General features: G+C 42.8%; 54 protein-coding genes (2 of these 54 only partly in view). 20 read left to right on the top strand and 34 right to left on the bottom strand.

What is annotated here, in order from left to right:
* The 13 genes from ACFS5N_RS19090 to ACFS5N_RS19150 all read right to left on the bottom strand — a co-directional run.
* Nucleotides 1-485, bottom strand: partial view of an NADH-quinone oxidoreductase subunit NuoE family protein gene (locus tag ACFS5N_RS19090; RefSeq protein WP_377189586.1) — the 5' portion only. Its footprint begins 37 nt before the window's first position; only the first 485 of its 522 coding nucleotides appear in the window; it begins with the start codon at nucleotides 483-485; its stop codon lies beyond the left edge, outside the window.
* Nucleotides 478-1,689 (bottom strand): NADH-quinone oxidoreductase subunit D, encoded by a 1,212-nt coding sequence (locus ACFS5N_RS19095; RefSeq protein WP_377189589.1) that lies wholly within the window; start codon nucleotides 1,687-1,689, stop codon nucleotides 478-480. Before ACFS5N_RS19095 ends, ACFS5N_RS19090 begins: the two co-directional genes overlap by 8 nt.
* Before the next feature lie 3 nt (nucleotides 1,690-1,692).
* Nucleotides 1,693-2,196: an NADH-quinone oxidoreductase subunit C gene (locus tag ACFS5N_RS19100; RefSeq protein ID WP_377189592.1), complete on the bottom strand. Its 504-nt coding sequence runs from the start codon at nucleotides 2,194-2,196 to the stop codon at nucleotides 1,693-1,695.
* On the bottom strand, nucleotides 2,196-2,738 hold the full coding sequence (locus ACFS5N_RS19105) for an NADH-quinone oxidoreductase subunit B (protein WP_377189595.1): 543 nt from the start codon (nucleotides 2,736-2,738) through the stop codon (nucleotides 2,196-2,198). Before ACFS5N_RS19105 ends, ACFS5N_RS19100 begins: the two co-directional genes overlap by 1 nt.
* Before the next feature lie 306 nt (nucleotides 2,739-3,044).
* A complete protein-coding gene (locus ACFS5N_RS19110) occupies nucleotides 3,045-3,416 on the bottom strand; it encodes an NADH-quinone oxidoreductase subunit A (RefSeq protein ID WP_377189598.1) in 372 nt (123 codons plus the stop codon).
* A 67-nt stretch (nucleotides 3,417-3,483) separates the two neighbouring features.
* The gene (locus ACFS5N_RS19115) at nucleotides 3,484-5,196 is read right to left on the bottom strand and encodes a tetratricopeptide repeat protein (protein WP_377189601.1); all 1,713 of its coding nucleotides are present in this window, start codon (nucleotides 5,194-5,196) and stop codon (nucleotides 3,484-3,486) included.
* A 29-nt stretch (nucleotides 5,197-5,225) separates the two neighbouring features.
* A complete protein-coding gene (locus tag ACFS5N_RS19120; protein WP_377189604.1) occupies nucleotides 5,226-6,146 on the bottom strand; it encodes a PstS family phosphate ABC transporter substrate-binding protein in 921 nt (306 codons plus the stop codon).
* Nucleotides 6,147-6,369: 223 nt separating this feature from the next.
* Entirely contained in the window at nucleotides 6,370-7,194 is an 825-nt protein-coding gene (locus ACFS5N_RS19125; protein ID WP_377189607.1) for an energy transducer TonB, read from the bottom strand.
* Nucleotides 7,195-7,217: 23 nt separating this feature from the next.
* The gene (locus ACFS5N_RS19130) at nucleotides 7,218-7,757 is read right to left on the bottom strand and encodes an ExbD/TolR family protein (protein ID WP_377189610.1); all 540 of its coding nucleotides are present in this window, start codon (nucleotides 7,755-7,757) and stop codon (nucleotides 7,218-7,220) included.
* 6 nt (nucleotides 7,758-7,763) lie between these two features.
* Entirely contained in the window at nucleotides 7,764-8,378 is a 615-nt protein-coding gene (locus ACFS5N_RS19135; RefSeq protein ID WP_377189613.1) for a biopolymer transporter ExbD, read from the bottom strand.
* A gap of 83 nt (nucleotides 8,379-8,461) precedes the next feature.
* Entirely contained in the window at nucleotides 8,462-9,295 is an 834-nt protein-coding gene (locus ACFS5N_RS19140) for a MotA/TolQ/ExbB proton channel family protein (RefSeq protein WP_377189616.1), read from the bottom strand.
* Nucleotides 9,296-9,956: 661 nt separating this feature from the next.
* Nucleotides 9,957-10,298: a translation initiation factor gene (locus ACFS5N_RS19145; RefSeq protein WP_377189619.1), complete on the bottom strand. Its 342-nt coding sequence runs from the start codon at nucleotides 10,296-10,298 to the stop codon at nucleotides 9,957-9,959.
* A gap of 43 nt (nucleotides 10,299-10,341) precedes the next feature.
* A complete protein-coding gene (locus tag ACFS5N_RS19150; protein ID WP_377189622.1) occupies nucleotides 10,342-11,226 on the bottom strand; it encodes a diacylglycerol/lipid kinase family protein in 885 nt (294 codons plus the stop codon).
* Nucleotides 11,227-11,428: 202 nt separating this feature from the next.
* On the opposite strand from ACFS5N_RS19150, the gene metK reads away from it, so the two are divergent.
* The 5 genes from metK (at nucleotide 11,429) to ACFS5N_RS19175 (ending at nucleotide 15,550) form a co-directional block, all read left to right on the top strand.
* Nucleotides 11,429-12,679 carry a methionine adenosyltransferase gene (metK, locus tag ACFS5N_RS19155; RefSeq protein WP_377189625.1) on the top strand — a complete coding sequence of 417 codons (1,251 nt, stop codon included), beginning with the start codon at nucleotides 11,429-11,431 and terminating at the stop codon, nucleotides 12,677-12,679.
* 93 nt (nucleotides 12,680-12,772) lie between these two features.
* A complete protein-coding gene (locus ACFS5N_RS19160) occupies nucleotides 12,773-13,300 on the top strand; it encodes a DUF3347 domain-containing protein (RefSeq protein WP_377189628.1) in 528 nt (175 codons plus the stop codon).
* A 9-nt stretch (nucleotides 13,301-13,309) separates the two neighbouring features.
* The gene (locus ACFS5N_RS19165; RefSeq protein ID WP_377189631.1) at nucleotides 13,310-13,876 is read left to right on the top strand and encodes an NUDIX domain-containing protein; all 567 of its coding nucleotides are present in this window, start codon (nucleotides 13,310-13,312) and stop codon (nucleotides 13,874-13,876) included.
* A 45-nt stretch (nucleotides 13,877-13,921) separates the two neighbouring features.
* Nucleotides 13,922-14,659, top strand: a complete 738-nt coding sequence (locus ACFS5N_RS19170) for a lysophospholipid acyltransferase family protein (RefSeq protein WP_377189634.1) — start codon at nucleotides 13,922-13,924, stop codon at nucleotides 14,657-14,659.
* 21 nt (nucleotides 14,660-14,680) lie between these two features.
* Nucleotides 14,681-15,550 (top strand): TraB/GumN family protein, encoded by an 870-nt coding sequence (locus tag ACFS5N_RS19175; RefSeq protein ID WP_377189637.1) that lies wholly within the window; start codon nucleotides 14,681-14,683, stop codon nucleotides 15,548-15,550.
* A 160-nt stretch (nucleotides 15,551-15,710) separates the two neighbouring features.
* On the opposite strand, the gene ACFS5N_RS19180 is transcribed toward ACFS5N_RS19175, so the two are convergent.
* Together ACFS5N_RS19180 and ACFS5N_RS19185 are read right to left on the bottom strand one after the other, a co-directional pair.
* Nucleotides 15,711-16,451 carry a LytR/AlgR family response regulator transcription factor gene (locus ACFS5N_RS19180; protein WP_377189640.1) on the bottom strand — a complete coding sequence of 247 codons (741 nt, stop codon included), beginning with the start codon at nucleotides 16,449-16,451 and terminating at the stop codon, nucleotides 15,711-15,713.
* A gap of 2 nt (nucleotides 16,452-16,453) precedes the next feature.
* Nucleotides 16,454-17,482: a sensor histidine kinase gene (locus ACFS5N_RS19185; RefSeq protein ID WP_377189643.1), complete on the bottom strand. Its 1,029-nt coding sequence runs from the start codon at nucleotides 17,480-17,482 to the stop codon at nucleotides 16,454-16,456.
* 205 nt (nucleotides 17,483-17,687) lie between these two features.
* Here ACFS5N_RS19185 and ACFS5N_RS19190 point away from each other — a divergent pair, with 205 nt between their 5' ends.
* From ACFS5N_RS19190 to ACFS5N_RS19200, 3 genes are read left to right on the top strand one after another with little or no spacing between them, the layout of a single operon-like run.
* Complete coding sequence (locus ACFS5N_RS19190; RefSeq protein WP_377189646.1) at nucleotides 17,688-17,900, top strand: hypothetical protein; 213 nt, start codon at nucleotides 17,688-17,690, stop codon at nucleotides 17,898-17,900.
* A complete protein-coding gene (locus ACFS5N_RS19195; RefSeq protein ID WP_377189649.1) occupies nucleotides 17,894-18,799 on the top strand; it encodes an ABC transporter ATP-binding protein in 906 nt (301 codons plus the stop codon). Before ACFS5N_RS19190 ends, ACFS5N_RS19195 begins: the two co-directional genes overlap by 7 nt.
* Nucleotides 18,796-19,596, top strand: a complete 801-nt coding sequence (locus tag ACFS5N_RS19200; protein ID WP_377189652.1) for an ABC transporter permease — start codon at nucleotides 18,796-18,798, stop codon at nucleotides 19,594-19,596. Before ACFS5N_RS19195 ends, ACFS5N_RS19200 begins: the two co-directional genes overlap by 4 nt.
* Before the next feature lie 262 nt (nucleotides 19,597-19,858).
* On the opposite strand, the gene ACFS5N_RS19205 is transcribed toward ACFS5N_RS19200, so the two are convergent.
* The 3 genes from ACFS5N_RS19205 to ACFS5N_RS19215 form a co-directional block, all read right to left on the bottom strand.
* The gene (locus ACFS5N_RS19205; RefSeq protein ID WP_377189655.1) at nucleotides 19,859-21,235 is read right to left on the bottom strand and encodes a M28 family peptidase; all 1,377 of its coding nucleotides are present in this window, start codon (nucleotides 21,233-21,235) and stop codon (nucleotides 19,859-19,861) included.
* A gap of 119 nt (nucleotides 21,236-21,354) precedes the next feature.
* Nucleotides 21,355-24,531, bottom strand: a complete 3,177-nt coding sequence (locus ACFS5N_RS19210; protein ID WP_377189658.1) for an ATP-dependent DNA helicase — start codon at nucleotides 24,529-24,531, stop codon at nucleotides 21,355-21,357.
* A gap of 144 nt (nucleotides 24,532-24,675) precedes the next feature.
* Nucleotides 24,676-26,388 carry a glycoside hydrolase family 3 protein gene (locus tag ACFS5N_RS19215; protein ID WP_377189661.1) on the bottom strand — a complete coding sequence of 571 codons (1,713 nt, stop codon included), beginning with the start codon at nucleotides 26,386-26,388 and terminating at the stop codon, nucleotides 24,676-24,678.
* A gap of 162 nt (nucleotides 26,389-26,550) precedes the next feature.
* Between ACFS5N_RS19215 and ACFS5N_RS19220 the strand changes: the two genes are divergently transcribed.
* Nucleotides 26,551-27,186, top strand: a complete 636-nt coding sequence (locus ACFS5N_RS19220; RefSeq protein WP_377189664.1) for a porin family protein — start codon at nucleotides 26,551-26,553, stop codon at nucleotides 27,184-27,186.
* A 161-nt stretch (nucleotides 27,187-27,347) separates the two neighbouring features.
* Nucleotides 27,348-28,418: an acyltransferase family protein gene (locus ACFS5N_RS19225; protein ID WP_377189667.1), complete on the top strand. Its 1,071-nt coding sequence runs from the start codon at nucleotides 27,348-27,350 to the stop codon at nucleotides 28,416-28,418.
* Between the two features lie 5 nt (nucleotides 28,419-28,423).
* On the opposite strand, the gene ACFS5N_RS19230 is transcribed toward ACFS5N_RS19225, so the two are convergent.
* Genes ACFS5N_RS19230 through ACFS5N_RS19250 form a run of 5 tightly spaced genes read right to left on the bottom strand, consistent with a single transcriptional unit; the run spans nucleotide 28,424 to nucleotide 34,472 of the window.
* Entirely contained in the window at nucleotides 28,424-29,383 is a 960-nt protein-coding gene (locus tag ACFS5N_RS19230; RefSeq protein WP_377189670.1) for a nucleotide-diphospho-sugar transferase, read from the bottom strand.
* Between the two features lies 1 nt (nucleotide 29,384).
* Nucleotides 29,385-31,232, bottom strand: coding sequence for an ABC transporter ATP-binding protein (locus tag ACFS5N_RS19235; RefSeq protein WP_377189673.1), 1,848 nt, complete (start codon nucleotides 31,230-31,232; stop codon nucleotides 29,385-29,387).
* A gap of 38 nt (nucleotides 31,233-31,270) precedes the next feature.
* The gene (locus ACFS5N_RS19240; protein ID WP_377189676.1) at nucleotides 31,271-32,422 is read right to left on the bottom strand and encodes a glycosyltransferase family 9 protein; all 1,152 of its coding nucleotides are present in this window, start codon (nucleotides 32,420-32,422) and stop codon (nucleotides 31,271-31,273) included.
* On the bottom strand, nucleotides 32,422-33,597 hold the full coding sequence (locus ACFS5N_RS19245) for a glycosyltransferase (RefSeq protein ID WP_377189679.1): 1,176 nt from the start codon (nucleotides 33,595-33,597) through the stop codon (nucleotides 32,422-32,424). The genes ACFS5N_RS19240 and ACFS5N_RS19245 overlap by 1 nt, the downstream gene beginning before the upstream one ends.
* Nucleotides 33,594-34,472: a glycosyltransferase family 2 protein gene (locus tag ACFS5N_RS19250; RefSeq protein ID WP_377189682.1), complete on the bottom strand. Its 879-nt coding sequence runs from the start codon at nucleotides 34,470-34,472 to the stop codon at nucleotides 33,594-33,596. The genes ACFS5N_RS19245 and ACFS5N_RS19250 overlap by 4 nt, the downstream gene beginning before the upstream one ends.
* 93 nt (nucleotides 34,473-34,565) lie before the next feature.
* Here ACFS5N_RS19250 and ACFS5N_RS19255 point away from each other — a divergent pair, with 93 nt between their 5' ends.
* Nucleotides 34,566-35,282, top strand: coding sequence for a glycosyltransferase family 2 protein (locus ACFS5N_RS19255; RefSeq protein ID WP_377189685.1), 717 nt, complete (start codon nucleotides 34,566-34,568; stop codon nucleotides 35,280-35,282).
* 278 nt (nucleotides 35,283-35,560) lie between these two features.
* Here ACFS5N_RS19255 and ACFS5N_RS19260 read toward each other — a convergent pair whose 3' ends face one another.
* Nucleotides 35,561-36,616 carry a glycosyltransferase family 4 protein gene (locus tag ACFS5N_RS19260; protein ID WP_377189688.1) on the bottom strand — a complete coding sequence of 352 codons (1,056 nt, stop codon included), beginning with the start codon at nucleotides 36,614-36,616 and terminating at the stop codon, nucleotides 35,561-35,563.
* A 71-nt stretch (nucleotides 36,617-36,687) separates the two neighbouring features.
* Here ACFS5N_RS19260 and meaB point away from each other — a divergent pair, with 71 nt between their 5' ends.
* Nucleotides 36,688-37,581: a methylmalonyl Co-A mutase-associated GTPase MeaB gene (meaB, locus tag ACFS5N_RS19265; RefSeq protein ID WP_377189691.1), complete on the top strand. Its 894-nt coding sequence runs from the start codon at nucleotides 36,688-36,690 to the stop codon at nucleotides 37,579-37,581.
* Between the two features lie 73 nt (nucleotides 37,582-37,654).
* Here the strand turns inward: meaB and ACFS5N_RS19270 are convergent, their stop codons facing one another.
* Nucleotides 37,655-38,944, bottom strand: a complete 1,290-nt coding sequence (locus ACFS5N_RS19270) for an aminopeptidase P N-terminal domain-containing protein (RefSeq protein WP_377189694.1) — start codon at nucleotides 38,942-38,944, stop codon at nucleotides 37,655-37,657.
* A 153-nt stretch (nucleotides 38,945-39,097) separates the two neighbouring features.
* Between ACFS5N_RS19270 and ACFS5N_RS19275 the strand changes: the two genes are divergently transcribed.
* The 5 genes from ACFS5N_RS19275 to ACFS5N_RS19295 all read left to right on the top strand — a co-directional run bounded on the left by ACFS5N_RS19275 (nucleotide 39,098) and on the right by ACFS5N_RS19295 (nucleotide 44,668).
* The gene (locus ACFS5N_RS19275; protein WP_377189697.1) at nucleotides 39,098-40,465 is read left to right on the top strand and encodes an OmpA family protein; all 1,368 of its coding nucleotides are present in this window, start codon (nucleotides 39,098-39,100) and stop codon (nucleotides 40,463-40,465) included.
* A 110-nt stretch (nucleotides 40,466-40,575) separates the two neighbouring features.
* On the top strand, nucleotides 40,576-40,722 hold the full coding sequence (locus ACFS5N_RS19280; RefSeq protein ID WP_377189903.1) for a DUF6728 family protein: 147 nt from the start codon (nucleotides 40,576-40,578) through the stop codon (nucleotides 40,720-40,722).
* A gap of 22 nt (nucleotides 40,723-40,744) precedes the next feature.
* On the top strand, nucleotides 40,745-41,125 hold the full coding sequence (locus ACFS5N_RS19285) for a RidA family protein (protein ID WP_377189700.1): 381 nt from the start codon (nucleotides 40,745-40,747) through the stop codon (nucleotides 41,123-41,125).
* A 7-nt stretch (nucleotides 41,126-41,132) separates the two neighbouring features.
* Nucleotides 41,133-43,241, top strand: coding sequence for an ATP-dependent DNA helicase RecG (gene recG, locus ACFS5N_RS19290; protein WP_377189703.1), 2,109 nt, complete (start codon nucleotides 41,133-41,135; stop codon nucleotides 43,239-43,241).
* A 107-nt stretch (nucleotides 43,242-43,348) separates the two neighbouring features.
* Nucleotides 43,349-44,668: an MFS transporter gene (locus ACFS5N_RS19295; RefSeq protein WP_377189706.1), complete on the top strand. Its 1,320-nt coding sequence runs from the start codon at nucleotides 43,349-43,351 to the stop codon at nucleotides 44,666-44,668.
* 231 nt (nucleotides 44,669-44,899) lie between these two features.
* Here ACFS5N_RS19295 and ACFS5N_RS19300 read toward each other — a convergent pair whose 3' ends face one another.
* Nucleotides 44,900-46,657 (bottom strand): ABC transporter ATP-binding protein, encoded by a 1,758-nt coding sequence (locus tag ACFS5N_RS19300; protein WP_377189709.1) that lies wholly within the window; start codon nucleotides 46,655-46,657, stop codon nucleotides 44,900-44,902.
* Between the two features lie 103 nt (nucleotides 46,658-46,760).
* Here ACFS5N_RS19300 and ACFS5N_RS19305 point away from each other — a divergent pair, with 103 nt between their 5' ends.
* Nucleotides 46,761-47,576: a hypothetical protein gene (locus tag ACFS5N_RS19305; protein WP_377189712.1), complete on the top strand. Its 816-nt coding sequence runs from the start codon at nucleotides 46,761-46,763 to the stop codon at nucleotides 47,574-47,576.
* A 62-nt stretch (nucleotides 47,577-47,638) separates the two neighbouring features.
* Here the strand turns inward: ACFS5N_RS19305 and frr are convergent, their stop codons facing one another.
* The 7 genes from frr to rplM form a co-directional block, all read right to left on the bottom strand.
* The gene (gene frr, locus ACFS5N_RS19310; protein ID WP_377189715.1) at nucleotides 47,639-48,202 is read right to left on the bottom strand and encodes a ribosome recycling factor; all 564 of its coding nucleotides are present in this window, start codon (nucleotides 48,200-48,202) and stop codon (nucleotides 47,639-47,641) included.
* A gap of 89 nt (nucleotides 48,203-48,291) precedes the next feature.
* Nucleotides 48,292-48,996 carry a UMP kinase gene (pyrH, locus tag ACFS5N_RS19315; RefSeq protein WP_377189718.1) on the bottom strand — a complete coding sequence of 235 codons (705 nt, stop codon included), beginning with the start codon at nucleotides 48,994-48,996 and terminating at the stop codon, nucleotides 48,292-48,294.
* Nucleotides 48,997-49,045: 49 nt separating this feature from the next.
* On the bottom strand, nucleotides 49,046-50,164 hold the full coding sequence (nagA, locus tag ACFS5N_RS19320) for an N-acetylglucosamine-6-phosphate deacetylase (RefSeq protein ID WP_377189721.1): 1,119 nt from the start codon (nucleotides 50,162-50,164) through the stop codon (nucleotides 49,046-49,048).
* 139 nt (nucleotides 50,165-50,303) lie between these two features.
* The gene (gene tsf, locus ACFS5N_RS19325) at nucleotides 50,304-51,155 is read right to left on the bottom strand and encodes a translation elongation factor Ts (RefSeq protein WP_377189724.1); all 852 of its coding nucleotides are present in this window, start codon (nucleotides 51,153-51,155) and stop codon (nucleotides 50,304-50,306) included.
* Between the two features lie 92 nt (nucleotides 51,156-51,247).
* Nucleotides 51,248-52,117, bottom strand: a complete 870-nt coding sequence (gene rpsB, locus ACFS5N_RS19330; protein ID WP_377189727.1) for a 30S ribosomal protein S2 — start codon at nucleotides 52,115-52,117, stop codon at nucleotides 51,248-51,250.
* A 21-nt stretch (nucleotides 52,118-52,138) separates the two neighbouring features.
* Nucleotides 52,139-52,525: a 30S ribosomal protein S9 gene (rpsI, locus tag ACFS5N_RS19335; RefSeq protein ID WP_377189730.1), complete on the bottom strand. Its 387-nt coding sequence runs from the start codon at nucleotides 52,523-52,525 to the stop codon at nucleotides 52,139-52,141.
* 23 nt (nucleotides 52,526-52,548) lie between these two features.
* Entirely contained in the window at nucleotides 52,549-52,986 is a 438-nt protein-coding gene (gene rplM, locus ACFS5N_RS19340) for a 50S ribosomal protein L13 (RefSeq protein ID WP_377189733.1), read from the bottom strand.
* Nucleotides 52,987-53,145: 159 nt separating this feature from the next.
* Here rplM and ACFS5N_RS19345 point away from each other — a divergent pair, with 159 nt between their 5' ends.
* Nucleotides 53,146-53,274, top strand: a complete 129-nt coding sequence (locus tag ACFS5N_RS19345) for a hypothetical protein (protein WP_377189736.1) — start codon at nucleotides 53,146-53,148, stop codon at nucleotides 53,272-53,274.
* 639 nt (nucleotides 53,275-53,913) lie between these two features.
* Here ACFS5N_RS19345 and ACFS5N_RS19350 read toward each other — a convergent pair.
* Nucleotides 53,914-57,345, bottom strand: coding sequence for an ABC transporter permease (locus ACFS5N_RS19350; protein ID WP_377189739.1), 3,432 nt, complete (start codon nucleotides 57,343-57,345; stop codon nucleotides 53,914-53,916).
* 316 nt (nucleotides 57,346-57,661) lie between these two features.
* Here ACFS5N_RS19350 and ACFS5N_RS19355 point away from each other — a divergent pair, with 316 nt between their 5' ends.
* Nucleotides 57,662-57,671: the 5' portion of a M1 family metallopeptidase gene (locus tag ACFS5N_RS19355; RefSeq protein ID WP_377189743.1), read on the top strand. The gene runs 1,868 nt beyond the window's last position; 10 of the gene's 1,878 nt are visible here — the first part of the coding sequence; its start codon is at nucleotides 57,662-57,664; the stop codon falls past the right edge of the window.

The raw sequence follows: 57,671 nt of genomic DNA on the forward strand, positions 1-57,671 counted from the left end.
ACCGACTCATTGGTTAACTTCTCGTAGAAGGTATATTCCGGGCCAATCTGTAAAACCGGGCCAAAACCGCAGGCGGCCAGGCATTCAACCCCTCTCCAGCTAAATAAGCCGTCTTCAGTAACTTCGCCCTCTTTAACGCCTAGTTTTTCTTCCAGATGATCCATAATCTTTTCGGCACCAACCAGGCAGCAAGGCCCGGTGCGGCAAACCTCTAATACATATTTACCCTGCGGGCGTAAAAAATACATGGTGTAGAACGATGCCACCTCATAAACCTCGATAGGTTCAAGTTTAAGGTATTCGGCTACTTTATCCATTGCCAGTACACTCGTCCAGCCAAACTCGGCCTGCACTAAATGCAAAATTGGCAACAGGGCCGATTTTTGTTTCCCGGCCGGGTAACGGCTTACAATCTCGTCGAACTTAGCGATCAACGCGGCTGAAAATTCAACCGGAACTAATTCGGTATCTTCAACTCTAAGCATCTAATTCTCCGGCTATAACGTTTAAACTACTCATGTTAATAATCGCGTCAGACAGTAACATCCCCGCACTCATCGGAGCATACATCTGGTAATTAATAAAGCTTGGCCTGCGGAAGTGCAAACGATATGGAGCCCTGCCACCATCGTTAACCAAATAAAAACCCAACTCGCCGTTGGCACCTTCAACCGAATGATAAACTTCGGTAGTCGGTGTTGGTATTTCGCCCATCACAATTTTAAAGTGATAGATCAGCGCTTCCATGTTATTATATACCTCTTCTTTTGGAGGCAGGTAGAACTCAGGCACATCCGCATGGAAAATATCTGAAGGCTCTTTCTCCAGCTTAGCCAAAGCCTGTTCAATCAGGCGCAGGCTTTGCCACATTTCTTCGTTACGCACCAGGAAACGGTTATATACGTCGCCATTCTCTCCTACCGGTACTTCAAAGTCAAAGTCTTCGTAAGATGAGTACGGGTTCATCGCACGGACATCATAATCTACACCGGCAGCACGCAATAGCGGGCCGCTCCAGCTATAGCTTAATGCATCTTCGGCAGTAACAGCAGCCACGTCGCGGGTACGGTCAACAAATATCCTGTTACGGTTAAACAGTGCTTCAAATTCTTTCAGTGTTTTTGGGAATTCAACCAAGAATTTGCGCAGTTTGTCAAATGCTTTGGTGTTAAAGTTACGCTCAAAACCGCCTATACGACCAATATTGGTTGTTAAGCGCGAGCCGCAAACTTCTTCATAAATTTCGTAGATCGACTCGCGGAACTCCATCATGTACAAGAAACCGGTAAAAGCGCCGGTATCTACACCCAATACGCCGTTACACACAATGTGGTCGGCTATACGTGCCAGTTCCATTACGATGATACGAAGGTAATCTACACGTTTTGGCGTAGTGATACCCAACAGCTTCTCAACCGTCATGTGCCAACCCATGTTATTGATTGGCGATGAGCAATAGTTTAAGCGGTCGGTTAATGGCGTGATCTGATAAAACGGCCTGTGTTCGGCAATTTTCTCAAAAGCGCGGTGAATGTACCCGATGGTTGATACGCCGCTAACAATTCTTTCGCCATCTAACTGCAGTACGTTCTGGAAAACCCCGTGGGTAGCCGGGTGGGTTGGACCCAGGTTAAGGGTGGAGTTTTCGCTCTGCGGATCGTTATCTGTATATACCGGATGGTTTTGCATCTCTTATCGTCCGAAAAAGTAATCTTTTTTATCAACACGGTTAGGGTCCTCAAGCGGGAATTCTTTCCGCATCGGGAAGGCCGTCATGTCGTCAACATTTAAAATTCTGCGCAAGTCAGGGTGACCGTCGAAAATCACACCGAACAGGTCGTATGTTTCGCGCTCCATCCAGTTGGCTCCGTTCCAAAGCACGGTAGCAGTGGGTATGTGGCAATCAACAGCATCAATAAACACTTTGATGCGGATACGCACATTATTTGCCAGGCTGTGTAAATGATATAATACGCCGATAGCTTTTTCCTGTTCAGGATAGTGAATGGCGGTAATGTCTGTCAAATAAATGAATTGAAGTACAGAATCATTTTTCAGGTAACTTAACAAATCGATGATCTGATCCGTAGTCGTCTCAATAGTAAGCAAACCAAAAGGCTCGCCTATAACCGTTATCCTTCCTTCAAACTTACTATTAATGCTGTTTAACAGCTCTTCGTTAGTGATCTTACCCATTACTGAATTCCGTATGAAGCTAATAGTTTTTGGTACTCAGGCGTATCTCTTCTGCGCAATGATTCGGTTTTAACCAACTCCTGTATGTGCATAAAGCCATCAATAATAGCTTCAGGGCGCGGAGGGCAGCCAGGCACGTAAACGTCAACCGGGATAATCTCGTCAATACCCTGCAATACAGAATAGGTATCAAATATACCACCGCTCGATGCGCAAGCGCCCACGGCCATAACCCAACGCGGTTCGGCCATTTGCAGGTAAACCTGACGCAGCACAGGACCCATTTTTTTAGCGATGGTACCCATAACCATTAATAAATCGGCCTGGCGCGGCGAGAAGCTCAAACGTTCTGCACCAAATCTCGACAAGTCATAGTGTGAAGCCATAGTGGCCATAAACTCGATACCGCAACATGAAGTTGCAAAGGGTAATGGCCATAATGAATTTGCGCGAGCCAGACCTACGGCCTGATCAAGCGATGTGGCAAAGAATCCTGCTCCTTCCACACCGGCGGGAGCATTAACTATTTGAATATCACTCATGAAATGTATTACTACAAATTTCTATCCAAAACGTAGATAGAATGCGCAAATTTATGATAAAAAACATTGTATTTTGTACACTTATAATTCCTGCAGATATATTTAGAATTATTCTAAACAAATATCGCATAAGCAATTTTTTAAGTCAACAATCTTCGCCCTTGTCATTTCGAACAATAGTGAGAAATCTATACACATGCTTAGTTTGGCCTAAATATCTATGCATAGATTTCTCACTATCGTTCGAAATGACATAGACTAATTTTCTTTCAAGAGCCTTCCTCGATAAGTAAAGGTTGGGAGGAGTTAATCCCAGTTTAAAGCGCCTTTTTTAATAACATAGATAAAGCCGGCCAGCAATGTTGCCATGAAGATAAACATCTCAATCATACCGGTTGACCCTAAAGCTTTGAAGTTTACTGCCCAGGGATACATAAATATCACTTCGACATCAAACAACACAAACAGGATAGCTACCAGGAAGTATTTAATCGATATAGGCGTGCGTGCGTTACCAATAACCTCAATACCCGACTCAAACGGGGTGAGTTTATCTTTCGTTTTACGCTTTGGCCCAAGTTTGTGGGTGGCAAACATGGTACCTACGGCAAAAGCCACAGCTACGATGATCTGAAATATGATAGGTAAATAATTTACGGGTAAACTTTGTGCTTCCATGGCTGCAAATATATACAAATGAAGGGTAAATAAAAAAGGCCCCGAACGGAGCCTTTTTTATTAGATATTACTTGCTAGCTTTTTTTGGTGGAGATGCAGCCCCGCCGTTTTTCTGTTCAAAATAGTAATTAGCTTGTTTGCTATCAGGGTTAAGCTCCTTCGCCTTAGTAAAATTTTCATTTGCCTTTGCATCATCTTTATCATGATACTGGGCATAGGTCCCTAAATAGGCGTAGGCTTCAGCAAAATCTTTCTTATCTCTGTCGCTGGTTGGCGGATTAGCTGTATAATACTCTATTATTTTGTTATAATAAGGCAGCGGTAAGCCTTTCATGTTATTTACATCGCCATCTTTTAGTAATGCAACGCGCGCTCGATATTGATAAATAGAAGGCGGTACCTTATCGCCCATTGCTTTTTGAGCGAAACTTAAAGCTGAATCAGCCTTTACTAATAAAGTCGAATCTGGGTTTTTAGAACTGAAAGAGAAGTAATAATAAATACCTTGATAAACGTGATCAGTAACTAAAGGTTTGTGCACCTTGCTTGTCTCTTCATCATACGCTTTAGCGGTATTTAAATAGTCTTTTTTTGCCTTATAAATGGCTATGATATCGGCATAGGCATCCTGTACCTTGTTAGTATCCAGGTCGGCGTACTTTTTAAGGCTTTCAATACCCTTAGTAGTATCGCCGGCAGCTACTTGTAAACGGCCCAGGTAATAGTAGTCAAGCGGTAAAATACGGTTAGGTGTAGCTTTGGTAAACCAGCTGTTCAAAGCATCTAAACCTGCTTTGTAGTCTTTGTTCTCATAAGCAGCATAACCTAAATAACGATATACGCGAGCGTTAGCGTTAGCATTTTTTGAAAGTTTAGTAGCAACTTCCTGCAAGGTTGTGTAATCGCCGGCATTAACCAGGAAGTCGGCATAACGCAACAACGACTCTAAAGACTCATCGGTTAACGTGATATATTTTTTATAGTTCTCAACTGCTTCCTTGATTTTTGCTGAAGCTACTTTAATATTTTCCTGAGCTTCGTCTTTCTGAGTTTCCGCCAGTTCACGGTAAGCCGGGCCATAGTTTGGATCTATAGCGATAGCTGCTTGGAATTGCTTTTCAGAATCCTCATAGTTATGCGCATAGCGCCATAGTACGCCAGTAGCAACGTTGGCGCTAACTGATTTTGGATCAAGCGTCAAAGCACCTTGATACGCGTCGTAAGCAGCGTTGCTATTCAATTGCGAACGGTAGGCGTTACCCAAAGTAACTTGTACGTCTACGTCTTTAGGGTTAATAGTTTTTGCTTTAGTTAAAGCGTCGATAGCTGCATTTGCTTTGGCAGGCGGAAATTTACCGTCTTTTGCATCCATCAAATAAGCCTTACCTATATACAAATATGGCTGGTCGTCTTTTTTACCGGTAACTGAAATAGCCTGGTTAAATTGCGAAGTAGCGCCGGCATTATCATTAGCAGCTAAAGCAACTGCGCCCAAACCCACGTAGTTTAAGGCTGATTTTGGTTCAAGCGCTATACCTTTAGTAAAAGTGGCTTTTGCTGAATCAGCATAATCCTGAATTAAATATACCCATCCTAAGTAGAAAAGGTTTTCGTCGCTTTTAGGTTGCGTAACTGTCAAATTTTTCAGCATCCCTTTTGCTTTCTGATACTGCTCGGCATCAATAGCTTTTTTAGCGTCGTCTAAACTCTGCGCAAAAACTGCCGACCCGATAAATACCAGTCCCAATGCTACACTAGCTATTTTACTGATCATTTTCATTGCTTAATTAATTTTTAGTTAGTATGTGTTTATAAGTTTCGTTTAATAACTATATCCCTTGGCGGTATTGAGTCAGGCAATATACCCGATCTTAAAATTATCCTCTGCCCTCTGTCGCTCATTACAAATTGAGCAAATCCCGATCCAAGACCCATTTTACCTGTGGAATTTACAAGGTACAAATTTCTGGCAAAAGGATATTGGTTTAACGCCAAAGTTGTTTGTGACGGTTTAAAGTACTGGCTGGGGGCCTGTTTGCTATTTTCATCCCGTATGCCTACAATCTTTACTTTTCCTACCGCATCAGCATAATCTTTGTCCGGATCATTTAACCAGCTGAAACCGGTTATCCCAATGGCCTGCGGATGCTGGCTGATATATTTTATAACTTCTTTATTGTTTTTGACTGCAAAAACGTTTTTTAGTTTAAACTCTTTATTGCCTGAAAAGTCTTTCAAATACCTCACCAAACTTGAGTTTGGATTATCAAAAACGATATCCACATTAGTTTTAGTCTGTCCGTTAAGCATTTTTTTGACGTCGCTTACGGTCATTTGGGTATCCGCCGATGCCTGGTTAACAATTAATGTAACTGCGTCAACGGCGAATCGTTGGGTTACCGGCGGCAAGGTACGCTCGGTTAATATCTTTTTTTCGTCAGCGCTCAGGTCGCGCGTTAAAATGGCGAACCTTACGCTGTCGTTCAATAAACGTCTTAAAACGGTATTTTCTGTTTGATAAGAGATCTGCAGATTTGCCTTCTCATTAAAATGCTTAAATATATAAGCAACTTCTTCAACAATAGCCTCTGCCGATTCATCGGCAGCTATTGCTATTGTACCTGAATTAACGGTGTCTTCCTGCACCGCCGGGGTTGATTTTTGTTTGCAGCTTTGCAAACAAAACAATGCAGACAAGCTTAGTAATAAAAACCCGGCTCTTTTATTCATCGGTGTCTTCCTTTTTAAATAGCCTTATAAATCTGTAAATTCCGTAAATGATAAGCAGTATACCGAATACGATTTTTTTGACACCGTAATCTGGTAAAATCTCATCCCAGAATATTACAGTAAGACCAGCAGCTAAATAACAGATAAATGCAAATACTCCAAAAATAAACAGAAATCGCCTTTGGAGCGATTTCTGTTTATCACGAGAATTGTAAGGCATGCGCTAGTCTTGAGTTTCCAACGTAAAGTTAATTGGCACCGTGTAGTTTACACGTACAGGGCGGCCGTTTTGTTTACCTGGTTTCCATTTTGGTGATTTTTTCAATACGCGAACAGCCTCATCTTTCATGGTTTGGCTTGGGCCACGTACTGCTACGATATCAGTTAAGCTTCCGTCTTTTTCAACAACGAAAGTACAGAACACTTTACCGCTGACACCATTTTCTCTATCAACAGCAGGGAATTTGATATTGTCTGTTAAATATTTACCAAATGCCTCTAAGCCTCCAGGGAATTCAGGCATAGCTTCTACCTGGGTAAATATTTTATTACCATCATCCTCAGTAACAGCTTTTGTATCGCTGTTACCTACAGGCTCGTCGATGCGGATGTCGGCATTCGGGTCGCCTTTTTGGTCTTTCTGACCAGGGTCAGAAGTCTGCAGGTCTTTCTGAGTTGGCGGTTCTTCATGCACCTCGTTATCCGGCTTCACAATCGGAGGCGGAAATTTTACCTGATCCGTTTTTGGTTTTGGCGGTTCAGGAGGTGGCGGAGGTGGCAATTTTTTTGTATCAGGCGGAGGTGGTGTTAAAACCACGTCCGTGATCTTTACCTTAGGTGGAGCTTTTGGAATAAAACCCTGGATCTTATTAATGATTGTTGGTAACGAAATTACAAAGACGAAGAATGCAGCACCAAAGAAAAGTGCACGGTTAGTTCTGCCCGGGCTGTTCTTTCTTAGCTCATATGCTCCGTAAGCTTTGTTTCTATTGTTAAAAACAACATCGATCCAATCCTGATTTATGATGTCTAATTTAGATCTAAGCATTATTTAAGCTTTAATTTTTAATATTAATAAACGTTGTCTCTCTTCAGCAAACCAATTTCAGCCGGGCTGATGTCAACAATAGCACGTTGCTCATTACCAACAATATTTAACTCATCCATCATGCTTACCATGTCTGCATAAGTTGATTTATCGCTTGGTTTAATGATAACGATCATTGGCTTACCTGATTTAGCCATAACTTCTTTGCTTTTCTCTAACAAAGACTCACGTATACCTGTTTTACCAAAACCAGTAACAGTTGGAGCTGTCAGCGGGTTGGTTGGCATACCCATAAACCATTCTACCTTGTTATTTGACCCCAGCAACACAGTCATTGTGCGGGTTTCCGGAACAGGCAATTGGTTGTTATTTTTTTCGTCTTTATCCGGCATGGTCAAGTCCATTGCTTTGGGCTTTTGCAGTGTTGTGGTAAGGATAAAGAAAGTGATTAGTAAGAACGCCAAGTCCACCATCGCGGTTAAGTCAACCCGGGCGTTCTTTTTCTTGGTTCTTACCTTGCCACCGTCTTTTTTACCCCCACCGGAGGTATCTAATTCTGCCATGTTTTCTTATTTTGCTACCGTTTTTAACGATGTAATTAAACCAAATTTGTTAACTTCTTGCTTCTGCAGTGTTTTGATGATTTTAGCAATGGTAGGATACTCCTCTTTGCTGTCACCTTTAATTGCAATTTTAAGCTCTTTGCTGTGAACCAGCTTATCTGCTTTACGGGCATTTTTAACCCACCAGAAAAGCTCGTTATTGTCAGTGGTATCAACAGGTACGCCGGTTACCGGGTATTTTGCACGTTCAGCAGAAGGCATAGCCAAATATTGCTTTAAAAAGCTAACCGGATAGCCATAGCTGTCCAGGCTGGCAAATTGCTTAATTTCTTCTGGTGTGAAGCTGATCTTGTATTGGTCTGCCATACCTTTCAATGTCTCCATACGCACGTCGGCGCCTTCAACACTGAAAACCACCTTTCCCTGTGAAACCAACAGACTGGAAAAATCAGTCTCTGGCAGGGCTTGTATAGTTGTTGATGCAGGAATATCTGCATGCAACGGGTCCTGCACTTTTGGTTTTGCAGATAATATGAAGAAGGTAAGCAGCAGGAACGCAACGTCGCACATTGCAGTCATGTCAATTGCTGTACTCTTCCGTGGGACTTTTACTTTAGCCATAATTTTTTAAAATATAGTGTTAATGAAATAATTGAAACAATCTGGCCGGGCCTGCCCGGCCAGATTTATACTAACACTAAAATTTATTTGTTTTTGTGGGTTGCAGCGAAAGTAGAAACAATGCTGAAACCAGTTTCGTCGATAGCATAAGTCAAGCCGTCAATTTTTGATGTAAATACGTTATACATAACAATTGACAATGCTGAAGTACCGATACCTAACGCTGTATTTACAAGCGCTTCAGAGATAGCTGCTGATAATGCTGATGTATTAGCACCAGTACCTGCCAACTCGTGGAACGCCTTGATCATACCGATTACCGTACCTAACAGACCAGATAATGTACCGATAGATACCAAAGTAGCGATGATAGTTAAGTTTTGCTCTAACATTGGCATTTCCAATGATGTTGCTTCTTCGATGTCTTTTTGGATAGCTAATGTTTTTTGGTCAACGTCTAATGTAGTTTCCAATTCCATTTCGCGGTATTTTTTCAAACCTGATTTGATTACGTTAGCTACTGAACCTTTTTGTTTGTCGCACTCTGCAGAAGCAGCGTCAATATTACCGGCGGTTAAGAAACCCTGGATTTTTCTAACAAAAGCGTCAATGCTTGAAGTACCTGAAGCTTTACCGATAACGATAAAACGCTCAATAGAGAATACAATTACCATCAATACGTAACCCATTACCAATGGTACCAGGTAACCACCTCTGTGAATGATACCGAATACGTCTGTAGGCTCACCACCGGTAACGTCGCCACCTTTATAGTGACTAGGATCTGCTAATACCAAAGTGAAAATTGCGATAGTCACTACAAGGCAAAGAGGGATAGCTAAGGTCGCAAACAAGCCAGATGCACTTGAGCTTTTTTCTGTCTTAACGGTAGTTGGTTTTGTTGGTGCGTTTGCCATTACTTTAAATTTTAGTTTTTAGTTTTTGTTTATTTTAGTTAGTTAATTATAATGCTTTTTTACTAGCGGATAACAAAAATAGAATTTTACATAAATAAAAAAAGACTTTTGTTATTCTTTAACATTAATTTAATGTTCCGCTTTGATAATGCTTTAACACAGTGTTAATCCATACAAGACAAATACTTGTTACAACAATTTTTTACAATAAAACTTATTATTTTTTTAAATAGCAAGCTGCGCGGTGCAAAAATTATGTAATTATACTGTTATAAACTTGTAATTATCTTGTTATAATTATTATTCAACAAACTGATCTGAGGCCTGTTTGCCGCCTGTATTTTATTGCGATAAATTGTACTTAAAAAACTCTTCCCCACCACAGCGGTAACTAAACTATAACGCCTGCTTTTACAAAACATTATACGCGGCAGATGTAATTTATAAAGTATTATCTTACTTATAATCGGTAGGCAATATTAGCACTTTATGCATTAAAACAAACATTTGGCTAACTATTTTTTGTACCTATACAATATTAACTAAAAAATTAGTCAAAAATCAAATTAAAAATTATTTGGCTAGCTATTTATTAATAAGGCACTTATGCAGCCGTAAATCAACCCCAATAATTTAGTTAGCCGTAAATAGTTTTTTAATATTATCCCCCGGCTTTTTTCACTTTATAACCTTCAGTCTGTAGCAGCGCTAGTATTTTATCTCTAAAATCGCCTTGTATAAGTATCTCGCCATCTTTAACAGTACCCCCTACGCCACATTTGGTTTTAAGTTTTTTTCCCAGCGCTTCCAGATCACCGGTGCTGCCCACAAAACCGCCCACCGCCGATACCATTTTACCACCACCTTTGCGGTCAAGGTAAATTTTGAGGTTTTGCTGTTGCGGAGGCAATGTTGTATGAGCGGCGTCGTTCTCACTGTTATACTGAAAATCAGGATCAGTTGAGTACATAATACCTGAATTGGTTTTATTCTTTTTTGACATAAATTTTGTTATTCAGTAACCCTTTTTGCTTTCGTGATGATCGTCAAGCTACATCATTAAAGCTCTTACCAACCAAAATATTTAACGACGCTGGCAAAATGTCTATCTTAACTTCAGCCTCTGCAATTTCAGGCTCACCGTCCAGGTGCATAGGGCCTTTAGCTTTACGTTTTACTACAATGTGCTCTCCGTTAATAATTTCGACAAAGCGCGATTTGTTTGCCGTTTTATTAAACATGCGGATAACCAGCGAAGCAAATCTGTACAACGGAAACGGCTTAATGATGCAAACATCCAGCAAACCGTCCTGAACAGAAGCCTGCGGCGACACATGCGCATTATTTCCATATTGAGAAGAATTGGCAAAACTTACCATAAATGCCTCACGTTCATATATTTTACCATCAATCTCCAAATGGTAATATTGTGATTTATAGTTAATAACCTCTTGCAAAGACGACTTGATATACGAGATAAAGCCCCGCTTTTTATTGTGCGAAAACACCTCGCTGATGTGCGCATCGAAGCCCATACCGGCCATATTGAAAAACGGTTTGCCATTGGCTGTTGCCGAATCAATCATTGCAACATTATCGCCATTTAAATTCTCAATAGCCTTTTCAATATCCATAGGTATCTGCAAAAAGCGAGACAAGCCATTGCCCGACCCGCACGGCACCACCCCGAGAACCGTCGTGCTACCTACCAGTGCCGACGCTACTTCATTGATAGTGCCATCGCCTCCGACGGCAACCACCATATCATATTCACCTATAGCTTTGGCTGCAACTTCATTGGCATGCGACACACCCGTGGTAAATACAATAGCCGCCTCACCCTTGAAATGACTTTTAACCAATTCAGGTACCCTATCCTTCTTCTTCCCCCCTGATATTGGGTTAATGATAAATAACGTTTTCCGTTTCAATAATTTATTTTTTTGGCCGTCAAAAGTAAATGTAATTTCGGCTTTGTAAAAATTGTTTTAATTTTGGCGCACGATAGTGGACTGATTTTTTGTCTTGCCGCGGCAGGACCGGATTGCAACCACGTAAAAAAGTGCTAAAACCATCTTCTTTACAGAGCCTCCGTTAAATCTTTCTTCGTATTTTTTATAACAACATTTAAAGATGCCATATTTATTTACATCAGAGTCCGTATCAGAGGGACACCCGGATAAAGTTGCCGATCAGATATCGGACGCATTAATTGATAATTTTTTGGCCTTAGATCCTGAATCGAAAGTTGCCTGCGAAACTTTGGTAACTACCGGCCAGGTTGTACTTGCCGGCGAAGTTAAATCAAAAGCTTATTTAGACGTTCAAAAAATAGCCCGTGACGTGATCAACAAAATCGGTTACACCAAAGGCGAATATATGTTTGACGGCAATTCATGCGGTGTGCTTTCAGCCATTCATGAGCAATCGCCTGATATTAATCAGGGTGTCGACCGTACCTCAAAAGAAGAGCAGGGAGCGGGCGACCAGGGTATGATGTTTGGTTATGCAACCAGCGAGACTGACAACTACATGCCGCTGGCTTTAGATCTGGCCCACGCTTTATTGATAGAACTGGCTGCTATTCGTCGCGAAAACAACGAAATTAAATATCTGCGTCCTGATGCTAAATCGCAGGTTACGCTGGAATATGACGATAACAATGTGCCTACCCGTATCGATGCTATTGTTATCTCAACCCAACACGATGATTTTGACGAAGAAACAGCAATGTTGGCTAAGATCAAACAAGACATGATCGATATCCTGATCCCTCGTGTAAAAGCTAAATATCCAAAATACGCTCACCTGTTTAATGATTTTATTAAACACCATATTAACCCAACCGGTAAATTCGTTATCGGTGGCCCGCATGGCGATACAGGCTTAACCGGCCGTAAAATAATTGTTGATACCTATGGTGGTAAAGGCGCACACGGTGGCGGCGCTTTCTCTGGTAAAGATCCGTCAAAAGTTGACCGTTCTGCCGCTTACGCTACCCGCCACATAGCTAAAAACCTGGTTGCTGCCGGTGTTTGTAATGAGGTATTGGTTCAAGTATCATACGCCATTGGTGTTGCACAGCCAATGGGTATTTATGTAAACACTTACGGCACTTCAAAAGTTAGTTTGAACGATGGCGAGATTGCTAAAAAAGTTGAAGGCATTTTCGACATGACCCCGTACGCTATTGAAACCCGCTTTAAACTGCGCAACCCAATTTATAGCGAAACCGCTGCCTATGGTCACTTTGGTAAACCAAGCCAAACAGTAACCAAAACTTTCACTCATCATGATGGTTCAAAAATCACCAAAGAGGTTGAACTGTTTACCTGGGAGAAATTAGACTACGTAGATAAAGTTAAAGCCGCGTTTGGTTTATAACAAACTTGTAAATTGATTAAAAACCAGGAGCGATAGCAAAACTATCGCTCTTTTTTATTTTAGCGATATTGAATTACCGCTATATTTAGCGTCATGAAGTTATTAAAACCAGCACTGGCATTAGCCTTAATTACTTTAATATTTAACCTGGTTAAAGCACAACAGCAGCACCCTGCGTTAAAATTCTCGGTTAACCTGGTAGTTAATGATTATCTGGATTTGAAAAACGCGCTGCTGAATGACAAGATTGCGTTAGCACAAAATAAAGCAGGTAAAATGGTGTTTGATTTAAACTCAGTGCCCGACAGGGATATGACCCCGCAGCAGCACAGCGCCTGGTTCAATTACCTGGGCCGCCTGCAAAGTACAAGCCGCGCTATTGGCGAGACTACTAATATTGAAGAACAGCGCAAACAATTTTCGGCTATCTCAAATGCTATGTATGGCTTATTGAAAGATACCCGGCTCACACCTATTACTCTTTACCGTCAATACAGCCGGGCAAGAGACGCTTATTGGTTAAGTAATACCCAGGCTATCAAAAATCCATACTACGGCGCTAATTCAAAGCAAATGTTAAAAGAAGGCAGCACGCGCGACATTTTATCACCTGGTAAATAACACAACCATATGCACCATCCTCAAGAAAATCCCTGGAAAATAAAATCTAAGCAACAAGTTTATGATAACCCCTGGATAAACCTTACCGAATACCAGGTAATTAACCCATCGGGTAATCCGGGAATTTATGGCAAGGTACATTTTAAAAACAGGGCGATAGGTATTGTTCCGTTAGATGCCGACATGAACACTTACCTGGTAGGGCAGTACCGGTTTACATTAAATGAATATAGTTGGGAAATACCTGAAGGCGGCGGACCGTTACCCGAAGACCCCCTGGATGCGGCCAAACGCGAATTGCTGGAAGAAACCGGCCTGGTAGCTGCCAACTGGACTGAAATACAGCGCCTGCATTTAAGTAATTCTGTAACCGACGAATTGAGCATACTGTACGTAGCCACTGGCCTTACCCAACATGAGGCTGACCCCGAGGACACCGAGCAACTCATTGTAAAAAAAGTACACTTCGACGAAGTTTATCGTATGGTTTGCGATGGCGAAATAACCGATGCCATGACCGTAGCTGCCATTTTAAAAGTGAAGCTTATGTTGGCAGAGGGTAATATAGCCCTGTAATTACCAAAATATTTTTAATTTCGTGGTCAATTTTTTTTTCAAAGAATGAGAAAACTGCTGGGATATATTTTGTCGCCTATTGTTATTATTGTGTTTGTATTGGTGCTTGTAATTTTCCAGCCCATACAATGGATAGCTTATAAGCTATTTGGCTATAGCGCACATAAAAAGGTAGTCGATATTTTGAACCTGTGCCTGTTTGGCACAGTTTATCTGGCGGGCAACACGGTAACTTTCATTAACAGGCAAAACCTGCCTGCGGGCCGGCCTATCATCTTTATATCTAACCACCAGAGCCTGCTTGACATACCCCCGCTTATTTACTATTTGCGTAAATATCATGCTAAGTTTATATCTAAAATTGAATTAACACGTGGCATACCTTCAATATCCTACAACCTTAAAGTAGGCGGGGGTGCTAATATTGACCGTAATGACCCAAAACAATCATTAATGGAACTGGCTAAGCTGGGTACCCGCATGAAAGAAAACCGTTGGTCAACCGTAATATTTCCTGAGGGTACTCGCTCAAAAACAGGCAGGGTTAAAACTTTTCAGGCTGGTGGCATTGCTATCATCCTTAAAAAATGCCCGGAGGCGCTCATAGTACCAATAGCTATTGACGGTTCTTGGAAAGTGGTTCAATACGGTCTTTATCCTTTAAATACTTTCATCAGAATGACCTGGGAAGTATTAGAACCTATTGAAACCAACTTTGGCAGTGTTGAGGAACGTGTAAATGAGGCCGAAAGCCGAATTAAAAAAGCATTGGGTCAGGAATAGGAAAAATCCTATATTGATCTGATGAAAAAAATAATCCTAACCTTATTTTGCCTGCTGGTACTGGCAAAAACTCACGCACAAACCAACAATAACAGTTTACTTTGGGAAATAAGCGGTAACGGCCTGAAATCGTCATCATATCTTTTTGGCACTTATCATTTGGTGGGCAAAAATCTGGTAGATAGTTTGCCTGAAATCCGGACCCGCTTTAACACCTGTGATGCGGTAGTCGGCGAAATAGTTATGGACTCGACCATGGTAATGAAACTGATGCCCTACATGATGGCTCCGGACAGCGCTACATTAGATAAAGTGTTCACCCCGGCAGAGTATCTGCAAATTGACAGCTGTATCAAACAGATCATACATGTAGATGCTAAGGCATTTAATCGCTTCAAACCATCGGCAGTAGCCACTATGATAGCTACGCTTTCGGCCCCTAATGTTATAAGCCCGACTAACCCTGCCGTAGATATGTATTTACAGCAGGAAGGTAAGCGCCGCAACGAAAAAATAATTGGCCTGGAAACTATGCAGCAACAAGCCGAAATGCTATTGAACGCGCCGATGCCTGAACAGAAAAAGCAACTGCTGGCTACGGTAAAAAAGAAGGACAGGCTAAGAACTGAAGCTGTAAAAATGTTTGAAATATACCGCCATCAGGATTTAGCCGGGCTGGCTAAAATGCTCGATAAAAACGACGAATTAACGCCTGATCAGACCGAAAAACTTCTCAAAAACCGTAACCTTAACTGGATGACACAACTACCCGAAATCATGGGGCAACAGCCAACGTTTATAGCAGTTGGCGCCGGGCACCTGGTTGGTCAATATGGGTTAATTAATCAGTTGAAATTAAAGGGCTATAAGGTTACGCCGGTTAAGATATAGATGCCTATCCCATCATGTCATTTCGAGCGATAGCGAGAAATCTATACATATTCATTAACTTTTGCTTACTTGGTGTATAGATTTTTTCGCTCCGCTCAAGAGAATAGTTCTCCCGTTGGTCGAAATGACATCAATTTGGAATAATTAGCAGTCCGCTAACCTACACATTCTTCCCGTCAATAATCTTAAAGAAATCGTCGCGATAGGTATCTCCTACCGGGATGATCTTGTCGCCGATGCGAATGCGGCTTCGCTCGATGCTGTCGATTTTGTTAAGCGCTACGATATACGATTTATGCACCCGCACAAAATGCTGCGATGGAAGGGTATCTTCCATCTTCTTCATATTTTGCAAGGTGATAATACGCTCGGTAGTAGTGAATATAGAGATGTAATCTTTCAAGCCTTCTATAAACAAAATCTGGTGCAGATATAGTTTTTGAATTTTATGCTCGCTTTTTACAAAGATAAAATCGCTCATAAAATCATTTTGCGGCTGGGCTGATTGTTGCACAGGCTGTTCGGCCGGCGCTGTAGTTTTAGCCGGATGTATGATCCCCTGAGCCTTTTGCGCCGCCTTAAAAAAACGATCAAAAGCAATAGGCTTTAACAGATAATCAACCACATCCAGTTCATAACCCTCCAAAGCATATTGAGGATAAGCCGTAGTAAGGATAACTTTTGTTTTGCCATTGGCGATACGCAGAAACTGAATACCGGTTAACTCAGGCATTTGCACGTCAAGAAATACCAGATCGATATTGCCGTCCTGCACCATTGTCAACGCCTCAATAGGGTTAGTGGTTGATTTCACCAACTCCATAAAAGGCACCTTGGATATATAATCCTCCAGTATATGCAGGGCCAAAGGCTCGTCGTCAACTATCAGGCATCGTATCATGGCTATAAAACTAATGATAATTCGCAAGTGTAGGTATCAATTTCATCGCGAATATCCAAATTATATTTGCCGGGGTACAACAAATCAAGGCGGCGCTTAACATTGGCCAATCCTATGCCGCCTATAGCGTCACGATTGTTGGCGTGCTTTTTATTTTGGATATAAAACTGCAGGTGCTGCTGGTTTACATTTATAAACATGGTGATAGGGGTCATCATATCATTGGCAATACCATGCTTAAACGCATTTTCTATAAAAGCTATTAATAGCAACGGAACGATCTTTTGATCAGTCACTTGTCCGTCAACTTTAAAATCAATATAAGCCTTATTACCAAAGCGTATCTTTTGCAAATCAATATAGTTTTGCAAATACTGCAGCTCTTTGGTCAGATCAACTTTATTATCGTTACACTCATACAGCATATACCGCATAATTTCTGAAAGCTTCAGTATGGCGTCAGGGGTATTTTCAGACTGCTGATAAGCAAGTGAGTAAATGCTGTTTAACGAGTTAAATAAAAAATGCGGATTAATCTGCGATTTCAAAAAGGCCAGTTCGGCAGTAAGGCGTTGGTTTTCCAAATCGCGCTGAATGCGCTCATTTAAAAACCAGTCAACACTAAATTTAAGTAGTACACTTAATAACACAAATATGGTACTGGTAAACAGCGTACTTATAAAAAATTGCAAAAAGCTTAATTGGGCGCCTTTTTCGTGCATACTTTTTGAATGGGTTAACACGTCTTCTTTAAAAAACATCGCTATACCATATTTACCCAATCCGTAAGCTACTATGGTAATTATAATACCCAGGGCGTAAACGCTGTATCGTTTTTTATTGAGAAACAGCGGTATAAATAGCAGGTAGTTTAAATAAAACAGGCTGATATTGACAACACCAAACAGCACAATGTTTATCATCATGCTTCTTACTGATATTACATTGCTGGCGTTGATAATAACCAGAAAGAAAGACATGATACATACCCAAACAAATACATGCCAAAAAATTTGCCAGCTTTTTTTCATCAGGTCAAATTTAAGATTTTGAATTGCCGCGCTATATTATTTAGATACAGCAACCCTGTTTATCGATAAACAGGCTTTTTTTTTCGACGAACGGGCAATTGATATAAACCGGCGTTCATCTATAATTAAAGCGGGTTGGTATAAATGTTTTTAGCAGGTGGTAAAAAAGATATTCCTTTGTTTCATCAAAAAAATCGAAACCACAATGAAAAAGCTGTTTACTAACACAAATCCATTTGTACTGTTACTTATCCCGGTAATGTTTGCATTTATTATGGGCATCAGTTATCAGTTTGAACAAAAAAAGCATGAAGCCGAAAACATGGCTGCTTCTACTATTCATGCAACTTCATTGTTTGTTAAAGGCGTTAACATGGTAAAAGCGGTTTGCTCAATTAACAAACCACAGGTATGGTAATCCAAACCGAAGGCCTAACCTTTAATTTTGGCAGCCAAACGGTTGTCGACCAACTTTCACTACAAGTTCCTGAAGGAAGTATATATGGTTTTCTTGGCCCTAACGGCGCCGGGAAAACCACTACCATAAAACTACTGCTTAATCTCCTGCAAACGCAACAAGGCAGTATCCAACTATTTGGCCTTGATTTTAAGGCACATCGTCAAGAAATTTTGTCACAAATAGGTTCGCTTATAGAGCAGCCGGCTATTTATACGCACCTGACAGGGCGCGAAAACCTGACAAACCGGGCTATTTTATTGCAGGTTGATAAAAAGCGTGTCGACGAAATGCTTGACCTGGTACAGCTCACCACAGCCGCAGACAAAAAAGCCGGGAAGTACTCGCTGGGAATGAAGCAGCGTCTGGGTATTGCTTTGGCTTTGCTGTCAGACCCTAAGTTGCTCATTCTTGACGAACCTACCAACGGCCTTGATCCTAACGGAATTATCGAAATACGCCAACTGCTGAAAAAACTAACTGCAGAGCATGGCAAAACCGTTTTTATATCAAGCCACCTGCTAGGCGAGATTGAACGTATGGCAACCCATGTAGGTATCATTAACAATGGTAAGCTATTGTTTCAAGGCAGCATAAAAGATCTGGAGACTATAAGCCAACCCATGGTTTATATTGAAACCGATAACACGGTAGACGCAGCCAATCTGCTTACCAAACACAGTTACACCGTTATTGACGTAAATACTGACTACCTGACCCTCATCTACCAATCAAAAGAAAAAACCGGGCAAATTAACGCACTGCTTAATGAAGCCGGTTATTCTGTGTACAGCATCCACAAAATGCAAAAAGACCTTGAAAAACTTTTCTTAGACATCACCCAAAAACCGGCAAAATGAAAGGCTTTCTTTTATCCTTACAATCAGAGTTTTATAAAAGCCGCAAAACATTAGGTTTTTGGGCGGCCATACTGCTGCCGCTTATCTTAACTTTTTTTGTGTCAATAGGTTTCTACACTCATGCTAATAAGTTAAGTGCTTATCCGGGCATGATATTATGGTTTCAGTTTGCCGGATTGACGCTAAACATTATGGGAGCCTTGCTGTTACCTATGTTTGTAATATTCATTGCCTACTCAGTAAATAGTATTGAGCATAAAGCCGATACCTGGAAAACGCTCTTCAGCCTGCCAATTGCCAAATGGTCGGTTTACTCGGCGAAGTTTGTTTATGCATTGCTGTTATTGCTGATAACCCTGCTGTTGTTTGCTGTATTTACTGTTGGCTTTGGTGATTTACTGGGCCTATTAAAACCGTCGCTCAAATTTGCAGACTACCATGCCGAGTGGATCTTGCTGCAAATCTATTTTAAACTATTTTTGGCCGCTTTAGGTATCCTGTCCATACAATTTTTACTGAGCCTGCTTTGGTCAGACTTTTTAAAGCCCATGGGTATTGGCTTTGTGCTGTTTATTTTAGGAGTAATTGCTGTAGGAACAAGCTGGACTTATGCCTACCTGATACCATATGCGCACCCTATGCTGGCGCTAAAAAGCATGATGCCGCACAAGCCGGGAACACCTGCCGATAAGATTATCATAGACGTTTTCACGCAAGATGTTTTTGTAAGTCTGATCATCTTTGCTGTGGTTTTTGTCGCCGGATTTTTTATTGTTCAGCGTAAAAGCGTGAAATAGTATAAAGCGAAATAACAAATACTCCTGGTGACTGGCTATTTTGTCAGATAAAGGTGTTTCACGGCCGACTGTTTCACTCCAAATTTCAAATTGGGCCAAAAAACAATCAACAATTTGTTACATAGCACTTTGTGAGTTTTATTTAAAGTAATGGTACTGTTTCAAAGTGTTTCACTGCTTTATTGTAAAAATTTAACCATCAATTAGTTAGCCAAAACTACTGTTTCATTTGTTTCATATTTGTGTGAAACAAAACAGCTGGTTAACGTACCGGTTTCGGGTAGATTGGTAAGCTTTCATGCCCCTCGGCATCTACCGATTGCACCGCAAAAAAGTAGTTGTCTTTCGAGTAATCGAGCGTCACCTGGTTGCCGGTTACATAAGTTTTTCTTTCCCAAAAAGGGCTGGTGGTTTCACGCATCAGGATATAATAGCCTGCGGGTTTCTTACCTATTTTCGGGTCTTCCCATTTTAAAGTAGTATTGTTAGTAAGCTCAGTAGTAGTAACCCCAACATTAACCGGCGATGCAGGCGCCGAGGCCAGGTTAGCCAGGGTCGACAAATTCATGCGAGCTACTTTTTGGACGTAATTATAGTCGGCAAATTCAGGCAAATCGCCATATACTATACCTTTTTCAGTGCGCAGGTCCTGGTGCTGATGTGTAAAATCTTCGTTCATTTCTGTAACCCGGACAGCGGTAAACCCCTGTAATTGGAACGAGGTCTGGTCGCCACCCCTCAGAAAGCGGTCGCGGCGATAAACCAGTTTCACGTCCAGTTGGTCGACATACCGCTCGGCAACCTCTTTGGTATAGCGCGCCAATTGCCGCGACGGGCTGTCGTTTTCGCCGCCATTGCCAATCAACGCGCTGATAGCGGCAGCCACACGCCGGGTGGTATCGCCACGCAGCACTGCGTCAATAGACGGAATCCCTTCGCTAAATACACGGACATGCGTATTATCTTTCAAATCGTTATCCTGACCATGCGTATTGCCTACAATATCGTTGTTGAGCATGGCATCTACATTCCAGTGCTCATCCTTTGCGCGCTTGGCCACATGGGCCGAGCCGTTCAGCCCCTGTTCCTCGCCCGGAACAGTCATAAAGATAATCGTAGCCGGGAACGAGCGCTGAGACATCACCCTGCAAATCTCCATCGATACGGCAGTACCTGAGGCGTCATCAACCGCTCCTGGTTCAACGGCGTTAGCATTCATCACATTGGTTACCCGCGAATCGTAATGCCCTGAAACCACATAAACGCGACTGTCAGTTGGGTCGGTGCCTTTTAAAATAGCCAGCACGTTCTTCAAAACAGTGGGCTTGTCAAACCGCCCGCCGGCGGGTTGTGTAAAGGTATCAAACTCTACTTTTAACCTACCGTCAGATGCCTTGGCATAACCTTCCATTTCACTTTTAATCCAGTTACGCGCCGCGCCAATGCCCTCAGTTTTACTTGTGGTATCGCTCAGTGTGTTCCGGCTTTTAAAACTTACCAGTTTACGAACAATGGCCTCAATATTTTTAGAAGACACCTCGCCGACCATTTGTTTGATAGCGGGGTCTTGCTTAACAGTGGTTTGCGCCGTGGCCGGCATGGCCATACATAACAGGATGAAGAGTTTGATGTGTTTCATGTAATATCTGTTTTTTATGTCATGCCGAACTTGTTTCGGCATCCCATCATGATAGGTTGGACTATGCAAGTGGGATGCTGAAACAAGTTCAGCATGACGTATGATTTATTATTTAATTTCTACTCCTCATCCCCCTCATCAGCAACTGTTGCCAAGATATCATCGGCCTGCTTAAAATTGCTGCGTACAAAATGGCACCAGTCGCATTCTTTTTTGCCGCAGCCGGTATTAAAATCGTGGGCCATAATTTTTTGATAAACGGTTTCAATCTGCCTGGTCACAATCTCTACATCTTCATCACCAATTACCACTTTCTCTTTGTGATACTCACCTTCATTTATGGGTTCAACAAAATCAAAGATGGTAGTGGTTACATCCCAATCGTGAGTACGGTCATTATCAATCAGTATTTTATAAAATACCGCCTGACGCCAGTAGTCGCCGCCGTTGGGCTGCTCGTCATCCGGACGCTTTAGTTTTTTCAGGGCATTTTTAAGTTTACCTGTTTTATAATCGACAATGGTAGCATGTTTCCCCACAAACTCAATCTTATCCAGGTTACCTTTTATAGGCACACCACGCACTTCAATATTCTTGATACTACGCTCGGTAACAGCTACTTTGTTCCAATGCCCCACGTTTTGTTCATAATATACAGAGAGTATCTTCTCGCCGTAATCCATTTTCAACTTAAAATCTTCTTTAGTGAATGAGTCGCGGTTACGATACATATACCAGCGGAACTCTTTCATAAACTGCTCGGTCGACGGAAAATTATCGTCATCATCCTTTAACCACCTGAAAGCTTTATTCAGCGCCCAGTGTACTGCCTGGCCAAACGTAGCCGACGGGCTTTTACCCGATGGCACCCTGATTAAACACTGGAAGTAAAACCGTAAGGGGCAATCCAGGTAATTGCTCAAGTGGGTAACAGACAAGGTATAATTTTGCAGCAACTGATTTATATAGTTCTTGTCAAGCAGATCGACCTTAGGCTTTTCGGCTTCGCTGAATTGTGTGGCGTAAAATTCCAGCATAGCCGTTTCATGTACTTTTGGATGCTGGACAATCATATCAGTTTGAGCCAGAATCTCGCCGATAAATTGCGATGCTTCCTGATCTTTTCCGTTTTTGTCTTTTGAGGCAAAGGAAATATTCAGATGTTGCTTAGCCCGGGTAAGTGCTACATAAAACAAGCGGCGCGACTCTTCCCTTTGTGCAATTTCGTCGTTAGCCGCCTGGGTCAGCGTATCCGGATAGCTAAAGCCGCTGTTACGGCCCTTGCTGTCCCATGTCTTTTTATCGCAGCCAATAAAAAACACATGCTCAAACTCTTGCCCTTTTGAGCCATGAGCGGTGAAAAAGTTCACACCGTTTTCAGAATAGATTACCTGGTTCAACTCCATACGGATGCCGTGATCTTTCATGGTGTCAATGATCTGAATAAGCCCGGCAACCGTGAGCTCGGGGTTCTTGCGGCTCTCGTCCTTTAAAAAGTCGAAAAAGTTAGTGAGCACCTGCATGTGCATCCCTTTGTCGGGTTGCATCATAATATAACGCAAAATGCCCATCTTACTAATCACTTTTTGAAACAGTTGCTGCAACGTTTCGCTTACGGCGTCTTTCAACAACTCATCAATATTAATAAGCAGGTACTTCATGGCCGTGTTTGGCGCGGCATCAAACAGGCCCTGCTGGGCGGGTATTTTTACCTCGTAAATATATCTGCGCAGCGATGTTTTTGGTATATTCCTGGTGGTAGTGGTAAAGTTTTCTTTAGCCACCGCCACGCTGGCTTTGGCAATCTCAATTGGCGGAATATCAAAAAAATCGTAATGCAGAATCTGGAACAGCAGATCATCGCCGCTGTACGGCGAATCAAGCTCCATAGCCAGGTAGCGCAATATGGTGATGATCTTTTCGCCAAAAGGCATGGCCAGTATGTCGATTTTACGACGGGTATTAACCGCAATTTTCTGCGCGTTCAGGAAATTGATCAGGTCTTCAACCTGATTATGGTTACGGTAAATGACCGCTATCTCACCCGGCTCAGTGCCGCTCTCAATAAGGTATTTAATGCTATGTGCCACATCAACTATTTCCTGATCCGGATTTTCATATTCACGGATAACCGGCTCAACCATCAGTTCGGCAAACCGTGAATGCGAGGATTTGAGTGTTTTGTCAAGGCTAAGCTGTTTGGTAAGCCGTTCCTTATTATGGTCGATGAGTGCACGCGAAATATCAAGTATATGCTGATTAGACCGATAATTGTTTTTAAGTACCACGGTTGATAGCGTGCTCACATAATCATTAGCAAAGTCCAGGATGTTTTTCATGTTGGCGCCCTGGAATTTAAAGATCGATTGGTCATCATCACCCACCACAAACACGTTAGGGGTTTCCCAATAGTTGAGCAAAAACTTCAGCAGCTCATTTTGCGAGCCGCTTGTATCCTGAAACTCATCCACCAAAATATAATGATAGCGCTCCTGGTAACGGCGCAGTATTTCTTCGTTTTCGCGGAAAGCTTTTAGCACCCAAATAATCATGTCGTCATAATCATAACGACCGCGAGCTTTCATCTTGGCGTCATATCTATTATACTCGGCAACAGCTGCCAGCAGCTTTTTCATCACCTCGTGCTGTGCGTCAATGTCTTTTTGCTTCGGGTCGCCCGCGGCGATGCCTTTGGCTGCGTTTGCTCGTTTGTAAATAAACTGATCCCGATTGGGCAAGTCCTCCAAATATTCATTGATCGCTTTTTCAATGAAAGCTTCGTTCCAGTTCTCGCGCTTCATGGTCGAGAACAGGCTTTTCAATCGGGGTACATCATAGTAAATATCGCCCGTAAAACGTTTCAGCAGGTGATCGTTCGGGAAATCATTTACCAGTTCCCGGAACAGCATGGCTGATTCCAGATCAGACAAAGGCTCCAGATTGAGTTTGCCAAAATATTCCAGGTTCTCCTGGATTACCTCGTTACAAAACGCGTGGAAGGTATAAATATGGATTCGATAAGCATCCGGACCAATAAACTCAAACAAACGCTTGCGCATGGCTACGGCGCCGGCGTCGGTATAAGTTAAACACAAAATTTCGCCTGGTGTAGCGTCAGTATCGGTCAGGATTTTTCCAATACGCGCCGCCAGTATCTGTGTCTTTCCGGTACCCGGCCCCGCAATAACCAGTACCGGGCCATCCATTTTATTGACGGCCGCTAACTGCTCCGGATTTAATCCGTTTAGCGCTTCCTGAAACTTTTGATTGTATTTATTTGGATTGGATGGTATCATGTTGAGTAAAGATAAGAAAGGATTAGGTAAGCGAAAAGAATGCTTGTCATTTCGAGCATAGCGAGAAATCCATACATAGAAAGTCTCGTTATGCTTAGTAAGTGTATAGATTTCTCGCTATGCTCGAAATGACATACTATATAACTACAAACTATTCCCCGCGCCTGTTGCAAAAAAAGCATTAACGCTCACCGGTAATTTACCCGTAGGTTTAATTTGCCCGGTAAGTACCTTAACTGCTGATCGTTGTAAATCGTCGCTCATTTGGTAGCACACCAACAGCCCGGCACTTTTTTCTATGCCCGGCAAACCCGCTATGGTATAAGCGTTGGCAAAAACGCTGGTTATGGTTTTGTTTTGGCTGCAAAGGGCCGCTATAAATTCTTTAACACCACTGCTGTAATCGAGCTTACTGGCCGGACGAAGGCGGGTGTCATTTATACTCAGATAAACCTGGTCATACTCTTTCAGCATTTGTAACATGCGGTTAAGCGTGGCTACGTGCGTGCTTTTATTAACGGTAAACAGGTGGCAACCTGTCGACCATTGTCCCAGCTCCTGCTGAAATACGGTATACTTATCAACTCCCACACTCACGATAGCCGTTTTTTGTAACGGATTAAGCCTGATACCATCACTGCTGCCTATTACCATAGTGACGGCAGCGTCGCTTAGTTGCTGTATCAGTTGGCGGGTTGCATCACGGTTCAGGTCGGCAACAATACCTGCCGGGTTTGCATCCTGAAGTCTATTTAAACCTGCCCAATATTTAGCGGCCAGTACCTTCTTCACTTTAGCCTCAAACTCAGCCTGGCTGATCAAACCCTTACGTACAGCTTTTTTTATTTTCAGGATAGCTTTATCCAGATTGAGCGAAAGCTCAATAATATCATTACCGGCAATAAAAGCCTGCAGTTCGGCGTCGCCGTCAGGAAAATATTTGGTAACGGCTTTCATTTCCATGGCATCAGAAACTACTAAGCCTTTAAAACCTAACGAGTCCTTTAAAACACCGGTTACTATTTTACGCGATAATGTAGATGGGCGATTTTTAGCTGTATCTAACGCAGGTATGCTCATATGGGCTATCATAATACCGCTAATATTATTGGCTATAGCTTCACGGAACGGGTATTCCTCTAACGAGTCCAGCCGCTGACGGGTAAAGGGCAGTAAAGGCAAGTCCAGGTGCGAGTCGACATTGGTGTCGCCGTGACCCGGAAAATGTTTAGCAGTAGTAAGTAAACCGGCATCCTGCATACCTTTAAAGTAGGCAATACCTTTACGGGCAACGTTATATTTATTATCCCCAAAGCTGCGGTAGTTGATCACCGGGTTATCAGGATTATTATTTACATCCATATCGGGCGCAAAATTCATTTGCAGGCCTACCCGCTTAAAATCATAAGCTACCTGCTGGCCCATTTTATAGATAAGGTTATCATCCTGTATAGCGCCCAGGGTCATCTGGTAAGGGTATGATAGTGTCGAATCTAACCGCATACCTAAGCCCCACTCTCCGTCTTGTGCTATTAATAGCGGTACTTTTGATAAATGCTGATATCTGTTAACCAGGTTAGCCTGCCTGCCGGGACCTCCCTGAAAGAAAACCACGCCCCCAACCTGCTCAGTTTCGATAACCTTAGCTACAGAATCTTCATAAGCCTTTCCCAGGTTGGTATGAGCCCTAACCATGAATAATTGGGCTACTTTTTGCCTCCGGCTCAGCTTATGGTAAACCGAGTCTACCCATTTATTCTGTTGGCCCAGCGTCTGAATATAGCCGGCCTGCTGAGCAAAAATTTTGGTAAAACTGCAGGATATAAGGATTAAACAAGTGTAAAAACGGGTTTTCATAGAGGTCATAACATCAAAAGTAAATTAAAATGAGAAAGTTTGAAACCCTTTATCAACACCCGGCGTATAAAATATCATAACAGGTTCTGAAACTTAACTTTTAGAGTTTGTTGCGATGTCAATAGTTAAAGGAGTTTATACCGATTTAATAAATAAAGCACCATGAAAAAATTTATACTTTTAGCTACAATACTGTTGGCTGCAGGAAGTGTAAGCGCTCAGACATATTTTAACGGCGACCGTGCAGATTATAATCCATATTACCAGTCAAAATGGGGATTTGAAGCTGCGGCAACTTTTTCAACTGTCACCCCGGGTGAAAATTTCAATACCAGCAGCCTAACAGGTTTTAGTGCAGGTTTTAATGTGGATTTGCCGGTATCTTATCCGCTTTCGGTTATGCCGGCTTTATTATATTCGCAAAAGGGTTATACCGCTACTACCCCGTCGGGCGACTATTCACAACGCATGCAAACAGTAGAGTTGCCTGTGCTGGCCAGGTTTCGCTCAGGAAGCGTATTTAGCTTTTATTTAGGCCCGCAGGTATCTTATATCATATCGGCCACCAACACGTTTAACGGTAACTTCTCTGAAACGGCGCGTTCGCATTATCAGTATGGGGGCGCTAACCTGCGCTACCAGGGTGTTGCCGGTGCAGGGGTTGATGTAACCAAATCTATCAACATCCATGCCCGCTACTCGTTTGACTTAACCGGGACCGGCGCTAACGGCAATGCCGCCTTCGTACCAACTTACCGCGGGCATATGTTCCAACTAGGCTTCGGCGTTAATATTTAAACTGATCTCATAAATATAATACTGAAAGCCGCCCGGTACACGGGTGGCTTTTTTTGTTTTGACCGGCAATTACTCACTGCTCACCAATGACCAAGCACCACTATGTGCTATATAATTGTGACGTGCGTTAAATACAGCAATGCGTATATTTGCCCCTGCCTATGCAAAACTTAGTTAACGATGCTACCGGTAAAAAAAACTACGTATTTATAGATGCCATTCGGGGGGTAGCTATGATGAGTATAGTTGCCGAACACAGCGTTGCATTTAATGTTACTGACATTCCCTTCGGTTCTACAAAATACTGGGTGTACATCAGCCTGATACAGATAACAAAATTTGGCACCGTAGCATTTTTTTTATTAGCAGGATTTTTGATCGGCGAAAAGTTTGCCGATTATTCTCCTTCCCAATACCTGAAGCGACGTATCTCGACCACATTTGGCCCGTGGCTGTTCTGGAGTTTGGTGTATGTGTTGGGCGCGGTGATCAATCTGCGCATTAAAGCCCGCATTTATCACGACAATGAGTTTAATGCGCATAACATTATAGAGCAGTTCAGGATTACCTACCTATATACCAGCTACTGGTTCATTATTAATTTTTTAATCAGTATTACTATACTGCTCATCTTCAGAAAACACCTGTACTCACTTATATTGGGCGGTACTTTGTTGTTGTGCACCCTTTTTTATGCGGTAGATATTCATTTTGAGTGGATAGATCCCCGCCATACCACCGCTATACTGGGTTTTGTATTTTTTTTATGGCTGGGCGCCCAACTGCGCAAACATTGGGACCACATTGAGAAGCAAGCTGCAAAAGTACCTTACGTAGTGTTGATCAGCTTGGCTATATTAACCTTTGGTGCATCGCTTTATGAAATGACAGAATTACGCGGCCATAGCATCGACCCATTTAATACCCTGCGCATCAGCAATATATTTTTCTCGCTGGTAGTTTTTGCGCTATTGCTGCGTATAAAAAATTACAAGTTTATCAACTCGCTTAAGCCACGGCAAACTACTTACGGCATTTACCTGATACACTATATATTGCTGGTATATCTGTTCCCCGAGTTGCTAATGCACCTTAATTTGAATTTGAATACGCCATCTATACCGCTATTTGTTGCTTATAAGGTAGTTACTTTTGCAACACTATATACACTAACATTAGGCCTAGTACTCTTGATAGGTAAGACAAAAGCTAAAAAGTTAGTCGGCAATTAAGCCTATTACTTTCTTTTGATGCCCAGCCTGGCCTTTAACCAACGCTTAAAACGTTTACGGGGATGATTCTGACGTTTCTTTTCCTCGATATAAAACTCCTTGTTCAGCGTAAACAGGTCAGCTTTTTTTTCGGGGAGTATGTATTGCGGATGTTTGATCTCTCCAATTTCTTCCAATGGCATTTTTGAGAATGCGCTATCCTCATTAAACGTATTGGTGGCATTGGCGCCAAAACCAATGTTGGTTATCAGATTATGATTAGGGATGATGCATAAGCCGTTATTAAAAAAGCTGCTAAAGCCAAATTGGTAATCCCAGGTATCAATATGGCCAAATTTGGTGCGCACAAACAGGTCATACCATATATCAATGATCATCTGGTCGCTAAATACGTTCGACAGCTTTTCTTTTACATCCCTTTCGTCGTACTGTTTAAGGTCGATGTCATATTCATTCCATACGCGTCGCCAGCCGGCCCAGCCCCACGAGTGAATAAGGTTTGAGAAATAGTAGGTGGCATCACCCCATTTTTGGCCTTGCTGAAAGTTTGATCCGGTAATGATTCTGATGCGCGTGTCGTGACGATATCTGTCAAGCATCTCATCACAAAACCTAAAAAAGCTGTTTGAAGGCAAAGTATCGTCTTCCAAAATAATCCCCTCTTCCTCATTATCAAAAAACCATTGCATGGCAGTAGCCTCTCCGAGCTTACAACCTGCGTTTTGATCTTTAAAGAAAGTTTTCACCTCGCAATCCCAGTCAACCTTTAGCGCCGCTTCGCGGGTTTGGCGGCATATCTCGTCCTCTCCCGGGCGGCTTGCGCGAGGGCCATCGGCACCGATATACAAACGCGGCGGCCGGGCTTCCCTTATCTTCTCCAGCACGGCAGCAGTCTCTGCCGGGCGGTTAAATACAATGAATAACACAGCCGATTTGGTTCTGTAGGGTATCTCAGGTGTATTCATATCAATCGGCGCTAAACGTTTGCATATCTATCAGCTTCCGGTACAAACCATTGTTGTTGATCAGTTCCTGGTGACTGCCTTGCTCGACGATCTGCCCGTTCTCCAATACCACAATAATATCAGCATTTTGAATAGTACTTAACCTATGTGCGATGATGAGCGAGGTACGGTTCTTCATCAGGTTATTCAAGGCATCCTGCACCAGTTTTTCTGATTCGGTGTCCAGGGCCGATGTTGCCTCATCCAGCAGCATGATCGGCGGATTGCTCAACACTGCACGCGCAATACAAATACGCTGGCGCTGACCGCCTGAAAGCTTGGTGCCGCGATCGCCGATGTTGGTACTGTAACCATTCTCGGTTTCAAGAATAAAGTTATGGGCATTGGCTATACGGGCTGCGGCCTCAACTTCTTCTTTGGTAGCCTCTGGTTTACCAAAGGCTATGTTATTATAAATGGTATCGTTAAACAGAATTGACTCCTGGTTAACCGTACCCATCAACGCACGTAATGAATGCGCGGTTACATGTTTGATGTCTTTATCGTCAATATAAACTGCGCCTGATTTAGGGTCCATAAAGCGCGGGATCAGATCCATCAAGGTAGATTTACCACCACCCGACGGACCAACCAACGCCACCGTTTTACCACGCTGCACAGTCAGGTTTACATGGGTTAATACCTGGCGTTCGCCGTAGGCAAAACTTACATCTTTAAAATGAATACCTTCATTAAAACCATCAAGCGCTACTGCGTCAGGCGCATCAACCACCTGTGGTTTTTCGTCTATCAACTGCAATACACGCTCGCCTGCAGCAATACCTGAATGGATATTGCTGAATGAATCTGATATAGCTTTAGCCGGTCGGGTAACTTGCGAGAACATACCAATATAGGTGATAAACGCCGCAGCCGTTAAATTGCCCGACTGATGATTTAAAATTAAATAACCACCATACAACACAATACAGGCAATCATAGCCACACCTAATGTTTCGGACGTTGGAGATGCAAGTTGCTGACGGCGAGCCATTGAGCGCGAGATCCTCGAATAATTCTCATTTTCTTCGTTAAAACGTTTTTTAATAAAGCCCGATGCGTTAAAAGCTTTCACAATCTTTATCCCGCTTAAAGCTTCATCCAGATAGCTTATCATATTGCCATAAGTTTGCTGCGCAGCAATAGCCTGGGCTTTCAATCGCTTTACAATACGCGAAATGATAAAGGCCGATACCGGAATAACCAACAGCGAGTAAAAAGTCAGCTTAGCGCTAATGGCAAAAAGCGTTACTATAAAGAATATCAATTGCGCCGGTTCTTTAAAAATAACCTGCAAGGTACCGGTAACCGAATATTGAACCACTTGTACATCTGATGCAACCTTTGATATAATATCTCCTTTGCGCTCATTATTGAAATAGGCCAGGTGCAGGTCCATCACGTTATCAAAAACAGCTTTGCGCAGGTTTAATAAGGTGTGTACACGTAAGTTTTCCATGATACGCTGCGAAAGATATCTGAAAAAATTACCCAATATCACCGAAGCAACCAATATACCGCATACAAACTGCAATGTGGGCCATGCGCCGTAATGCTGAATGTAATAATGCGTGTAATAATCAAAAGTGGCGGCCAGGTCTGTAATATGTGGTTTTGCCGTCGTTGCGGTTGCAGCCACAGTGTCGCAACCCGGTTTATCGGGCTTTGAAAAAAGGGTTTGCAATAAGGGCATCAGCAACGCCAAATTCAGCGTACTAAAAAACACGTATAGCAAGGTGGTAATAATGTATGGAATGGCAAATTTTCCAATTGGTTTAGCAAATGAAAGCAGCCTGAAATATGTCTTCATTAATAAATATAAAAAGTGTGCAAAGTTAACGTAATTATTTAATTAAGTTGTTTTGCTATAAGTGGCAAAATAGCCTGCCACATATTTTCAAGCGTAACTGCAGATATGCATGGAAAAGGTTCATTAGCTTCAGTTTTATAAATACAGAGCCAATTACAGTAGTAGCAGGGCAGTTTTTCATATACACAAACCGGTGCATTAGGCGTGCCTGCAGGATATGGCGCGAAACGTTCAAAATGCCCACCTCCTAAAATGCAAACCGACGGCGTTTGTGCAGCCACCGCCATGTGGATAGCGCTGGTTTCATTAGCGATCAATAAGCTCGAGCCGCCAATGGTATCGATCAACTGCGGGAGGGTAGTTTTATTGATTCTATTTTCAATACTACCTTCAGGTAAATTTTGCATCAAAAATTCGCCGGCTTTTACTTCGCCCGGTCCGCCTATAAGATAAATAGGTTCATTAGTTTCCTGAAGCAAACGCTTAATCAAATCCAAAAACTTTTCGCCTTCCCAACCTCGCTTGAAGGCTCCCGCGCCCGGTAATATGGCTATACCCTTTTTATGATCACTGTTTACTCCAATCCACGGGGCTTTCAGGCTGATCTTTTCGCCGGTCACCGTCTCAAAGAAAAACACGTTACGGTTAAACTCGAAGTAGTTCTCTTTAGATAATGGCAGCAACTGGGTATAAAATTTATCGGTTTTATTTTTATAACGGGGGAAGATACCTTCATTATCACTCTCGTAGCCGATGATCTGTTTAGCAGCAGTTAAAGCGGCAAGACCATCGGTAAGAAAAATGCGCGTGTAGGTAGGTTGCAATACTATCTCGTATTTATTTTTGAACAATCGCCAGCTTAGCTTCAGCGTTTCAAGCGGCGCTTCGTAGTAACTGTTGGGGTTATTGATGAAATAGGTTTCGTTAAGATATTGCTTATCATAAGTTTCATTCAAATCGCGCCATAGCTTGTTCCCCAGCAAATCGATCTGGTAATCACGATATTTTTCTGATTTTTTAAGGACCTCGATGAAGTTTCGAAAGATAATATAATCGCCTATTGCATCGGTCTTGATCAGCAAAAGTCGTTTAGCGGGCTTCCTGAACATCGCCAAAAAGCGAAAAACCGCTGGCACTTTGAGCAGCAAAAAACGGGTTAACCTAAACAGTTTGCGATTCTTGATGTCCATTATTTAAACGCTGCGTCTAACTCCTTATATAACACCTGTTTACTAAAACTGTGATTAAACAGATCTTTGGCAAACTCACTTTGCAGGGCATAAAGTTCATTGTCCTCCAGTAAAGTGATGATGTTTTGAGCAAACACTTCGGGGTCATCGCTTACCAAACAACCGTTCAGGCGTTTGTTAGGCAAGCCATCAACACCGCGCAGGTTACAAACCACCGGCAGTTTATGTGCCAGGGCCTCAACCACCTTTACCTTAACACCCGTACCAGTAAGCATAGGGCATAGCGCAATTTTGGAAGCCGCGTAATAATCATCCAAACTTTCGGCATAAGCCACCCGCTCTAGCTTATATTTTTCGGGAATGGACTTATTGATCAAGCCGATCACACAAATTTTAATATGTTTTGGCAGTAGCGGATACACGTGTTCAAAAAACCACTCGGCCGAGCGTTTATTATGGACGTTGTCGCTTGCTACATAAATGAGGTCGTATTTCTTTTCGAGAGCCGGTTTATCTGCCAGGTGATCTGTATCGATCATCAAAGGCACCAATCTAACCGGCGATTTGCTGAACTGCCCGAACACATATTGCTCCTCAGGCGATATAGCCCATACCTCATCAAACTTATCTAGCCTGCGAATCTCGTCCTCAAAAGTAACCCCCAAATGGAAATTCTTTTTGTATTTGAATTGCGCAGTGATAAAATCGTGGGTATCAATAATCGTCTTAGCACCCTTCAGCAGCGATTTATTGGCGATCAGCCCCGTGCAGGTCACGTAGCTGATAATGATATCGTCATACGTATTCGCCTTCAAAATATCCTCGAAAGCGCTTTTTAACGCAATAGTCATAAATGTCGGAATGTTCGACATAAGCGGATACGACATCCAGTAATAAATCAGATCGCGCAGCTTATTTTTAAAAAAGTAAACTATAGGGTTACCCTTTGCCGGTTTACGCGGTAACAGGTAAACATTATCGGCCAGGTTATTATCCAGCAAATAGTTTATAGTTTCCTGCTCGGTGTCTTTGTCAAACTTTTCGTGTTTCAGGCTGGCAAAATCTACGTGAAAACCGCGCCCTTTCAGGTATTTAAGCAGCTGGATGGCGCGGGTTTTATTGCCTGCGGTTTGTTTGCCTACATTATCAGGAAAAAAGTAGAGTACCTTTCTCATTTAAGCAGTTTATAGTTTCTATACTCGCTTATGCGCCAGCCGGTCAAATCTTCTATTTTTTGGAGCGCCCTGCGGCGGATGGTCATTTTATCTTTCAGCTTTTTAAAGTCGACGTCGAGTTTCCAGTTGGTTGCAGCTATGCGTTTAGCCATTACAGCCGGATGCGTGCCGGTAAAAGGTATCAGCCTGTCGGCATTTTTATAGTCAAACTCAAAAGTCTCCGGAACGTTTTCTTCGATCCAGGCATCGTCATGATAAAACTTATTGAAGTTGCGCAGCTTATTTTTTAACCCCGATGGCGGTTTTACCCAACCGTAATGATAAATATAGGCGTCGATGAGTTTAACGTTGATTTTTCTATCATCCCAACGAAAACCCTGTGCATCGCGGTAGGCATGAATGGCCTTGTTGTTTCGCAGCACGCGTATCTCGCGGCGATACCAACGGCGCGAATGACCATAATAATCGTACGAGCCATAAAAGTGCAGGTATTTGAACAGCAGGCCTTCAACTTCTTTTTTGCCAAGGTTTTCGTCCATAGCCCGTTTAACTACCGGCAAGTATTTTTCGTGCACGCACTCATCACCCTGAATATAAAAGCACCAATCCACATTAGGCGAAATAGCTTGAAAGGCCTTATCAGTCTCCACGGCAAACACCTCGCCGCCGTCGCGCAGGCTTTCATCCCAAACGGTATGAATGATCCTGATCTTTGGCGAATTGATCTCCAGGATCAGTTGCTCGGTTTCATCTTCGCTATTACCCAGGGCCACTACAAATTCATCGCAAATTGGTAAAATGGAGGTGATAGCCTCAACAACCGGATAGTCGTTTTTTACTGCATTGCGTATAAATGTAAACCCTGCAACCTTCATGTAGATGATAATATATGTATAAACCGTTAATTTGCGCTACATAACGGTTCGGGCCAAATATACGGCATCCATATAAATATAGACATTTAAAAAGTGAAAGCAGACGCTCCCAAAATATCCATCATCATTGTAACCTATAATGCGGCCGGTACGCTGCAGGCTTGCCTGGATAGTATTTACCGGCAAAAATATCCGGCATTGGAGGTTGTGGTGATTGACGGCCAAAGCACCGATGATACTGTTAAAATCCTGGAGCAAAACACCGACCATATAGCTTACTGGAAAAGCGAAAAGGACGAAGGCATTTACGACGCCATGAACAAAGGCACCAAACATGCCGGCGGCGACTGGATTTATTTTTTGGGTGCCGATGACGTTTTATTTGACGATTTTACCAACCTGGCTTACGAACTAAAGGACAACCACCTGATATACTACGGCCGCGTCATGACGCTTGGCGGCCCAACCATCCCGGTAAATGAATATGGTTTTGCCAAATATGGTTTATGCCATCAGGCCATGATTTACCCCAGGGCTGTCTTTGACAAGTATCATTTTAACACCCGTTATAAAATCTCCGCCGACTATGCCCTCAATATGGCGCTATACAACAGCGGCGAATTTCATTTTGAATTCCGCGATCATTTGGTTGCCAACTTTAACCAGACGGGTGTATCAAGCACATCGGTAGATAAAGTTTTTGAGAAAGATCGCGGAGAGTTGGTACGCAAACACTTCGGCAATAAAATATGGCTGCGCTTTTTATTTTGGCGGATGAAAAAGAACAGGAAAGACAGGAAAAAGAACTAAGCGAGGTTTTAGAGGACTCCGATGGAGTCAAAACCTGTCTCTAATAATTTCTATAAACACGAGACTCCTACGGAGTCGTATATTGATAAGTTAAGCCACCACATTGAACATCAATGTAGTTCATAGCTGTTGACTTTAGTCAAAGGTAGAAAGGAAAAACGAACCCGGCTTTAGCCCAAATACAAGCGCTTTTGGCTAAAGCCAGTTATTTCTATTTACTATTCCGTTGACTAAAGTCTACGGCAATGAATCAAGTTTGAAGATATCGGATTTGAGTATTAAGCCAGCACATCCTCATACAAGGCCAAATACTTTTTAGCCGAGTTTTCCCAGCTAAACTTACCGGCGTGTTCCATGATGACCGCTGCGCGCTGATTATCCGCCCAATCTTTCATCCCTTTAGTAAAAACCTGCTGCATGTGCGACGGTTCAAAGTTGTCGAAATAATAGGCTACATTGCCGCCAACCTCAGGCAACGAAGTAGCTTTGGCCAAAAAGACCGGCTTGCCGAAGTATTGGGCTTCTATTACCGGTAAGCCAAACCCTTCAGCTATTGACGGAAACACAAAGGCGCTGCAATGTTTAAAATACCAGGCTTTGTCATCGTCGCTTACCGGGCCGGTTATGGTCAACCTGTCCAGGCAATTGTATTTTTTGGCCTCTTCAATAATGCGGGTTTTATGCGGGGTTTCAATACCGGCTATCACCAATTCATAATCGTTACCTGTTAAAAGCGGCGGTATATAATGAAAACCCTTTTGTGGGGACAGCAAGCCGATAGCAAACAAGAAGGGCTTTTGTGGGCGATATTGCGGTTCGTGATTTTCCGGGACGATGAGCTTTTCCGTACCGTTGTGAATTACGCTGATCTTGTCTTTTAGTTCAGGAATGAAACGCAAAATATCATCGGCTACAAATTGAGAAATAGTCACCACCCGGTCGCAAAGCGAGGCGTAATAGCGCAGCTTATTGATGTGTTTATTGATTTTGTGTTGTTTGCTGCCCGGCAGGTGTACCTTATTAATATCATGAATGGTCATGATCTTTTTGGCTTTAACGCGGTAAGGTTTAAGGCGACAGGTTTGGTCTGTGAAATGAATCACATCAAACTTATTCCAATAAGGAAAGAAAACCAGATGCAGGCGATACAGATAAATAATATCAACAAGCTTATTAAAAAAGTAAATGGTATTTTTAAACATGTAATAGGTTAGTTTGAACCTATTATTATTTTCTTTGATCAACGCGTCGCCCAGCCCTTTACCAAAACTGAAATAGCCCGAATTGGGGTTTTTCATGGAATCAAAAGTGACTAATGCGCGTGGCTTTGACATAGTATGGCTTTGCTGCAATTATAAAGATTATCTTAATTTATGTGGCGATATTTTTATTCATTTGTATTAGTATGAGCCCGGCAGCCAATAAACCATTAGACATTTCGAGTTCCGATTTCAAATCGGTGGCCCGCGCGTTGACTATGGTAGAGAATGATTTGGACGGGGCCGATGACTTACTAAAAAATTTACGGTTTGAAAAAGCGACGCCTATTATAGGTATTACCGGTCCGCCGGGAGCAGGTAAAAGCACCTTGGTTAATGCCTTAATTTCATACCTTATTAATATAGGTAATAAAACAGCGGTTTTAGCTATCGACCCAACCTCGCCATTCAACTTTGGTTCTTTATTGGGCGACAGGATCAGGATGGTGAATCATTTTAATAGTCCGGATGTATTTATACGCTCGCTGGCTACGCGTGGCTCGCTGGGTGGCTTATCGGCAAAAACCATTGAGATGACGGACGTGTTGCGCGCCGCGGGATTTGATTATGTGTTGGTGGAGACGGTAGGCGTCGGTCAGTCTGAAATTGAGATTGCTGGTTTGGCTGATATTACCCTGGTGGTACTGGTACCAGAATCAGGCGATGAGATTCAGAATATCAAGTCGGGCCTGATGGAAATTGCCGACGCCTTTATTATTAACAAAGCCGACCGTGAAGATGCCGATTTATTCGCCAATAACCTCGAAAAGATCATCCACCAAAAAGAAGGGCCTGAAATACCGGTTTTCAAAACCATTGCTACCAACAACGATGGCATTGATGCCATAGCGCAGTTTATTACATCGGCACAAAATATCAAAAACACCCGCAAAGAATTTTTGCTGGCTGAAAAAGCCTACAAACTCATCCAGGAAAAGCGCATGGCAAGCATCGACAAAAAAAAGCTCCGGCTTGATATTGCCGAAGCTTTGAATGATGAAGGGTTTAACCTTTATAATTTTGTTTCTAAATATGCGTGATAAGACGCGAAGCATCGCGTCTCTACAATGGTTGGTTCAAATCCGAAATTGAACATCCGAATTCCGAAATCCTCTACGAATTCATAATCTCCTCAATATGGTCAGCCTCTAAAGGTATATCGGCCATTAAATCAATATTACCTCCTTTGGTGATCAGGATATTATTTTCCAACCGTATACCCAGGTTTTCGGCAGGGATGTAAATACCCGGCTCGCAGGTAAGAATGTTACCTACCTCGAAAGGCTTATAACGACTGGCATAGTCATGCACATCAATGCCCAAATGGTGCGAGGTACCATGCATAAAGTATTTTTTATAGGCGGGCATTTTAGGGTCCTGCTTTTCAACATCGTGTTTGGTTAGCAGGCCCAGTCCAATCAGTTCGCTGGTCATGATCTTACCTACCTCTTCATGATACTCGTTCCAGATGGTTCCGGCGACGATCATTTTGGTAGCTTCGCGCATTACGCGCAATACAGCATCATAAACTTCGCGCTGGCGTTTGGTAAAGCGGCCGTTAACCGGTATCGACCGACTCATATCAGCGTTGTAGTTGGCATACTCGGCACCAAAGTCAAACAGAATTACATCGCCATCATTACAAACCTGGTTGTTATCTATATAATGTAATACGATAGCGTTTTTTCCAGAGGCGATAATTGGCGTGTAGGCGTGCCCGGTTGCGCGCTGACGGATAAACTCGTGGATAATCTCGGCTTCAATTTCGTATTCAGTAACGCCAGGCTTGGTAAACTTTAATACGCGCTCAAAAGCATCTTTAGTAATATTGATGGCTTTTTTTGTAAGCGCTATTTCAATTTCAGATTTAACCGGTCGCAGATCGCGCATAATCGGGGCGCTCCTTAAGTAGTTATGCAGCGGATATTTCGTCCGCAGGTCGTCCAGCATACGCAGATCGCGGTACGGAACCGAAAAGCTGAAACGGTCGTTTTCATTAGTATTGATATAGATATTATCAGCATAATTAATAATACTATGTAATATCGTATCGAAATCGCTCAACCAATAAACAGCCTCGATGCCAGAAGCGGCCCTGGCTTCTTCTTTGGTATATTTATGTCCTTCCCACACGGCAATGTGCTCATTGGTTTGTCTTAAAAACAGTACTTCTTTGTATAGAGAATTAGGACAATCGGGAAATAATAAAAGGATGCTTTGCTCCTGATCGATGCCTGATAAATAGAAAAAATCAGCATTTTGCTTAAAAACAAAGGTCTGATCGCCGCTTCTCGGAAACTCATCATTGGCATAGAAGATCGCTACAGATGAAGGTTTTATGCGTGAAACGAAACTTTTTCTATTATTTATAAATAAATTATTATCGACAGGTAAATATTTCATAGCATTAATTTTATTTGTACTATTTATAGAACATTTTTTATTTCTTTGTGTTAGTAACTATGATTTTTGGAATGGAATTTGGTAATCGTTTTCAAACATAATTACTATTTTTGGAAAAAAATCACAATTAAAACATTGTTTAATCTTAAAACTATGAACTATTCTACATTAAAAAAAACAGTCGCTCTTTCTCTTGTTTCTTTGGTGGCAGTAGGCGTAGCCAACGCTCAAACTACAGAAACAACTTCGTCGACTACAACCACTGCCAAGGTATTTGGTGGTGCTGGGCAGTACAATACCTGGAGTATTGGCGTTAACGTTGGCGCAACATCAAACGCTCTTGCAACTGGTGGATCTAACGATTTCAACGGCAAGAAAATACAGTTAGGTTACGGACTGGACATTAAAAAACAATTAGCTCACTCTTTCTCTTTACAATTAAACCTGCGTGGTGGTAAAGTTGAAGGTAAAGCTACCGGTAACCAAACTGATGCTAATGGCGTTCCTTACATCACTGATTACACTACTGGTAACAACTACACTAACTTCTCAACCAAATTTTGGCAAGGTGCTATCTCTGGTGAGGTTAACGTAGCTACTATCGACTACCTACGTCGTGAAAATGCAATTAACTTCTTAGTTAACGCCGGTGCTGGTTTAGTAAACTTTAAACCAACTGTTTACGGTGCAACTACTCCTGGTTTCCCTACTACAGCTTCTGCAACTTACCCAAGCAGCGTAACTGAATTAGTTATCCCGGTTGGCGTTGGTGTTAAATTTAAATTATCTGACGCTGTTGGTCTGAAATTTGGTTACACTGAAAACTTCATCGATAACGATATTTTCGATGGTGTTAAAAAAGGCTATCCTACTAAAGACCACTACTCTTATGGTTATGCTGGTTTAGACTTTACTTTAGGTTCAAAATCAAAACCAAACTTAGAGTGGGTAAACCCGGTAGCTATGATGTATGACGAGTTATACGACGAAGCTTTACGTAAAGAAGTTGAAGCGCTTAAAGGCCGTGTAACTAACGTAGAAAACGCTGTTAACGATCTGAAAAAAGATTCTGACGGTGACGGTGTTGCTGATCAATTTGATAAATGCCCTAACACTCCTGCTGGTACAGTTGTTGACGGTTCTGGTTGCGCTATCGTGTTCCCTAAACCTGATACTACTGCTGCTGCTCCTGCTGCTGCTGCATATTCTAACATCCAGTTTGAATTTGATAGTTCAGTATTGAGAACTTCATCTTACCCAGTGTTAGATGCTACTTCTGCTGATCTTCGTTCATCAGGTGCTAAAGTTGAGTTAGACGGTTTCGCTTCATCTGAAGGTACCGCTGCTCACAACATGGCATTGTCAAGAGACCGCGCTAACTCAGTAAAAACTTACTTAGTTAACTCAGGTGTTGACGCAAAGAAAATCAAAGTAAAAGCTTACGGTGAAACTCACCCAATTGCTGATAACTCAACTGAAGAAGGACGTGTATTAAACCGTCGTGTTCAATTCAAAAGATAATTTTTGAAACTCAGTTATTGAGAAATATAAAGGCTCTCCAATTTTGGGGAGCCTTTTTTGTTTGTATATATTTGTAAGAATATGCCGCAGGCATGTATAAATATCAGGCTATGTACTTTTTCCGTAAAAAAGATCCCAACAGACCTACCAGCTTTAACCTAAAGGTTATGCACATTATTAATGCAACAGCTATCACTGTCTTTTTATTGGGCATAATCTGGAAGCTTGTGCAATGGTTCATCCTGAAAAAACACTAAATAAATCCACTATCAAAATATCATGAAAAAAGTAATTAAAACTGCCGATGCACCCGCTCCTATAGGCCCGTATAACCAGGCTATACAAGCAGGTAATACTATTTATGTTTCAGGGCAGATTCCTCTGCATCCGTTCACCGGCGAATTAGTTACTGATAACATCACATCGGCCACTCACCTGGTAATGGAAAATATCGGCGCCATTTTAACAGCGGCTAAAGCTGATTTTGCCGACATTGTTAAAAGCACCATATTTTTAACCAACATGGCCGATTTTACCGAAGTGAACGAAGTTTATGGTTCATATTTTGAAGATAACTTCCCGGCGCGCGAAACCGTACAGGTTGCTGCATTGCCTAAAGGTGTAAGTGTCGAAATTTCTGTAATCGCTGTTAAAGCTTGATTATACATTGAACGATCAGCCATTTCAAACTCCAATTGAGTATTTAAAAGGCGTGGGTACGGCACGTGCCGATGTACTTAAAAAAGAGCTGGCTATTAAAAATCTGGAAGATTTGCTTGAGCATTTCCCTTTCAGGCACATTGATCGTACGCAGTACTATAAAATCAGAAACATAAACCCCGACCTGCCTTACGTGCAGGTGATAGCCCGCCTTGTACACAAAGAGGTTTTGGGCGAAAAACACACTAAACGCCTGGTGGCACAAGTACAGGACGACACAGGTGTGATGGAACTGGTATGGTTCCAGGGATTAAAATGGGTAGAGAAGAATCTTACGGTCGGCAAAGCCTATATTTTGTTTGGTAAACCCGGCTTGTTTAATGGCAAGGCGCAGATGTCGCACCCGGAGATTGATCTTTACTCGCCCGAAGCCATGCAACGTAAGGGCAATATGACGCTGCAACCGGTGTACAGTTCGACCGAAAAGCTGAAACAATTTAGCCTGGATAGTAAAGGCATTCAAAAGTTGGTGTCAAACTTGTTAGAGCAACACGCCAAAGACATCCGCGAAAACCTGCCGCTGTATATCATCAACAAGTTTAAGCTGATGAGCCGGGCCAATGCTTTTAAAAATATCCACTTCCCGGAGGATGCCAACAAACTTGCTGAAGCTAAATATCGCCTTAAATTTGAAGAGCTTTTCTTTTTACAGTTAAAGCTGTTAAAGAATAAGCTATTGCGGGTGCAGAAGTTTAAAGGCAACATCTTTGATAAAATAGGCCCTTACTTCAATGAGTTTTACAACACCAAATTACCGTTCGACTTAACCAATGCCCAAAAGCGCGTTCTGCGCGAAATAAGACTAGATACTCAGCGTGGCGTACAAATGAACCGCCTGTTACAAGGTGACGTAGGCAGCGGCAAAACAGTGGTGGCCTTAATGACTATGTTGATGGCTATTGATAACGGTTTTCAAACCTGTATCATGGCACCTACCGAGATTTTGGCCACCCAGCACTATCAAACTATAAAAAATTTGGTGGGAGAAGATTTTGTTGAAGTAGCGCTGCTAACCGGGTCAACCAAACCAAAAGAACGCAAAATCATCCATCAAAAGCTAGAAAACGGCGAGCTTAAAATTTTGATAGGCACGCATGCTTTGATTGAAGATAAAGTAAAGTATCAAAACCTGGGTTTGGTAGTTATTGACGAACAGCACCGCTTTGGCGTAGAACAGCGTGCCAAGCTTTGGAAAAAGAACATCATTCCACCACATATATTGGTAATGACGGCCACGCCTATCCCGCGTACGCTGGCCATGACCTTATATGGCGATCTGGACGTATCGGTAATTGACGAGCTGCCGGCAGGACGTAAGCCCATTAAAACACTTCATTTTTATGAAAACAGCCGTTTGCGGGTGTTTGGTTTTATGAAGGAAGAAATTGCCAAAGGACGGCAGGTTTATATCGTTTATCCGCTGATACAGGAGAGTGAGAAACTAGATCTGAAAAACCTGATGGATGGTTATGAGGTAATATCCCGCGAATTCCCGCTGCCCAAATACAGATTAAGCGTGGTATACGGCAAAATTAAACCTGAAGAAAAGGAGTTTGAAATGCAGCGCTTTGTGAAAGGCGAGACGCAGATCATGGTGGCTACAACGGTTATAGAGGTGGGTGTGAATGTACCTAATGCTTCAGTGATGATCATTGAAAATGCGGAGCGATTTGGATTGTCGCAATTGCATCAGCTTAGGGGCCGGGTGGGTCGGGGTGCCGAGCAATCGTACTGCATACTCATGAGCAAGGATAAACTGAGTCCTGACGGCAAAATACGCTTAAACACCATGGTTAAAACTAACAATGGTTTTGAAATAGCCGAAACCGATTTACAATTACGCGGCCCTGGAAATATCGAGGGCACCCAGCAAAGCGGTTTGCTCGACCTGAAAGTAGCCGACCTGTCTGCCGATCAGGACCTGCTGATGCAATGCCGCAAATGTGTGGAAGACATCTTTGCCACAGACCCACAATTGACATCGCCGGAAAATCAAATTCTCAACAGGGCCTTCATGGCAAAAAACGCAGGGTTGAGCTGGGACAAAATATCATAACAATCCATACCATTGATCAGCCTTATCCAAACTGAGCTGTAAAGTAATTATATTGTCTTAAAATCTTTTAGACTGAAAACTTGGTGTTTGAATTGTAAATTTGCGGCATGGCAGATTCTGACAGTCAACCTCAACAAAAACCCGATTCATTTATAGCGCTTCGTTATAAAGATTTTCGCTCATATTTGGGCATTCGTTTCTTCTTTACCTTTGCTTATCAGATGCAAACCACCGTGCTGGGGTTTTACATCTATCAGCTTACACATAGTAAAGTGGCTATTGCATTTGTTGGCCTGGCTGAGGCCATACCGGCTATAGGCATTGCTTTATACGGTGGCTACATTGCCGATAAGTATGAAAAGCGCAAAATGTTGCTGCTGATTTATTCGGGGGCATTTTTGGCGGCTTTGGTTATGTTTACCGTAACGCTTGACAGCATACGAGCTTATTTATCAGCCGGATGGATTTTGCCGGTGATGTATGCCATGATTTTTTGCAACGGCGTAATGCGTGCATTTTATGGCCCCGCTGCATTTACCGTTTATGCACATAGCGTACCCCGCGAAATATATCCTAACGCCAGCACCTGGAGCAGTTCAAGCTGGCAGGCGGCCTCTATTTTGGGGCCAATGGCCGGTGGATTTATTTATGGTTTTTCAAACAGAATTGTGCCTGAGGTAAGCGGTATAACAGCTACTTTTTTTACCATATTGGTTTTCCTGTTAGTGTCTATAATATTAGTTTACAGGTTACGCAAATACCCACCGGTTTTCGTACCAAAGGAAAACATCTGGAAAAGCCTTTCAGAAGGGATTAGCTTTGTGTTTAAAAACAAGATCATGCTTTATGCCATGAGCCTTGACCTGTTCTCGGTATTTTTTGGCGGCGTAGTGGCATTACTACCAGTGTTTGCGTTGGATATATTAAAAGTAGGTTCTGAAGGCTTGGGACTAATGCGTATGGCTGCCTCGTTGGGCGCGGCAATTACCATGATCACCATGGCCCGCTTTTCGCCTATGGACCGACCGTGGCGCAACCTACTGATAGCTGTGGCAGGTTTTGGCTGCAGTATTATAGGCTTTGGTCTATCGCGAAGCTTTTACCTGGCTTTGATATTTTTATTTGCCCAGGGAGCGTTTGACAGCGTAAGTGTAGTAATACGCGGAACATTGATGCAATTGCTTACGCCAGACCATATGCGCGGTAGGGTATCTGCAGTAAACTCCATGTTTCTAAGCTCATCTAATGAGATCGGCGATTTTGAATCGGGTATGGCAGCTAAGTTGCTGGGTACCGTGCCCGCTGTATTGTTTGGAGGCAGTATGACTTTGCTGATTGTTAGTGTAACTTATTTTAAGTCAAAAAAGTTGATACCTTTATCGTTACAAGAAATATCGACACCTGAAACCGAAGCAGAAATCACATGAAATACCTGAACATAATTGGCCAGACACTACTAACAATGGCCTGTTGCGTAGCTTTTAATTTGTTTTGCGATAAATTCTGGTTCAGGGAAAAAATGGATTTATACCATGTAGGCGGAGCAGTATTTCGAGGATTAGTCATCGGGCTTGCAATGACCGCTTTAAAACACAGGCGGAAAAGCCGCATTTCTGCTCAACTAGATCGCTGATCCTTTATAATTGTAGAGATGGATGTTAATCCACCTCTACAGAATATTTCTCGCCAATTTGTTGCCGCCACATGGCGTAATATAATCCCTTTTGATCTAACAGATCTGAGTGTTTACCCGATTCAGTGATACGGCCTTTCTCCAGCACATAAATCCTATCAGCATGCATTATGGTTGACAGACGGTGAGCAATCAGGATGGTGATATGGTTATCCAATTCTGACACATCTTTTATCGTCTCGGTAATCTCTTCTTCGGTTAATGAATCCAATGAGGATGTCGCTTCATCGAACACCAGCAGGTCGGGTCTGCGCAACAGGGCACGGGCTATGGATAAGCGTTGTTTCTCACCTCCCGATACTTTCACGCCGCCCTCGCCTATTACGGTATCCAAGCCTTGCGATGCACGGGCCATCAGTGTTTGGCACGCAGCACGCTGCAATACATCCAAACATTCTTCATCGGTTGCATCAGGACGAACAAACAACAAGTTTTCACGTATGGTTCCAGAAAACAATTGGGTGTCCTGCGTAACAAAACCAACACGCTCGCGCAGTTGATCCAGATCAATTTCTGAGCTGTCAATATCGTTATAGCTTATACTGCCTTCCAAAGGTTGATACAGGCCCACCAGCAGTTTCACCAGCGTGGTTTTACCCGAACCCGACGGACCAACAAAAGCTATGGTTTCGCCCATTTTAGTTTCAAAGCTAATTTGATTTAATGCGTTGCGATTAGCCGTTAAATGTTTAAATGTAACGTTATCAAAAGTCAGCTTACCAATCTTTTCAACCAACACTGGTTTTGCCGGCTTTTTATCAACCGGAGTAGTGGTAATACGCTCAAAATTAGCCAGCGATACCTGCGCTTCGCGCCAGGTAACTATAACATTGCCCAACTCTTGTAAAGGGTTAAATAAAAAGAAGGAATAGAATAACAAGCTTAAATACTGTCCGGCCGTGATCGTCTTGTCATGTATAAGCAATAGCAAAACCACCACCATAGTACTGCGCACAAGGTTTACGGTAGTACCCTGTACAAAGCTCATGCTGCGCACGTATTTTACTTTTTTAAGCTCCAAACCCAGAATTTTGTAGGTAGTGTTGTTTAAGCGGCCGATCTCTTGTTTAACTAAACCAAGGCTTTTTACCAGCTCAATGTTCCGCAACGACTCGGTTGTTGAACCTGCCAGGGCGGTAGTTTCAGATAAAATACTGCGCTGTATGGTTTTAATACGACGACTCAACGCAGTACTCACAAAACCAATAATAGGGATGGCTGCCAGGTAAATCAACGTCACTTTATAACTCACAAATAAGGAGTAAACGATAACGAAGGTCATACCGGTTAAACTGACAAATAATATCCCGATAAAGGCGGTGATGAAGGCCTCGCTGTCGGTACGCACTTTTTGCAAAATCCCCAGGGTTTCGCCGCTACGCTGATCTTCAAAAACCTGGTACGGCAGCTCAAGCGAGTGCTTCAGGCCGTCGGCATACATTTTAGCGCCGACCTTTTGGGTGATGATATTGGTAAAATAATCCTGAAAGTTTTTAGCTATACGCGAAACCATTGCGACGCCGATGGCCATCCCGACAAATTTTAAAGCGCCGTGCAGGTATTGTTCCAATGATAGTTTATCGCTCTGATTAATTACAGAGTCAAGTATGCGGCCCGATATATAAGGATCAAGCAAGGAAAAACCGATGTTCATTGCTGCCAAAAACAAGGCAAAAACAACGGTTTTACGATGTTCTTTAAGGTATGATAAAAGTATATTCATTCAACTATTGCGTTTGTGCGTCAAAAATAAAAAAAGGGAATGGCTAAGTAGCTCATTCCCTTTAATTTGACATTGCATCCATTTTTTATTTAATTTTATAATAATGAAACCGCACTTAACCTTTATCACATTACTGTGCTTTTTATCGCTAACTGCCTTTGAACAAAAGCAATGCGATTTTCTTGGCCCGCTGCATTTTAAAAATGGAAAAGCTACGGTAATATTTAAAGCCATTTATATTGGCTATACCGAAGCCAACACCCCGGATATAATTGAGCAACTACATGAAAAAAAGATCATCAACGGAAGAAAATATGCCAACGTTGACACTAAAAGCGAGGGCGGCATTGGCGGCACCGACATTGATTTTTCAGTGGACAATTGCCCGGTATCTTATTACGCCACGGTTGCCAAAAACATCGACCTGAATAAACTTAGATGGATGCAAACCATCTATATGAAATGCACTGTTTATCAGGGTGTCAAAAACGACCGTGGCCAACCATATTTTACGGTTGAAGATATAAGCTATTCAAGTAGGGACCTGCCCAACATAGATGCCATCGGTCCATTTATGTATATCAAAAATCCACCTGACGATGAAAACCGACGCTGGTTCAGCAATGCTGAACCGAATGATTGTCTGATTGCGGTATCTCCCAAAAAGGCGCTCATAGAAACTTCAGACAAGAAATATCATAATTTCAAATTCTTGAAACATACCGAAATAAAGGGCGGCTATGTTGATCTTTACAAAAACGGAAATGAATCTCTTGAATTAAACATTAACCATATAATTGATGATGGCACCACTATTGCAAAGTCAACCGGCAAAGCTACGGTAACCGTGAACCATAAGAGCACAACTTTCAGCGTTAACGGTATGGGCGACGACAATCATCATCATCAAACAAAATAATAGCAATAAAAAAAGGCCACCCAAATACCGGACGGCCTTTTTTTATTTCCAGACGTAGTTAATTACACCGTCATAATATCTTTTTCTTTAGCATCTGACAGCTGGTCAACTTTCACTATGTAAGCGTCAGTAAGCTTTTGAATTTCAGCTTCTCCGGCTTTCATTTCGTCTTCAGAAACACCTTCAGATTTTAGTTTTCTGATTTTCTCATTAGCATCTTTACGCACGTTACGGATAGCAATTTTACCATTTTCGGCCTCGCCTTTTGCTTTTTTAACCAGATCGCGACGGCGCTCTTCCGTCAGAGGCGGAACGTTAATACGGATCACTACGCCATCATTTTGCGGGTTAACGCCCAGGTTTGCCTCCATGATAGCTTTTTCAATAGCATTCAGTAAAGATTTTTCCCATGGTTGCACTACAATGGTTCGGGCATCGGGTGTGTTAACACTGCCGACCTGGCTTAGCGGAGTAGCACTGCCATAGTAATCAACAAATATATCATCTAACATTGACGGGCTTGCTTTACCCGCACGTATTTTATTTAGCTCGTTATCTGCATGGTCAAGTGCGCGATCCATCGCAGCTTTGGCTTCGGTTATTTGTTTCTTAACGAGTTCGCTCATTGCTTTATCTTTTTTGACAAAAATAGTAAAATCTATGAAATAGCCTATGTTGTATCAATAACGAAGCTACAGGCTTCAGGCTATAATCATTACTTCACCAAAGTACCAATATGTTCGCCATCGGCAATTTTTTGAAAGTTGCCCGGTTTGTTCATGTCAAATACAATAATGGGTAATTTATTTTCCTGGCAAAGGGTAATGGCTGTCATGTCCATCACGTTCAGGCCTTTGTCATAAACTTCCTGAAAGGTAATTTCGTCGTAACGGGTTGCATTTAAGTCTTTCTCCGGATCGGCCGTATAGATACCGTCAACACGGGTGCCTTTTAACACAACGTCAGCCTTAATCTCAATAGCACGCAGAGAAGCGGCAGTATCAGTAGTGAAATATGGGTTACCGGTGCCTGCACCAAAGATTACGATTTTACCCAATTCAAGATGGTGCATAGCACGGCGGCGAATGTAAGGCTCACAGATCTGCTCCATTTTAATTGCCGATTGCAAACGGGTTTCAACACCGACGCTCTCCAATGCATTTTGCAAAGCCATGCAGTTAATCACGGTAGCCAGCATGCCCATATAATCGGCCTGCGCACGGTCCATACCTGATTTTTCAGCGCTTAATCCTCTAAAAATATTACCGCCACCTACTACAACCGCTATTTCGACGCCTTTGTCATAAACGTTTTTAATATCTTGGGCGTATTGCAGAACTTGTTTGTTATCAATACCGTACTGCCTGTCGCCCATTAAAGACTCACCGCTTAGTTTTAGTAATATTCTTTTGTATTTCATGGATTATGGAGTTTGTCAAAAATATATAAATAAAGCTTCTGTTAAAATTTTATGTGGTTTTTATTAACCCGCCCAGTATTACATGGTGTATGTTGAAATCATCATCAAAAACAATCAGGTCGGCAACGCAGCCTTTGTTTATTTGCCCTCTATTTGCTGCGCCTACAAGTTGTGCCGGATATAGCGAAGCCATGTTAACGGCTTCCGGCAAGTCAATGTCCACTAGTTCCACGCAATTTTGTACGGCTTTTAGCATGCTGAGTGATGAACCAGAAAGTGTTCCGTCAGGCATTACGTACCTGTCGCCCTTAAATTTATGCTGATAAGTGCCCTGATCTGATTCGGTAACCGCGTCGGTAATCAGAAACAGCTTATCGGTCAATTCCCGTTTAGCCAAACGCACCATTACCGGGTCGACGTGGATACCATCAACCACAATGCTGGTAAAAGGGCGCTCTTCAAATATCGCAGGGATATAGCCCGGGTTTCGGTGATGCATAGGCGGCATAGCATTAAATAAATGTGTGACAGCCTGTATTGGTTTATTTAAAAATACTTTACCCTCTGTATAAGTAGCATTACTATGGCCGGATGATAACACAATACCTTGTGCATGCAGATATTCAATTACATCAGCATCCTGCAGCTCGGGCGCAATAGTGATCATTTTGATCAAGCCCTTAGCTTTTTCGACCCAGCCTTTTACTAAAGTTAAAGTCGCCTTTTTAATTAACGCAGGTGGATGCGCGCCACAGCGTTCGCTATTTAAGAACGGCCCTTCCAGGTGTAAACCCCAAAAGTTGCCCAATCGATTATCCCAATGTTGTAATGCCGCGTCTATACCACGCGCAACCACATCATCAGTATTGGTAGCTATCGTCGCCAGGAAACCGGTACAACCCTGAGCCAATAGCGATTGTTCCATTTGCGCCAAAGCAGCTGCCGATGGATTGCCGCCAAAAAAAAGAGGAGAACCACTGCCGTAAATTTGCAGATCAATTAAACCCGGCGCAAGGTAATTATTTTGCAGGTCGATCTGCTTAACATCGGCAGGAAGCTGTGCATCTGCTATAATGTCTACGATCTTATCATTTTCAATTATAACAGCCTTACTGGTGGCTATCATGCCATCGGTTATCAGCCTTAAATTGTGTAATGCAGTTTTCATGGTCCCCTCTAAATATCTCCCGGAAGGGGAGACTTTATTATTTGATTTAATTATATATTAAAAAGCCCGCCCTACCGGGGAGGGTTGGGTGGGACAGCAAAAAAAAATCCCCCGATTTTCATCGGGGGATTCAATATGACTAAGCTCCTAAAGCTACTCGTTTAAAGGCTGTTACGGTAAGGCCTTTCTCAACCGCATCTAAGAATTGCGATACGTTTTTCGAAGAATCCTTAACAAACTCCTGGTTTAACAGGGTTGAGTCTTTGTAGAATTTATTCAATTTACCGGCGGCAATTTTTTCAACCATTTCTTCTGGTTTGCCTTCTGCACGGATCTGGTCTTTAGCAATTTCCAATTCGCGCTCGATAGTAGAAGCATCAACACCGTCTTTATCTAAGGCAATTGGGTTCATTGCTGCAATCTGCATTGCAACGTCTTTACCAGCATCTTCAGCACCGTCGACGTTTTTATTCAAAGCTACCAATACACCTAAACGGTAGTTACCGTGAATGTAAGCAACAACTTTCTCGCCTTCAATAACTTCAAACTTAGAAACACCGATTTTTTCGCCGATTTTACCGGTTTTTTCGATGCAAGCCTCAGCGATTGTTAAACGTGAGTTTTCCAGGTCGATTGACAATTGGTTCAACTCTTCAACTGATTTGGGAGCTTGTTCAACTGCTTCGTTAGCTATTGCGTTAGCAAAAGCAACAAACTCAGCGTTTTTAGCCACGAAGTCGGTTTCGCAGTTTAACTCAATGATCACACCGCGTTTGCCATCGGCAGAAGTACGAGAAACAACCACACCTTCGTTAGACTCGCGGTCTTGACGGCTGGCAGCTACTTTAGCACCTTTTTTTCTTAAAAAATCAATAGCAGCTTCAAAATCACCATTGGTTTCAGTTAAAGCTTTTTTGCAATCCATCATACCGGCACCAGTTTGCTGGCGCAGTTTGTTTACATCTGATGCAGAGATTTGTACTGTAGACATCTTTTGTTTTCCTTTTTTATAAGTTAAAAGTCGTAAGCCCAAAGTCTAAAGTCATTGACGACTATAGGCTCCAGACTTACGACTAAATATTATTATTCTTCTGTTGTATCGTCAGCAGCCGGAGCTTCTTCTTCGATAGCAGCAGCAGCTTCAACCGGCGCTTTACGCGCTCTTTTGCCTTCGCCGGCAATGGTCGGTTTGTCAGCACCTTCAGGAGCGTCGGCTTTTGCCTTAGCTTGAGCTGCTTCTTTTTCAGCTTCGTCGTCTTTCTCGCGTTTACGCTCTTCTAAACCTTCTTCGATAGCTTTGATGATGATGCTGGTGATCAATGAAATTGATTTTGTAGCGTCGTCATTAGCCGGAATAGGAAAATCGATATTTGAAGGATCAGAGTTGGTATCAACCATTGCAAAGGTTGGGATGTTTAACTTTAATGCTTCAGATACAGCGATGTGCTCTTTCTTAACGTCAATCAGGAACAATGCAGCCGGTAAGCGGTTCAAATCGGCAATACCACCTAACAAAGTTTCCAATTTGATACGCTCACGCTGAATCATCAATCTTTCTTTTTTAGAAAGGTTGGTGTAAGTACCGTCTTTAGTCAATTTGTCGATGTTTGACATCTTTTTGATTGACTTACGTACGGTAGCGAAGTTAGTTAACATACCACCTAACCAACGCTCGGTTACGAAAGGCATGTTTACTGTTTTTGCATGCTCAGCAACGATGTCTTTCGCTTGCTTTTTAGTAGCTACGAATAAAACTTTACGTCCTGATTTTACAATTTGTTTTATAGCTGCAGCAGCTTCTTCAACCTTTGATAAGGTTTTATTTAAATCGATAATGTGGATACCATTACGCTCCATGAAAATGTACTGTGACATTTTCGGATCCCATTTGCGGGTAAGGTGACCGAAGTGTACACCTGCGTCCAGTAACTCGTCGTATGTTGTTCTTGCCATTGTGTTGTCCTCCTTAAAATATTAACGTTTACTGAATTGGAATCTCTTACGTGCTTTCTTGCGACCTGGTTTTTTACGCTCAACCATACGGTTATCACGAGTCATTAAACCTTTAGCACGCAATGCAGGTTTCTTTTCAGCATCGAGTTCAACAATAGCTTTAGCAATAGCTAAGCGTACTGCTTCTGCCTGGCCTTTAACACCACCACCTGCTACGTTTACTTTAACATCATATTGTCCGGCAACACCGGCAACTTCTGTTGATTGAGTAACTACGTATTGCAATGGCAATGTAGGGAAGTATTCTTTGTAATCTTTACCGTTAACGGTAATAGCACCGCTACCTTCGCTAAGGTAGATACGTGCAACGGCTGTTTTTCTTCTGCCTGAAGTGTTAGTTGTTGGCATTTCTTTTTCCTTAGAGTTTTAAATTAAATGGCTTTTGGGTTTTGAGCTGCGTGAGGATGTTCAGCGCCTGCATAAACGTGCAGGTTGTTAAACAATGCTTTGCCCAAACGATTTTTAGGTAACATACCACGTACCGCTTTTTCAATTACGCGGGTTGGATGTTTCGCCATTAACTCCTTAGGAGAAATGAAACGCTGACCGCCCGGATAGCCGGTGTAAGAAACATATTGTTTATCGCTAAACTTGTTTCCGGTCAATTTAACCTTGTCTGCGTTGATAACGATTACATTATCGCCGCAGTCTACGTTTGGGGTAAAATCAGGCTTGTTTTTTCCACGGATGATCATTGCGATCTTAGTAGACAAGCGCCCCAAAATCTCGCCTTCTGCGTCAACAACAACCCATTGTTTGTTAACGGTTTTTTTGTTGGCTGAGACAGTTTTGTAACTTAACGTATTCACTTGCTTTAAATTAAATTATTAAAATGTTAATATAACCCCGCTTTTTCGGGACTGCAAAGATACGCTTATTTACTTTACTTGCAAGGGGTTTTGCGGGTTATTTTAATGATTTTGTAAAGTTGCTTTTTGAAGTGTAATGTTAAAGCTTTAAATTTGGATATGAGCATTGTCGTAAACCCACATAATCAACAAGAAGAATCAAAGTTATTAGCCTTTCTTGACAGCATGAAATATGATTATGTTAAGGAAGATGATACTGATAATCTTTTGCTTGGCGATAAATTATAATGTACCAGCTTCGGGTTCTTGAAAGAGCAAGAAAAGACATGCGCCAATCTGCCGATTGGTATGAAAGTCAACAACAAGGTTTAGGTGAAAGATATTTACTGGAAGTTGTAATCACATTCGGTCTATTCAAACATCTCCTTTACATTACCAAATGAAATTTTCTAAGAAATACCGTTTTGCCCAAGTTCATATGTTTCCATTTGTAGTGATATTCAAAATCAAAGGCGATCAAGTTATCGTAAACTCCGTTTTTCACACAAGCCGTAACAATCTGTCATTTTCACAAGATGATCCGACACTTTTTGAACTACTTCATGCGACACTGCTAACTCAGTGTTAAAAGGTTATTATACATAGGTTTTGGAGGGACACTTTTGCGCCATAAACACTACCTGTTTAAATGCAAATGAAACCTCTTAGGTGGATCCGACCCAGCGACCAGTCAATCACTGGCGGTGACCGACCGAGTTGTTGACTGATAAACCTGCCTATTGATGCGATTGGCATCCATGGCCGGTAAACGCTCTCCGGTAATATCTTCCAGCTTTGGGGCCATCTGTTTACCCTTTATTTTTGCCTGAGACCGGCAAGTTTTTTGTATGCGCATGGCCAATATGCGAATCACATGCGCTATTGCATTTATTCCGACCGCAAGCTTTTTACAGGGTTGGCCAGGGCAGCGTTAACGGACTGAAAGCTGACGGTGATCAGCGCGATCATAATAGCGCCAAACCCGGCTATTGCAAACATCCACCAGCTGATCGTGATCCGGTAGGCGAAACTCTGCAGCCATTGATGCATGGCCCACCAGGCAATGGGTGAGGCAACCAGGATAGCGATCACCACCAGCCGGATAAAATCAAGGGACAGCAAAGTGGTGATGCCCTGCACACTGGCTCCTAATACTTTGCGGATGCCGATCTCCTTACTGCGCTGCTCGGCTAAGAAAGCCGAAAGCGCGAACAATCCCAGGCAAGCGATGATGATTGCCAATACTGCAAAGCTGGTAAATATTTTGCCCATACGCGTCACGTCAGCATACATAGCGGTAAACGCGTCATCGAGGAAAGTATAACGAATGGGCTGATTAGGCGAGTAGGTTTTCCAGAGAGCGGTAATTTGACTGACGCCGCTTAGCAGATCGCCGCCGCGGAGTTTGACGGTCATCATGGAATTACTAATCCCAAAGTGAAGCATGACGGGTTGGATTTCGCTCCTTAAGGACTCGTAGTTAAAATCCTGTACCACGCCGATTACCGTAAAGGTCCCGTTGTCACTGATCCTGGCACCGATGGGATGCTGCAAGCTCAATGCTTTAACCATTTTTTGGTTGATAATGACTGAGCTGCCGGAGGTATCGCTGGCTATGTGGTAGGAAAAGTTCCGGCCTTCCACTAGCTTCATGCCCAGGGTTGGCAGGTAAGTATCATCCACCTGCCAGATCTGGCCAAGTACAGCAGGATCAATTTTGTCGCGCCCCTCTTTAAAAAAGGCGTTCCCGTTCCGCGAGGTGCCGCTGACCGGCAGGTAATCGCTGATGGAAGCGCTTTTAACGGCAGCGATCTTGCTCAATTCGGTTTTGAAACTTTTGATGTTCCGGTCGCCCAGCGTATTGGTGCTTTGCAGGATCATCACCTGGTCCTTATCGAAGCCGGCTTTGCGGTTCAAGATAAAATGCATTTGGTTATAGATCACCACCGTACCGATGATCAGTATGATGGAAGCCGCGAACTGGAATACGACCAGGCCATTACGAAGTACGGAGCTTTTGCTGCCGGCACTGATCGCGCCCTTTAGGACTTGTCCGGGCTTAAAAGCGGACAGGTAAAATGCTGGATATAACCCGGCCAGTGTACCGACAAATACAGCAGAAAACAAGATCACCGGCGCGAACCACCATTCCAGCCAGGGCATGCTCAGCGACCGGGCAGCAATCCCGTTAAAGTAGGGCAGAAATAACCAGGCGATAAAAATACCCAGGACAAAAGATACCAGGCTGTAAAGCACGGATTCGGCCAGGAACTGTGCGACGAGGCTGCTGCGGTTGGAACCTACGACTTTGCGCAGGCCAACTTCTTTAGCGCGGTTAGCCGATTTTGCCGTAGAGAGATTGATAAAATTGATGCTGGCGATAAGCAGGATAAACAGCGCGATCGCAGCAAACAGCCAGACAAATCGGATATCACCATTGGTCAGGCCGTCGGGAAAATCATAAGAATAAAGGTTAATATCTGGTACCGGCTGCAGGTAAACGTGAAACTTTGCCGCCGCTGCTATGGGGTCTTGTGCACCGCCTTTACGGGCTTCAGGCACCAGGTAATTTTTTCGCAGGCCGGTATTGAGTTTTTCTTCAAATGCAGCCAGGTTGGTACCGGCTTTGAGTTTAACATACTGGATATAGTTGTACCAACTCCAGCTATTTTGCTCGCCTGCTCCAAACTCCATTCCCGTAAGGGTAATGAAAAAATGAAAGGGATGTAAATGTGAGTTGGCCGGAATATCGGCCATAACGCCGCCGATGCGATACGGATGCTTTTGATCATCATCAATATACATTACCTGCCCCAAAGGATTTTTGCCGGGATAGTATTTATCGGCGATGGTTTTCGAGATCACCATCGTTTGCGGCTCCTTTAGCGCGGCAGCAACAGTGCCATAAACCATGGGCAGCTGGAATGCACTGAAGAAGGACTGGTCGATGTAAATGATCCCTTGTTCGTAGGTGTTTTGCTGCTGATCGGCACGGCGCAGTTCCGCATGGCCAAGATAAGAGTTGACCAAACGCATGCGCCCGGCGAACTCCACTTCCGGAAAATCCTGCTGTATCGCTTTCGATAAGGGTGCGGGCCAGGCCAGGCCGCGGCTCATTTCGCCATCGCCGACCACCCGGTATATCCGCCCGGCACCAGGGTAAAACCGGTCGAAGGTCATTTCATTGTGAATATACAAGCCAATCAATAAACAAGCTGCGATCCCCAGGGCAAAACCGCCGATCTTGATAGCGGCGTACATTTTTTGCCGGAGCAGCTGCCGGTAGGCGATCTTAAAATAATTTTTGAACATGATATTGCGTATAGTGTTTTCCGAACGCAATAGTAGCTGCTTTGCTCCCGGCTGTCGTACCAACTTATCAATTGGCACCTTTTTGCGCAGGCAGTTCTTATATTCCAGGGGTGTTTTCCCGGTGAGTTCCCGGAAGACACGGTTGAAGGTCGTTTTTGAGTTAAAGCCCGATTCGTATGCGATGGCCAATAAAGTGAACTTATCCTGGACAGGATCTGCCATTCGCCGTGTCACTTCACGAACCCGGAATTCGTTAATAAAATCGCTGAAGTTCTTTTTCAGGCCCAGGTTGATCACTTTGGACAGTTCATGCGGATGAATGGCTAATTTCACTGCCAGCGTGGCCAGCGTCAGTTCCGCGTCCGCATAAAAGCGGCCCGCTGCCACCCCTTCTTTTAACCTGCGGCCTTTTTCCCTGGCGTCTGCGGTTTCACTATGGGTTAAAGTGAGTTGCAGGCTGCCGTCCGGTTTCAGGAGGGTCGTAGCGGCTTGGAGCATCAGCACGAAAGCAATACCAAAAAAGAGGTGATTGCTAAAAAATGCCAATGCGCAAAGTGCGCCGAGCAACAGTAATACACGGTTAAGCGAGCGGAAGGCGTATCGCGGCCGGTCCATCAGCACCGGCTGTAACCGGTCATAAAAACGCTGGATCAATCGATAGGACAGGTACAAATAAATGATAACTGAAATTAAGATCAGCCAAACCGGCAGCCACCAGGCGGCCAGTAAAGGACAAAGATGAAACAAGTCATTTCTATGAAACCGCTGATCAGGGCAGGTTAACGCCCGCACATAGAAATATAGGAGCGGGCCTAACGCCGGTAAGAAGAAGCCACTAAGGCCGCCTGCTTTCAGCACCACAACTGTTAAGGCGAAACTTAAACACAAGTTCATCCTCTTTGAAGGATTTTTGGCAAATCCTAAAAGCAGCGCAATGGTCAGCCCGATGAAAAGCGTCGCCAGCGAAAAAAGGTCATATGACCGGATATAAAAAAAATGGTTTTCCAATATGATTCGCTTCCTCAAACCTTGGTCCAATATACCAGTCCTTTTGTAATCAAGCAATTATAGAATATTTGGATCGGTGCTGTATTAAAAGCGAACAACAGGGTGTTCGCTTTTGGCTTTTGAAGTCATATTGCCTCGCAGCACCATATATTGTCGCGTGAACTACCCAAAAAAGTGTCGCATCAACTCGTGAAAATTACACAATCGGCGCTATATTTAATAGCACTTGTAACATTTCCCCTCACCCAAAATCAAAGTAGTAATTACTACTTTTACACCCAACAAACTGATTTTATTATCCCAAACGCTAAAACCGATGTTTAAAA

Source organism: Mucilaginibacter ximonensis (assembly GCF_042686265.1).
GTDB lineage: Bacteria > Bacteroidota > Bacteroidia > Sphingobacteriales > Sphingobacteriaceae > Mucilaginibacter > Mucilaginibacter ximonensis.

Bases quoted from the DNA above. Each gene is read 5' to 3' on its own strand.
- ACFS5N_RS19095 (WP_377189589.1), bottom strand. From the start codon at position 1,689: ATGCAAAACCATCCGGTATATACAGATAACGATCCGCAGAGCGAAAAC.
- ACFS5N_RS19100 (WP_377189592.1), bottom strand. From the start codon at position 2,196: ATGGGTAAGATCACTAACGAAGAGCTGTTAAACAGCATTAATAGTAAG.
- ACFS5N_RS19105 (WP_377189595.1), bottom strand. From the start codon at position 2,738: ATGAGTGATATTCAAATAGTTAATGCTCCCGCCGGTGTGGAAGGAGCA.
- ACFS5N_RS19110 (WP_377189598.1), bottom strand. From the start codon at position 3,416: ATGGAAGCACAAAGTTTACCCGTAAATTATTTACCTATCATATTTCAG.
- ACFS5N_RS19115 (WP_377189601.1), bottom strand. From the start codon at position 5,196: ATGAAAATGATCAGTAAAATAGCTAGTGTAGCATTGGGACTGGTATTT.
- ACFS5N_RS19120 (WP_377189604.1), bottom strand. From the start codon at position 6,146: ATGAATAAAAGAGCCGGGTTTTTATTACTAAGCTTGTCTGCATTGTTT.
- ACFS5N_RS19125 (WP_377189607.1), bottom strand. From the start codon at position 7,194: ATGCTTAGATCTAAATTAGACATCATAAATCAGGATTGGATCGATGTT.
- ACFS5N_RS19130 (WP_377189610.1), bottom strand. From the start codon at position 7,757: ATGGCAGAATTAGATACCTCCGGTGGGGGTAAAAAAGACGGTGGCAAG.
- ACFS5N_RS19135 (WP_377189613.1), bottom strand. From the start codon at position 8,378: ATGGCTAAAGTAAAAGTCCCACGGAAGAGTACAGCAATTGACATGACT.
- ACFS5N_RS19140 (WP_377189616.1), bottom strand. From the start codon at position 9,295: ATGGCAAACGCACCAACAAAACCAACTACCGTTAAGACAGAAAAAAGC.
- ACFS5N_RS19145 (WP_377189619.1), bottom strand. From the start codon at position 10,298: ATGTCAAAAAAGAATAAAACCAATTCAGGTATTATGTACTCAACTGAT.
- metK (WP_377189625.1), top strand. From the start codon at position 11,429: ATGCCATATTTATTTACATCAGAGTCCGTATCAGAGGGACACCCGGAT.
- ACFS5N_RS19160 (WP_377189628.1), top strand. From the start codon at position 12,773: ATGAAGTTATTAAAACCAGCACTGGCATTAGCCTTAATTACTTTAATA.
- ACFS5N_RS19165 (WP_377189631.1), top strand. From the start codon at position 13,310: ATGCACCATCCTCAAGAAAATCCCTGGAAAATAAAATCTAAGCAACAA.
- ACFS5N_RS19170 (WP_377189634.1), top strand. From the start codon at position 13,922: ATGAGAAAACTGCTGGGATATATTTTGTCGCCTATTGTTATTATTGTG.
- ACFS5N_RS19175 (WP_377189637.1), top strand. From the start codon at position 14,681: ATGAAAAAAATAATCCTAACCTTATTTTGCCTGCTGGTACTGGCAAAA.
- ACFS5N_RS19180 (WP_377189640.1), bottom strand. From the start codon at position 16,451: ATGATACGATGCCTGATAGTTGACGACGAGCCTTTGGCCCTGCATATA.
- ACFS5N_RS19185 (WP_377189643.1), bottom strand. From the start codon at position 17,482: ATGAAAAAAAGCTGGCAAATTTTTTGGCATGTATTTGTTTGGGTATGT.
- ACFS5N_RS19190 (WP_377189646.1), top strand. From the start codon at position 17,688: ATGAAAAAGCTGTTTACTAACACAAATCCATTTGTACTGTTACTTATC.
- ACFS5N_RS19195 (WP_377189649.1), top strand. From the start codon at position 17,894: ATGGTAATCCAAACCGAAGGCCTAACCTTTAATTTTGGCAGCCAAACG.
- ACFS5N_RS19200 (WP_377189652.1), top strand. From the start codon at position 18,796: ATGAAAGGCTTTCTTTTATCCTTACAATCAGAGTTTTATAAAAGCCGC.
- ACFS5N_RS19205 (WP_377189655.1), bottom strand. From the start codon at position 21,235: ATGAAACACATCAAACTCTTCATCCTGTTATGTATGGCCATGCCGGCC.
- ACFS5N_RS19210 (WP_377189658.1), bottom strand. From the start codon at position 24,531: ATGATACCATCCAATCCAAATAAATACAATCAAAAGTTTCAGGAAGCG.
- ACFS5N_RS19215 (WP_377189661.1), bottom strand. From the start codon at position 26,388: ATGAAAACCCGTTTTTACACTTGTTTAATCCTTATATCCTGCAGTTTT.
- ACFS5N_RS19220 (WP_377189664.1), top strand. From the start codon at position 26,551: ATGAAAAAATTTATACTTTTAGCTACAATACTGTTGGCTGCAGGAAGT.
- ACFS5N_RS19225 (WP_377189667.1), top strand. From the start codon at position 27,348: ATGCAAAACTTAGTTAACGATGCTACCGGTAAAAAAAACTACGTATTT.
- ACFS5N_RS19230 (WP_377189670.1), bottom strand. From the start codon at position 29,383: ATGAATACACCTGAGATACCCTACAGAACCAAATCGGCTGTGTTATTC.
- ACFS5N_RS19235 (WP_377189673.1), bottom strand. From the start codon at position 31,232: ATGAAGACATATTTCAGGCTGCTTTCATTTGCTAAACCAATTGGAAAA.
- ACFS5N_RS19240 (WP_377189676.1), bottom strand. From the start codon at position 32,422: ATGGACATCAAGAATCGCAAACTGTTTAGGTTAACCCGTTTTTTGCTG.
- ACFS5N_RS19245 (WP_377189679.1), bottom strand. From the start codon at position 33,597: ATGAGAAAGGTACTCTACTTTTTTCCTGATAATGTAGGCAAACAAACC.
- ACFS5N_RS19250 (WP_377189682.1), bottom strand. From the start codon at position 34,472: ATGAAGGTTGCAGGGTTTACATTTATACGCAATGCAGTAAAAAACGAC.
- ACFS5N_RS19260 (WP_377189688.1), bottom strand. From the start codon at position 36,616: ATGTCAAAGCCACGCGCATTAGTCACTTTTGATTCCATGAAAAACCCC.
- meaB (WP_377189691.1), top strand. From the start codon at position 36,688: ATGAGCCCGGCAGCCAATAAACCATTAGACATTTCGAGTTCCGATTTC.
- ACFS5N_RS19270 (WP_377189694.1), bottom strand. From the start codon at position 38,944: ATGAAATATTTACCTGTCGATAATAATTTATTTATAAATAATAGAAAA.
- ACFS5N_RS19275 (WP_377189697.1), top strand. From the start codon at position 39,098: ATGAACTATTCTACATTAAAAAAAACAGTCGCTCTTTCTCTTGTTTCT.
- ACFS5N_RS19280 (WP_377189903.1), top strand. From the start codon at position 40,576: ATGTACTTTTTCCGTAAAAAAGATCCCAACAGACCTACCAGCTTTAAC.
- ACFS5N_RS19285 (WP_377189700.1), top strand. From the start codon at position 40,745: ATGAAAAAAGTAATTAAAACTGCCGATGCACCCGCTCCTATAGGCCCG.
- ACFS5N_RS19295 (WP_377189706.1), top strand. From the start codon at position 43,349: ATGGCAGATTCTGACAGTCAACCTCAACAAAAACCCGATTCATTTATA.
- ACFS5N_RS19300 (WP_377189709.1), bottom strand. From the start codon at position 46,657: ATGAATATACTTTTATCATACCTTAAAGAACATCGTAAAACCGTTGTT.
- ACFS5N_RS19305 (WP_377189712.1), top strand. From the start codon at position 46,761: ATGAAACCGCACTTAACCTTTATCACATTACTGTGCTTTTTATCGCTA.
- frr (WP_377189715.1), bottom strand. From the start codon at position 48,202: ATGAGCGAACTCGTTAAGAAACAAATAACCGAAGCCAAAGCTGCGATG.
- pyrH (WP_377189718.1), bottom strand. From the start codon at position 48,996: ATGAAATACAAAAGAATATTACTAAAACTAAGCGGTGAGTCTTTAATG.
- nagA (WP_377189721.1), bottom strand. From the start codon at position 50,164: ATGAAAACTGCATTACACAATTTAAGGCTGATAACCGATGGCATGATA.
- tsf (WP_377189724.1), bottom strand. From the start codon at position 51,155: ATGTCTACAGTACAAATCTCTGCATCAGATGTAAACAAACTGCGCCAG.
- rpsB (WP_377189727.1), bottom strand. From the start codon at position 52,117: ATGGCAAGAACAACATACGACGAGTTACTGGACGCAGGTGTACACTTC.
- rpsI (WP_377189730.1), bottom strand. From the start codon at position 52,525: ATGCCAACAACTAACACTTCAGGCAGAAGAAAAACAGCCGTTGCACGT.
- ACFS5N_RS19345 (WP_377189736.1), top strand. From the start codon at position 53,146: ATGAGCATTGTCGTAAACCCACATAATCAACAAGAAGAATCAAAGTTA.